50 protein-coding genes (2 of these 50 only partly in view) are annotated in these 57,671 nt (G+C 40.8%); 26 read left to right on the plus strand and 24 right to left on the minus strand.

Annotation, left to right across the window (positions count from 1 at the left end; translation table 11 throughout):
- On the minus strand, positions 1 to 589 hold the 5' portion of the coding sequence (apbC, locus tag AB4298_RS03440) for an iron-sulfur cluster carrier protein ApbC (protein WP_371985750.1). Its footprint begins 527 nt before the window's first position; 589 of the gene's 1,116 nt are visible here — the first part of the coding sequence; it begins with the start codon at positions 587 to 589; its stop codon lies beyond the left edge, outside the window.
- Positions 590 to 749: 160 nt separating this feature from the next.
- On the opposite strand from apbC, the gene metG reads away from it, so the two are divergent.
- Complete coding sequence (gene metG / locus AB4298_RS03445) at positions 750 to 2,789, plus strand: methionine--tRNA ligase (protein ID WP_371985751.1); 2,040 nt, start codon at positions 750 to 752, stop codon at positions 2,787 to 2,789.
- A 111-nt stretch (positions 2,790 to 2,900) separates the two neighbouring features.
- Here metG and AB4298_RS03450 read toward each other — a convergent pair whose 3' ends face one another.
- Positions 2,901 to 3,653 (minus strand): Nif3-like dinuclear metal center hexameric protein, encoded by a 753-nt coding sequence (locus AB4298_RS03450; protein WP_371985752.1) that lies wholly within the window; start codon positions 3,651 to 3,653, stop codon positions 2,901 to 2,903.
- Between the two features lie 248 nt (positions 3,654 to 3,901).
- Between AB4298_RS03450 and AB4298_RS03455 the strand changes: the two genes are divergently transcribed.
- The 4 genes from AB4298_RS03455 (at position 3,902) to ilvN (ending at position 8,841) form a co-directional block, all read left to right on the plus strand.
- Entirely contained in the window at positions 3,902 to 4,255 is a 354-nt protein-coding gene (locus AB4298_RS03455) for a hypothetical protein (RefSeq protein WP_248998458.1), read from the plus strand.
- A 663-nt stretch (positions 4,256 to 4,918) separates the two neighbouring features.
- The gene (locus AB4298_RS03460) at positions 4,919 to 6,151 is read left to right on the plus strand and encodes a multidrug effflux MFS transporter (protein ID WP_248998457.1); all 1,233 of its coding nucleotides are present in this window, start codon (positions 4,919 to 4,921) and stop codon (positions 6,149 to 6,151) included.
- Positions 6,152 to 6,625: 474 nt separating this feature from the next.
- On the plus strand, positions 6,626 to 8,347 hold the full coding sequence (locus tag AB4298_RS03465; protein WP_248998456.1) for an acetolactate synthase 3 large subunit: 1,722 nt from the start codon (positions 6,626 to 6,628) through the stop codon (positions 8,345 to 8,347).
- The gene (ilvN, locus tag AB4298_RS03470; RefSeq protein WP_371985753.1) at positions 8,347 to 8,841 is read left to right on the plus strand and encodes an acetolactate synthase small subunit; all 495 of its coding nucleotides are present in this window, start codon (positions 8,347 to 8,349) and stop codon (positions 8,839 to 8,841) included. Before AB4298_RS03465 ends, ilvN begins: the two co-directional genes overlap by 1 nt.
- Before the next feature lie 115 nt (positions 8,842 to 8,956).
- Here the strand turns inward: ilvN and AB4298_RS03475 are convergent, their stop codons facing one another.
- The 7 genes from AB4298_RS03475 to AB4298_RS03505 form a co-directional block, all read right to left on the minus strand.
- A complete protein-coding gene (locus AB4298_RS03475; protein ID WP_248998454.1) occupies positions 8,957 to 9,397 on the minus strand; it encodes an Hsp20 family protein in 441 nt (146 codons plus the stop codon).
- Positions 9,398 to 9,782: 385 nt separating this feature from the next.
- Positions 9,783 to 11,567, minus strand: coding sequence for a bifunctional UDP-sugar hydrolase/5'-nucleotidase UshA (ushA, locus tag AB4298_RS03480; protein WP_248998453.1), 1,785 nt, complete (start codon positions 11,565 to 11,567; stop codon positions 9,783 to 9,785).
- A gap of 372 nt (positions 11,568 to 11,939) precedes the next feature.
- Positions 11,940 to 12,620: an alpha/beta hydrolase gene (locus AB4298_RS03485; RefSeq protein WP_248998452.1), complete on the minus strand. Its 681-nt coding sequence runs from the start codon at positions 12,618 to 12,620 to the stop codon at positions 11,940 to 11,942.
- Positions 12,621 to 13,695: 1,075 nt separating this feature from the next.
- Positions 13,696 to 13,914 carry a DUF3389 family protein gene (locus AB4298_RS03490; protein WP_248998451.1) on the minus strand — a complete coding sequence of 73 codons (219 nt, stop codon included), beginning with the start codon at positions 13,912 to 13,914 and terminating at the stop codon, positions 13,696 to 13,698.
- 95 nt (positions 13,915 to 14,009) lie between these two features.
- On the minus strand, positions 14,010 to 14,492 hold the full coding sequence (locus AB4298_RS03495) for an FKBP-type peptidyl-prolyl cis-trans isomerase (protein ID WP_248998450.1): 483 nt from the start codon (positions 14,490 to 14,492) through the stop codon (positions 14,010 to 14,012).
- 149 nt (positions 14,493 to 14,641) lie between these two features.
- Entirely contained in the window at positions 14,642 to 15,505 is an 864-nt protein-coding gene (locus tag AB4298_RS03500; RefSeq protein ID WP_248998449.1) for a helix-turn-helix transcriptional regulator, read from the minus strand.
- A 189-nt stretch (positions 15,506 to 15,694) separates the two neighbouring features.
- Entirely contained in the window at positions 15,695 to 16,882 is a 1,188-nt protein-coding gene (locus AB4298_RS03505) for a lytic murein transglycosylase (protein WP_248998448.1), read from the minus strand.
- Positions 16,883 to 17,257: 375 nt separating this feature from the next.
- On the opposite strand from AB4298_RS03505, the gene AB4298_RS03510 reads away from it, so the two are divergent.
- Positions 17,258 to 17,617, plus strand: coding sequence for a DUF2750 domain-containing protein (locus AB4298_RS03510; protein ID WP_371985754.1), 360 nt, complete (start codon positions 17,258 to 17,260; stop codon positions 17,615 to 17,617).
- 150 nt (positions 17,618 to 17,767) lie between these two features.
- Positions 17,768 to 18,412 carry a hypothetical protein gene (locus AB4298_RS03515; RefSeq protein WP_371985755.1) on the plus strand — a complete coding sequence of 215 codons (645 nt, stop codon included), beginning with the start codon at positions 17,768 to 17,770 and terminating at the stop codon, positions 18,410 to 18,412.
- Positions 18,413 to 18,445: 33 nt separating this feature from the next.
- Here the strand turns inward: AB4298_RS03515 and AB4298_RS03520 are convergent, their stop codons facing one another.
- A complete protein-coding gene (locus tag AB4298_RS03520; RefSeq protein ID WP_371985756.1) occupies positions 18,446 to 19,390 on the minus strand; it encodes a chemotaxis protein CheV in 945 nt (314 codons plus the stop codon).
- A gap of 206 nt (positions 19,391 to 19,596) precedes the next feature.
- Here AB4298_RS03520 and AB4298_RS03525 point away from each other — a divergent pair, with 206 nt between their 5' ends.
- From AB4298_RS03525 to AB4298_RS03535, 3 genes are all read left to right on the plus strand, one after another.
- Positions 19,597 to 20,148: an LON peptidase substrate-binding domain-containing protein gene (locus AB4298_RS03525; RefSeq protein WP_248998444.1), complete on the plus strand. Its 552-nt coding sequence runs from the start codon at positions 19,597 to 19,599 to the stop codon at positions 20,146 to 20,148.
- Positions 20,149 to 20,317: 169 nt separating this feature from the next.
- On the plus strand, positions 20,318 to 20,962 hold the full coding sequence (locus AB4298_RS03530; RefSeq protein WP_371985757.1) for a sigma-70 family RNA polymerase sigma factor: 645 nt from the start codon (positions 20,318 to 20,320) through the stop codon (positions 20,960 to 20,962).
- Entirely contained in the window at positions 20,955 to 21,617 is a 663-nt protein-coding gene (locus tag AB4298_RS03535; RefSeq protein ID WP_371985758.1) for a ChrR family anti-sigma-E factor, read from the plus strand. The genes AB4298_RS03530 and AB4298_RS03535 overlap by 8 nt, the downstream gene beginning before the upstream one ends.
- A gap of 96 nt (positions 21,618 to 21,713) precedes the next feature.
- Here AB4298_RS03535 and AB4298_RS03540 read toward each other — a convergent pair whose 3' ends face one another.
- Entirely contained in the window at positions 21,714 to 23,318 is a 1,605-nt protein-coding gene (locus AB4298_RS03540) for a mechanosensitive ion channel family protein (RefSeq protein ID WP_371985759.1), read from the minus strand.
- Positions 23,319 to 23,835: 517 nt separating this feature from the next.
- Here AB4298_RS03540 and AB4298_RS03545 point away from each other — a divergent pair.
- A complete protein-coding gene (locus AB4298_RS03545; RefSeq protein ID WP_220781468.1) occupies positions 23,836 to 24,009 on the plus strand; it encodes a hypothetical protein in 174 nt (57 codons plus the stop codon).
- 224 nt (positions 24,010 to 24,233) lie between these two features.
- Here AB4298_RS03545 and AB4298_RS03550 read toward each other — a convergent pair whose 3' ends face one another.
- The gene (locus AB4298_RS03550; protein WP_371985760.1) at positions 24,234 to 25,154 is read right to left on the minus strand and encodes a pyridoxal-phosphate dependent enzyme; all 921 of its coding nucleotides are present in this window, start codon (positions 25,152 to 25,154) and stop codon (positions 24,234 to 24,236) included.
- A 345-nt stretch (positions 25,155 to 25,499) separates the two neighbouring features.
- Here AB4298_RS03550 and AB4298_RS03555 point away from each other — a divergent pair, with 345 nt between their 5' ends.
- The gene (locus AB4298_RS03555) at positions 25,500 to 25,907 is read left to right on the plus strand and encodes a YccF domain-containing protein (RefSeq protein WP_248998439.1); all 408 of its coding nucleotides are present in this window, start codon (positions 25,500 to 25,502) and stop codon (positions 25,905 to 25,907) included.
- 143 nt (positions 25,908 to 26,050) lie between these two features.
- Here the strand turns inward: AB4298_RS03555 and AB4298_RS03560 are convergent, their stop codons facing one another.
- Positions 26,051 to 26,791: a substrate-binding periplasmic protein gene (locus AB4298_RS03560; protein ID WP_371985761.1), complete on the minus strand. Its 741-nt coding sequence runs from the start codon at positions 26,789 to 26,791 to the stop codon at positions 26,051 to 26,053.
- A 585-nt stretch (positions 26,792 to 27,376) separates the two neighbouring features.
- Here AB4298_RS03560 and AB4298_RS03565 point away from each other — a divergent pair.
- Together AB4298_RS03565 and AB4298_RS03570 are read left to right on the plus strand one after the other, a co-directional pair.
- Positions 27,377 to 27,604 (plus strand): PGPGW domain-containing protein, encoded by a 228-nt coding sequence (locus tag AB4298_RS03565; protein WP_248998438.1) that lies wholly within the window; start codon positions 27,377 to 27,379, stop codon positions 27,602 to 27,604.
- Positions 27,605 to 27,873: 269 nt separating this feature from the next.
- Complete coding sequence (locus tag AB4298_RS03570) at positions 27,874 to 28,866, plus strand: cytochrome-c peroxidase (protein WP_248998437.1); 993 nt, start codon at positions 27,874 to 27,876, stop codon at positions 28,864 to 28,866.
- A 220-nt stretch (positions 28,867 to 29,086) separates the two neighbouring features.
- Here AB4298_RS03570 and AB4298_RS03575 read toward each other — a convergent pair whose 3' ends face one another.
- Positions 29,087 to 29,446, minus strand: a complete 360-nt coding sequence (locus AB4298_RS03575) for a DUF6508 domain-containing protein (RefSeq protein ID WP_248998436.1) — start codon at positions 29,444 to 29,446, stop codon at positions 29,087 to 29,089.
- A gap of 422 nt (positions 29,447 to 29,868) precedes the next feature.
- Between AB4298_RS03575 and AB4298_RS03580 the strand changes: the two genes are divergently transcribed.
- Entirely contained in the window at positions 29,869 to 30,276 is a 408-nt protein-coding gene (locus AB4298_RS03580) for a hypothetical protein (protein ID WP_371985762.1), read from the plus strand.
- A 158-nt stretch (positions 30,277 to 30,434) separates the two neighbouring features.
- Here the strand turns inward: AB4298_RS03580 and AB4298_RS03585 are convergent, their stop codons facing one another.
- A complete protein-coding gene (locus tag AB4298_RS03585) occupies positions 30,435 to 31,346 on the minus strand; it encodes a LysR family transcriptional regulator (RefSeq protein WP_248998434.1) in 912 nt (303 codons plus the stop codon).
- Positions 31,347 to 31,501: 155 nt separating this feature from the next.
- Here AB4298_RS03585 and AB4298_RS03590 point away from each other — a divergent pair, with 155 nt between their 5' ends.
- From AB4298_RS03590 to apeA, 4 genes are all read left to right on the plus strand, one after another.
- Positions 31,502 to 32,662 carry a homogentisate 1,2-dioxygenase gene (locus AB4298_RS03590; protein ID WP_248998433.1) on the plus strand — a complete coding sequence of 387 codons (1,161 nt, stop codon included), beginning with the start codon at positions 31,502 to 31,504 and terminating at the stop codon, positions 32,660 to 32,662.
- 82 nt (positions 32,663 to 32,744) lie between these two features.
- Entirely contained in the window at positions 32,745 to 33,785 is a 1,041-nt protein-coding gene (gene hppD / locus AB4298_RS03595; RefSeq protein ID WP_248998432.1) for a 4-hydroxyphenylpyruvate dioxygenase, read from the plus strand.
- A 175-nt stretch (positions 33,786 to 33,960) separates the two neighbouring features.
- The gene (locus tag AB4298_RS03600; RefSeq protein ID WP_248998431.1) at positions 33,961 to 34,581 is read left to right on the plus strand and encodes a LysE family translocator; all 621 of its coding nucleotides are present in this window, start codon (positions 33,961 to 33,963) and stop codon (positions 34,579 to 34,581) included.
- 60 nt (positions 34,582 to 34,641) lie between these two features.
- Complete coding sequence (apeA, locus tag AB4298_RS03605) at positions 34,642 to 35,028, plus strand: ApeA family protein (RefSeq protein ID WP_371985763.1); 387 nt, start codon at positions 34,642 to 34,644, stop codon at positions 35,026 to 35,028.
- Between the two features lie 55 nt (positions 35,029 to 35,083).
- On the opposite strand, the gene AB4298_RS03610 is transcribed toward apeA, so the two are convergent.
- Positions 35,084 to 36,286: a GNAT family N-acetyltransferase gene (locus AB4298_RS03610; protein WP_371985764.1), complete on the minus strand. Its 1,203-nt coding sequence runs from the start codon at positions 36,284 to 36,286 to the stop codon at positions 35,084 to 35,086.
- A 414-nt stretch (positions 36,287 to 36,700) separates the two neighbouring features.
- Here AB4298_RS03610 and ggt point away from each other — a divergent pair, with 414 nt between their 5' ends.
- Both ggt and rihA read left to right on the plus strand, forming a co-directional pair.
- Complete coding sequence (ggt, locus tag AB4298_RS03615; RefSeq protein WP_371985830.1) at positions 36,701 to 38,416, plus strand: gamma-glutamyltransferase; 1,716 nt, start codon at positions 36,701 to 36,703, stop codon at positions 38,414 to 38,416.
- Between the two features lie 203 nt (positions 38,417 to 38,619).
- Complete coding sequence (gene rihA, locus AB4298_RS03620) at positions 38,620 to 39,579, plus strand: pyrimidine-specific ribonucleoside hydrolase RihA (protein ID WP_248998428.1); 960 nt, start codon at positions 38,620 to 38,622, stop codon at positions 39,577 to 39,579.
- A 96-nt stretch (positions 39,580 to 39,675) separates the two neighbouring features.
- On the opposite strand, the gene AB4298_RS03625 is transcribed toward rihA, so the two are convergent.
- On the minus strand, positions 39,676 to 41,610 hold the full coding sequence (locus AB4298_RS03625; protein ID WP_248998427.1) for a B12-binding domain-containing radical SAM protein: 1,935 nt from the start codon (positions 41,608 to 41,610) through the stop codon (positions 39,676 to 39,678).
- Between the two features lie 450 nt (positions 41,611 to 42,060).
- On the opposite strand from AB4298_RS03625, the gene AB4298_RS03630 reads away from it, so the two are divergent.
- Positions 42,061 to 43,068: a catalase gene (locus AB4298_RS03630; RefSeq protein WP_371985765.1), complete on the plus strand. Its 1,008-nt coding sequence runs from the start codon at positions 42,061 to 42,063 to the stop codon at positions 43,066 to 43,068.
- A 262-nt stretch (positions 43,069 to 43,330) separates the two neighbouring features.
- Positions 43,331 to 45,658: a TonB-dependent receptor domain-containing protein gene (locus tag AB4298_RS03635; RefSeq protein WP_371985766.1), complete on the plus strand. Its 2,328-nt coding sequence runs from the start codon at positions 43,331 to 43,333 to the stop codon at positions 45,656 to 45,658.
- 121 nt (positions 45,659 to 45,779) lie between these two features.
- On the opposite strand, the gene AB4298_RS03640 is transcribed toward AB4298_RS03635, so the two are convergent.
- Positions 45,780 to 47,354 carry a methyl-accepting chemotaxis protein gene (locus AB4298_RS03640; RefSeq protein WP_371985767.1) on the minus strand — a complete coding sequence of 525 codons (1,575 nt, stop codon included), beginning with the start codon at positions 47,352 to 47,354 and terminating at the stop codon, positions 45,780 to 45,782.
- Between the two features lie 410 nt (positions 47,355 to 47,764).
- Entirely contained in the window at positions 47,765 to 49,315 is a 1,551-nt protein-coding gene (locus AB4298_RS03645) for a dipeptidase (RefSeq protein WP_371985768.1), read from the minus strand.
- A gap of 210 nt (positions 49,316 to 49,525) precedes the next feature.
- On the opposite strand from AB4298_RS03645, the gene AB4298_RS03650 reads away from it, so the two are divergent.
- Positions 49,526 to 51,721 (plus strand): M3 family metallopeptidase, encoded by a 2,196-nt coding sequence (locus AB4298_RS03650; RefSeq protein ID WP_371985769.1) that lies wholly within the window; start codon positions 49,526 to 49,528, stop codon positions 51,719 to 51,721.
- Between the two features lie 239 nt (positions 51,722 to 51,960).
- Here the strand turns inward: AB4298_RS03650 and AB4298_RS03655 are convergent, their stop codons facing one another.
- The 3 genes from AB4298_RS03655 to AB4298_RS03665 all read right to left on the minus strand — a co-directional run bounded on the left by AB4298_RS03655 (position 51,961) and on the right by AB4298_RS03665 (position 53,067).
- The gene (locus tag AB4298_RS03655) at positions 51,961 to 52,134 is read right to left on the minus strand and encodes a hypothetical protein (protein ID WP_248998421.1); all 174 of its coding nucleotides are present in this window, start codon (positions 52,132 to 52,134) and stop codon (positions 51,961 to 51,963) included.
- A gap of 227 nt (positions 52,135 to 52,361) precedes the next feature.
- On the minus strand, positions 52,362 to 52,667 hold the full coding sequence (locus AB4298_RS03660) for a Fis family transcriptional regulator (protein WP_248998420.1): 306 nt from the start codon (positions 52,665 to 52,667) through the stop codon (positions 52,362 to 52,364).
- A gap of 34 nt (positions 52,668 to 52,701) precedes the next feature.
- Complete coding sequence (locus AB4298_RS03665) at positions 52,702 to 53,067, minus strand: hypothetical protein (RefSeq protein ID WP_248998419.1); 366 nt, start codon at positions 53,065 to 53,067, stop codon at positions 52,702 to 52,704.
- A gap of 195 nt (positions 53,068 to 53,262) precedes the next feature.
- Between AB4298_RS03665 and AB4298_RS03670 the strand changes: the two genes are divergently transcribed.
- Complete coding sequence (locus tag AB4298_RS03670; RefSeq protein ID WP_371985770.1) at positions 53,263 to 53,874, plus strand: DUF938 domain-containing protein; 612 nt, start codon at positions 53,263 to 53,265, stop codon at positions 53,872 to 53,874.
- A gap of 32 nt (positions 53,875 to 53,906) precedes the next feature.
- Here AB4298_RS03670 and yjjG read toward each other — a convergent pair whose 3' ends face one another.
- Entirely contained in the window at positions 53,907 to 54,596 is a 690-nt protein-coding gene (gene yjjG / locus AB4298_RS03675; RefSeq protein WP_371985771.1) for a pyrimidine 5'-nucleotidase, read from the minus strand.
- A 250-nt stretch (positions 54,597 to 54,846) separates the two neighbouring features.
- On the minus strand, positions 54,847 to 56,637 hold the full coding sequence (locus AB4298_RS03680; RefSeq protein ID WP_371985772.1) for an acyl-CoA dehydrogenase C-terminal domain-containing protein: 1,791 nt from the start codon (positions 56,635 to 56,637) through the stop codon (positions 54,847 to 54,849).
- 451 nt (positions 56,638 to 57,088) lie between these two features.
- Between AB4298_RS03680 and AB4298_RS03685 the strand changes: the two genes are divergently transcribed.
- Positions 57,089 to 57,671: the 5' portion of a D-hexose-6-phosphate mutarotase gene (locus AB4298_RS03685; RefSeq protein WP_371985773.1), read on the plus strand. 266 nt of this gene lie beyond the right edge of the window; 583 of the gene's 849 nt are visible here — the first part of the coding sequence; its start codon is at positions 57,089 to 57,091; its stop codon lies off the right edge, out of view.

Raw genomic sequence — 57,671 nt, forward strand, 5'->3', positions numbered from 1 at the left:
GCCATACTGCAGCTTGATCGCCATCTAGCATAAAGCCTATCGACTGTGCTGCAATACCGTGTGCCGGAGCAAAGGTCATGATCTTGCCATCTGGTGATACCGGCTTGAAATCTTCAACACCCAACATCATAGGGATTGATGGACCATAAATGTCGGCATCTAATATACCTACACTAGCGCCTTCTGCTGCTAATGCTAGCGCTAGGTTTACTGCAGTTGTAGATTTACCCACACCACCTTTACCTGAAGCAACTGCAATGACTTGCTTGATATTTGGCAGTGGCTCAACGGCGCTGATAGCCGATACTGTTTCAGGTTGGAAATCGATTTCACATTCTACTTCATCAATCGCATCCAATACCGCTAGCTCTTTGGTCACTGCCATTACGATGTCGCGATACTGAGTTTGACACGGGTATGAGTAGCATAACCCTAGCTGCAGTCGCTTGCCTTCGATAGCAAGTTTTGTAACCATGCCCGCGCTAAGCAAACTTTTGTTCAGATACGTGTCTTGAAACGTATCAAGAATTGCTAGTACTTGGCTGAGTAGAGCATCATCAAGATGATAATTTGGATGTGTTGAAGACAAAATGCAGACCCCCTAAATAAGATTTGCGCAATTGTACCAGATATTCTGGCAAACATTAGTCTAGATTTAATCCACTTGTGCGAGCTTTTGATGAAACTATGCATAGGATCGGTTAGTATCTATGCCATTCCAATTTGGTTCCCAGCGATTTTGAGAAAAGATGGCAAATTCACAACGTAAAATCCTAGTCACAAGTGCCCTTCCATATGCAAATGGTCCTATCCATTTAGGTCATATGTTGGAGTATATTCAAACCGATATCTGGTCACGTTTTCAAAAGCTTCGTGGACATGAATGTCATTATATCTGTGCTGACGATGCTCACGGCACGCCAATCATGCTTAAAGCACAGCAGTTGGGAATTACTCCTGAAGAAATGATCGCTCAAGTTCAAACTGAACACGAGAAAGACTTTGCTGACTTCAATATTCAGTTTGACAACTTCCACAGCACTCACAGCGATGAAAACCGTCAACTTGCTAGCGACATCTATATCAAGCTGCGCGACAATGGTTATATCAAAACTAAAACTATCTCGCAGCTATTTGACCCAGAAAAGTCAATGTTCCTGCCAGACCGTTTTGTTAAAGGTACTTGCCCACGCTGTAAGTCTGAAGATCAATATGGCGATAACTGTGATAACTGCGGCGCGACGTACAGTACAACAGATTTGATCAATCCTAAGTCTGCCGTATCTGGTGCTACGCCAATAATGAAAGATACTGAGCATTTCTTCTTTGATCTGCCAGCTTTTGAAGGCATGTTGAAAGAGTGGATCAACTCTGGTTCATTACAACAAGAAATGGCTAACAAGCTAGGTGAATGGTTTGAGCAAGGTTTGCAGCAGTGGGATATCTCTCGTGATGCGCCTTACTTTGGTTTTGAAATTCCAGATGCACCGGGCAAGTTTTTCTACGTTTGGCTAGACGCCCCTATCGGCTACATGGGTTCATTTAAAAACCTTTGTGACAAGCGCGACGACCTAAATTTTGAGGATTTCTGGGCCAAAGATTCAACAGCTGAAGTTTACCACTTCATCGGAAAGGACATTGTTTATTTCCACAGTCTGTTCTGGCCAGCAATGCTTGAAGGGGCAGGTCTACGTAAGCCTACTAGTGTTTATGCGCACGGCTATGTCACTGTTAATGGCGCTAAGATGTCAAAGTCTAAAGGCACCTTTATTAAAGCGCGTACCTACCTTGATAACTTAGATCCTGAGTATCTTCGTTATTACTACGCCGCTAAACTTAGCAGCAGAATTGACGACCTTGATTTAAACCTTGAAGATTTCGCGCAACGCGTTAACTCCGATTTAGTTGGTAAACTAGTCAACTTGGCATCACGCACAGCAGGCTTTATCAGCAAGCGTTTTAACGGCAAACTAGCGAAGATTAACGACACTAGCCTGACAACAAGCTTCTTAGCGAAACAAGAAAGCATTGCTAACTTCTATGAGACCCGTGAATACGGCAAAGCTATGCGTGAAATTATGACGCTAGCAGACATTGCTAACGCATATGTTGCAGATTCGGCGCCTTGGCAGTTAATCAAAGAAGATGACAAGCAAGAAGAAGCGCATCAGGTTTGTAGTAATGCACTTAACTTATTCCGTATATTAGTGACTTATCTAAAGCCTGTATTACCAAAGCTTGCGCAAGATGTTGAAGCCTTCTTACAAATGGAGCTTAAGTGGGACAACCTAGACGTTGATCTGGCTGGCCACGAGATAGCTAAGTTTAAAGCATTAATGCAGCGTGTTGAAATGAAGAGCATTGAAGCCATTATCGAAGCATCAACAGAAAACTTGCAAGTAACAGCAGAGCCTGAAGTTAAAGCTGAGGTTAAGAGCCCGCTTGAGCAAGATCCTATTAGCGATGAGATCAGCTTTGATGATTTTGCTAAGATTGATCTGCGCATTGCACGTATCGCCAAAGCTGAACACGTTAAAGAAGCCAACAAGCTATTACGTCTTGAGCTAGATTTAGGCGGCGAAACTAAGCAAGTATTCGCAGGTATTAAGTCTGCTTACGCGCCAGAAGATCTAGAAGGCAAGCTAACCGTTATGGTCGCTAACCTTGCGCCACGTCAAATGCGTTTCGGTGTATCTGAAGGTATGGTATTGGCAGCAGGCCCTGGCGGTAAAGATCTTTGGATCATGGAGCCGCACGAAGGTGCTCAGCCAGGTATGAAAGTGAAGTAAGCCCTTTTACTTAATACATTAAACAAAAAAGCCGCTATTTAAGCGGCTTTTTTATTACTGAAACAATTATTAATTTTGGTCATTGCTTCGACATAGTCACATAGTGGCTAATTAAACAGGGTTAACGATGTCGACAAAGTGATGCTCTACACCAAATTTATCAGCCAAGTGCTCACCTAATGCTTGAATACCATATAGCTCAGTGGCGTGATGACCCGCTGCATAATATTGGATCCCCTGCTCAACCGCACAGTGATATGTACGCTCAGACACTTCACCACTGATAAAAGCATCAATTCCCATACTGGCAGCTACATCAATATAATCCTGTGCGCCACCAGTACACCAGGCAACAGTCGAGACCAGTGCATTTTCATCACCTAAATGTTGGCAATTTCGATTAAGTTTTTGCGAAATAAATTCATTAAAAGCTTTAGCTTTTAACGGATGAGCAAGTTTACCTTGCCAAATTAAACCTTGAGCAACACCTTCAATCACTTCAGCTTCTACAATATCCAGCACTTTTGCTAACTGCGCATTGTTGCCTACAACTGGGTGAGCATCTAATGGCAAGTGATAACCCATCAAATTAATATCATTAACTAATAAAGCCTTAATGCGTTTTTGCTTCATACCAACAATGATTTCAGGCTCACTTTTCCAGAAAAAGCCATGATGCACTAAAATTGCGTCAGCGTTTAACTCTATGGCAGCATCAATCAATGCCTGACATGCTGTAACGCCTGTCACTATGGTATTAATTTCTTCCTTACCTTCAACTTGTAAGCCATTGGGCGCATAGTCTTTGAAATTAGAGAGTTGTAAAAAATTTGCCAAATATTGGCCTAATTCGGTCCGAGTCATAAATCCACCGAGAATAGCAAAAAACGTATTTTAACCTATTGTTAGTGTAAATAGACAGTTAAGTCACCAGCTTTGGATTTTGCTACTGTTATTAACAATCGATGTTTTTTTCCTCGCAAATTACTTAAAAAGGTTAAAAACATCATAGAAATACAGTCAAATACGCCTAAAATTGGACTTTACGGTACATTAAACGATAAAATCAGTTCAAACCTTTAAGTACACACAAAAATAAACAGGTTATTATTATGTCAAAACTGACCAAAGAAGAAGTTATCAGCACTCTTGAGGCAGCGCTTACTGCGCGTGATGGCCAAGCTGTTAAAGTTGAACAGAAAGGTAGCTGGTACAAAATCGATGGCGGTAAGTCTTTACGCTTTAGTGATTTAGAAGCGATGTTAGCGGAAGTTGGCGGTGAAACTACGCCTGTTGAAGCTAAAACTGAGAAAAAAGCGGTTGCGGCTAAACCTGCAGCAAAAAAGGCGCCAGCTAAGAAAGCTGCTCCTGTTGCTAAAAGCAGTGGTAATCAAGCAGGTAAAACACCTAAAGAACTTTGGCGTGAAAAGCTTGCAGGTAAAGGCCAACTGCCACGCGGCTTTTAATTTTTATAGATAAAATCAATCGCATTTTGCCAATGTGATGATATTTAAAAGCACTCAATAAAAACTCCGTTACAGCGTAGCGGAGTTTTTTACTTTATAGGTCTAACTCTGCTACGTAAAATCTCGTAATACTGGTACATAAATTTTACCTGCAATATCACAGCTTCGATTCTCACTTTTTTGCAATGTAAGCGAATCAGTCTATGAGAGATTCGACCGCTACAAAGCTGTTCGAAATAGAAAATATATGACCTGAATACGTTGTAACTAATGAACAAAAATTAGAATAAAAACTCTAGCACCGATTCTGGGCTCACTTCGACGTTTTAAACTCTCCAACGCTTTTACTTACAAATTGCTCATCAATAGGTTAAAAATAACGCGGATTTAAGATTGATAATTTTGTTTAAAACGCTAATATATTTGCATCTGACACTGAAAATAATCAATACATTTACAGTGTTCCTTTCATTCACTAAATAGAGCATTACCTCGTTTAGTCGGCAATGTAAGCACCAACAGATCTAGCATTAACACCGTTAAACGCTTATTTGACCTTATCTGCAAATATAGTTGCTATAACCGCAAATATTCGTCTGTAACAATCACAAATTAAATCACCATTGCTACAAAAAGTCGCAGTATTTAGTCGTTGAGGTACCGTTGAACAATTCTCCCAATAGTCAAAGCAAGCAGAAATATCCTTTTGGTGCCAGCCTCGCCCTCCTGATCCCAATGCTGTCTGCAATTGTGGCTATCACTCCCCTTGCCATTGATATGTATCTACCCGCAATGGCAACCCTAGCTACGAGCTTCAATACCGATATTACTTTAGTGCAACAATCGCTAAGTTTATATTTAGGCGGTTACGCATTAGGTATGCTGTGCTTCGGTCCTCTAGCCGATAGATTTGGACGAAAAAGGTTAGTGCTAATCGGCCTTAGCGGTTTTATGTTCACAAGTTTAAGCTTAGCTTTTGTCACCACAATAGAGAGCTTCTTAGCAATCAGATTTATTCAGGCATTTATCGGCGCAGCAGCAACTGTTGTCGTACCAGGGTATATCAAGGAACTTTACGGTAAAAATACCGCAAAAGGTATGTCTTACGTTAGTCTGATTATGATGTTGGCACCTTTAATTGCCCCAAGTATCGGTAGTCTAATCCTAGAGCTAGGTGACTGGCATTTAATCTTCTTTATTTTGGCTTTCTATGCGTTTGTATTATTACTTTTGGTCAGCCTTAAACTTAAAATGCCGAGCGATAAAGACAATAGTAATCGCAGTACTCAAACATTTTTTGGTGCTTATGCCACAGTGTTTACCAAAAAAGGCGTGAAGCTAAACATTGCCAGTGGTGTGTTAACTTCTTTTGCTTTCTTTTGTTATCTAACCGCTTCACCATTTGTGTATATGGAAGTATTCGGTTTAGATAAATCACTTTTTGCCATACTATTTAGTACTAACGTCGGCGCATTAATGCTCGCAAACGTTGTTAATAGTCGGATTGTTGGTCGCTATGGCTCCAAACGCATGTTAAAGGTAGCAACCTTTTTTGGTGCCATTGCCGGTATTGCGCTGTTAACCGTTAATCTATTAAGCCTCAACTACATGTTTACGGTTGCCATGTTACTTCCACTAATGGCTTGTTTAGGAGTCATGTCGGTAAATGCTGACGCCATTGTATTAATGAAGTTTCAAAAAGAAACCGGTACTGCAACTGCCGTTATCGGTACATTACGCTTTGGATTTGGTGCATTAGCAGGTCCGTTATTGGCGCTATTTTATACTGGTACAGCGGTACCATTTTCGGCACTAATGTTGTCGGCAGTAATACTCGTGGGTTTATGTCAATTCATGAGTCGGCATGAACCAGCGGCTGTGATTATCGAAGAGTAACATTACATGCTAAATTACCAATTAAGCAGTATTGCTCCTTAATCATTATAAGCTCATGAGCTTTGCATCGAGCAAAGCAAGCAATCTCTGCACTCATAATCGACAGCAACCAGCCGCTAAGCATTAAGTCACTGATGCTTAGTGGTTTAATCCCCAATACCTGAATCGGCCAAATTCACAGAGTTCTCCGAACCGTTGTCGCTGCTTTTATATACTATTCCCTATTCAATAATGAATATTCTTCAACCAGAACAGTTTTTGTCTAAAATCGCTTGAAATAACTTTTGGGTTTTATATGATGAAAATACATTCATATTGAATGTTTGCCTAGCAATATTTTGCAAACGATAATTTTTCCTAAGATTATTCTGGCATTTCGTGAGCGAAGATTACCGTCTTAGCTTAATTATTAGAGCGATTACCGTCGCTGTATCAAGATACTGCATACGTCGCGGTAACTTATGAGGAAATACTATGGAGAAGCTATCAGGCGCCAGCATGGTCGTCCGTTCTCTTATTGATGAGGGTGTAAAACATATTTTTGGTTATCCAGGCGGCTCAGTGCTGGATATCTACGATGCCCTACATGAAAAGTCTAATATTGAACATATTCTAGTTCGCCATGAACAAGCTGCAGTCCATATGGCCGATGGGTATGCGCGTGCAACCGGCGAAGTCGGTGTTGTACTCGTTACGTCTGGACCTGGAGCCACTAATACCATCACAGGTATTGCAACGGCTTATATGGATTCAATACCGCTAGTTGTTATCTCAGGGCAAGTCCCAAGTAACCTTATCGGTAATGATGCGTTTCAAGAGTGCGATATGATTGGTATTTCGCGACCTGTAGTGAAACATAGTTTCTTAGTCACCGATCCTAAAGATATTCCAGCAATCCTTAAAAAAGCATTTTATATCGCAGCTAGTGGCCGTCCCGGCCCTGTTGTTATCGATATCCCTAAAGATTGTATGAATCCTGCTATTTTGCATGACTATCAATATCCAGAAGATATCAGCATGCGTTCATATAACCCAACGACATCGGGCCATAAAGGCCAGATTCGTCGTGGCTTACAAGCTTTATTAAATGCTAAAAAGCCAGTTCTTTATGTTGGTGGCGGCGCAGTAATATCAGCTTGCGATGCACAGATTCTCGCTTTATCTGAAAAACTACATATTCCTGTGGTTAGCACGCTCATGGGTTTAGGCGCATTCCCCGGCACTCATAAAAACAGTGTTGGAATGCTAGGCATGCATGGCTGCTATGAAGCCAATATGACAATGCACAACAGTGATTTAATTTTCGGTATTGGGGTACGGTTTGATGATCGCACCACCAACAATGTCGAAAAATATTGCCCGAATGCCAAAATTCTACATATCGATATAGATCCTTCTTCGATCTCCAAAACTATTCGAGTAGACATTCCAATAGTAGGCTCTGCTGAAAAAATCTTAGATGATATGCTCAAGCAAATAGAAGCAAACGACTACGAAATTACGGATGCGGCTGCAAACGATCAATGGTGGAGCGATATCGCTACTTGGCGTGCCGTTGATAGTCTTAAATACTCAACCAATGATAAAAAAATCAAACCACAACAAGTCATTGAAGCAGTTCATAAGCTAACCAATGGTGATGCTTACGTTGCATCTGATGTGGGCCAACACCAAATGTTTGCCGCACTTTATTATCCGTTTAATAAGCCCCGCCGTTGGATAAACTCTGGCGGTCTCGGCACCATGGGCTTTGGTTTGCCTGCTGCCTTAGGTGTTAAACTGGCTATGCCCGAAGAGACTGTTATTTGCGTCACCGGCGATGGCTCTATTCAAATGAATATTCAGGAACTATCAACGGCTCTGCAATATGATATTCCTGTGATTATTATTAACTTAAACAATCATTTTTTAGGAATGGTTAAGCAATGGCAAGATATGATTTATGCAGGCCGTCATTCACAATCCTATATGGATTCAGTCCCCGACTTTGCAAAAATATCTGAAGCCTATGGCCATGTTGGAATGACAATCAGTAACCCAGCAGAATTAGAAGAAGGCCTTAAAAAAGCCATCAATATGAAAGATAAGCTGGTGTTTATGGATATTCACGTAGATGAAACTGAGCACGTTCACCCAATGCAGATCCGTGGTGGCGCAATGAATGAAATGTGGCTGAGCAAAACGGAGAAAAGCTAATGCGTCGGATTATATGTGTATTACTTGAAAACCAGCCCGGTGCACTATCACGAGTTGTTGGTCTATTTTCGCAACGCGGATATAACATTGAAACATTAACCGTTGCACCGACCGAAGATATGACTTTATCGCGTTTAACGGTAACAGTTAATGCTGACGAGTATGTGTTAGAACAAATAGAGAAACAGCTGCATAAGCTCATTGATGTTCTTAAAGTCACTAACATCACAGAGTCTGCGCATATCGAACGAGAGCTTGCGTTAATTAAGGTCAAAGCACACGGCGAAAATCGTGAAGAAGTTAAGCGCTTAGCCGATATTTTTCGCGGTCAAATTGTAGACGTAACTCAAAGCCTTTACACCGTGCAGCTCATAGGTACCACTGAAAAGCTTGATGCTTGTATTGCAGCTCTAGGGGATGTTACTAAAGTTGTGGAGATCTCACGTTCAGGTGTTGTGGGTCTTGCTCGCGGTGAAAAAGCAATGAAAGCTTAAACGGCTAAATCAGTAACTGAATCGATTATTGAAATTGTAAAAGGGAGCCATTGGCTCCCTTTTTTATTCTTCTCTATCAACCTGTGGGGTTGTTATCTAAGCATCACGCTTTGATTTACTCACCATCGATTAAGCGTGAACGACCAATTTCTATTTTTCTTGGTTTCATCGCTTCTGGGATCTCACGTTTAAGATCAATATTCAATAAGCCGTTTTCTAAATTGGCACCAATAACAGTTACATAATCGGCTAGCTGGAAAGTACGCTCAAATCCACGCTCTGCTATCCCTTGATAAAGGTATTTACGGTCTTCTTTCTCTTCCGCTTTTGTGCCCTTAACTAATAACTTGTCACCTTCGCTTGTGATATCGAGCTCTTCCATAGAAAAGCCAGCAACAGCCATCGTAATACGATAGCGATGTTCATTAATTAGTTCGATATTGTACGGTGGGTAACCAGAATTACCTTTATTAGACGCCGCATGCTCTGCAAGTTGTGCTAAACGGTCAAAACCAATTGCGCTGCGGTATAGTGGAGTGAGGTCATAATTTCTCATGGGTATATCCTTGTGTTAAGCAATATATTTAAAAGTAAGTTGGCCGACTGATATCGCACCATTATTGAAGCGTAATTACACTTCCTCTCTAAATCCTGCCCCGAAAGCACAGTATTTAGATATCTTGTAAGGTCCTCATTGAGCGACCTTATCATCTATATATGGATGAGCTTTAAGCTTTTCAAGGGAAAATTAAATTATTTGTTTATTCCGATAAAATTCAGCTGAGTTATACATTCGACTGCAGGGTAGGTAAAAACTAAAAATCCAGCACAGACATAGCCTGCACTGGATTTTATAGAACATAGTTTTAGTTGTTAAATCACTTGATTAATACCGAATGATTTAACCTTACTTACTATGATTGCTAAACTAATTTAGCGAATTATTTAGCACAACTCTTAACTTCCGAACCACCACGGAAAAACTTAGGGTGGCCGCCATTAGCTGGCGCGTATTCAGCCACTTTAATGCTTGGGTTTTTCTCGAAGTATTCACGTAATACTGATGCATCACTACGTTGAGTATCGATGTAGTTAGCGTGAGCAGTCACTACAGGGTAATCATCGCCACCTTTTGCACTGAAGTTAATCAATGAGAAAGTGTAGTTATCGGTTAGGTTAAAGTCGCGTCCACCTAGAGATAAAATCTCTACGATATCTGCTGAAGTTGCGTCTGGGTCAATCTCAACAGCGTCACAAGTAACATTCATTTCCATTGGGTGTAACTGAGCCATACCACCACCGGTTTTAAGGGCAACGTTTGCAAGGTAATCTTGAACTTCAGCACCTGTCATGGTGACAAAAGCCACGTCATTTGCAAATGGCTGAACAGTTAACACGTCACGGTAAGAAATTGTACCTTCAGCAATTGAATCACGAATACCACCAGAGTTCATCACACCAAAATCAACAGTTGAGTCGAAGTTCGCAGTAACCCAATCAGCATATGCGCGAGTTAATAACTGACCTAGGTTAGTTTGCTCTGCACGAACAACATTACGATCTCCTTCAAGCTTACCGTCAGTGCTTGAGATATCCACATCAAGTAACTCTTGGCCAAGATCTTGATAATGTTGCAGCGCATCGATAACTAGTTGGTCTTGTTCAATCTCTTCAGTAATGAAAACAAGCTCTTCGTTTTCATTTTCTTCTTTTAGATTGATAGGGATTAACTTGTAACTTGCAAGCGACAATTCACCATTGATGTATTCAAAGTCAGCACGGCCTACATACTTGCCCCACTCATGTGCTTGCATGATGAAAGTACCGTTTTGCTCATCTGGCTTACATTCGTCACCAGGTTTGAAGTCAGCATAGCCATCACCTTCCATACAAACTGGATTTTGAGAGTGGCCACCAATAATGGCTTGGAGTTTACCGTCAAATGGAGTGCCAGCTAAAGAGCGAGCTAACTTAACGTCGCCAGGTGCTTCAGTGCCGTGTTCACCATTTGCGTAATGACCCATGTGCGTTAGAGCAAAGACCATATCAACTGTTTCATTAGCTTCAATTTCTGCCATAACAGTTTGAAGTTCAGCTTTAGGATCAGTGAAATGCAAGCTTGCAACGTTATCAGGACTAACAACTTTTGGGGTATCAACAGTAGTAAAACCTATGATAGCGACTTTTAGGCCGTTAATTTCAAACACTCGGTACGGTTCAAAGTAACGTTCCTGAGTTGGATTTCCTTCGCTATCTTTTTTATAGATGTTTGCAGCAAGCATTGGGAATTTTGCGATGTTTGCTTGCATATCAAGTACAGATAATGGGTTATCAAATTCATGGTTGCCCACAGCCATAGCATCATAGCCCAACAATCCCATACCGATAAAGTCAGGCACAGCATCTTGCATATCTGATTCAGGTACACCAGTGTTGATATCACCACCAGATAGCAAAATAGTATCACCACCTGCACGCTCAACCTCATCACGGATACTGTCGATTGCAGTTTTACGTGCAGCCATACCGTATTCGCCATCTTTATTTTGCCAGAAACGACCGTGGTTATCGTTAGTATGGATTACGGTGAAAAAGGTACAATCAGCGCCAGCTGCCACACAAGCATCTGAAACGTGCTTAAAATCGTCCTTATTATCGCCACCACATGCCGTTAATGCACTAACAACTGCTGTAGCCACTAATCCTTTCAGTAAAGTCTTTTTCATTACAATCAACCCCTTGATTATTTTTTATAATTCGTTTTATTAATTGTTTAGCAAAAAGCATCATTTCCTTTTGCTGGACGACATCTTAGCAAAGCTTAGGCAGAAATTGTGTCACATTTATTACACATCGTGATCTAAACGACTCTTTTATATACAATTTATGCCATTCGGTGTCTTTATAAACAAACAATAATTAATAATGCTTATTTTTAAATCACTATATAAGCAAGTTGGGTTCAAAGGGGAATAATTAAAGTTGCGGAAAAACAATAAGCTGGCTAACAGTGCTTTTTACGGGAGATTGTTTCAATAACAGAACGAGGCGACAAGATTTATATCGCCCTTAAAATACAAAAATATGACCAAATTAATTTATTTAACGTGATCAAGCACTGTTTGTAACCAAGTTGAAATATCGCGAAGCTGTTCAGGAACAACTGAATGACCCATCTTATATTCTTGCCACTGACAATTAAAACCTACAGTGCTAAGTAATTGGTGGGCAACTTGGCCAGCATTTAGCGGAACGACCTCATCATCGACACCGTGGTGCTGTAAAATAGGCGTGGTTTGATTTACATCAGTAATCGCATCAGGCAAAGAGTCGCCGCTTGGTAAATAACAAGACAAAGCCATAATTCCAGCTAATTTTTTTTGTAACCTCAATGCCGTAAACAAACTCATGACCCCACCTTGGCTAAACCCTGCTAAGACGATGTTTTCACTTGGTATACCGCTAGAAATCTGCTCCGCTATCAACCTAAGAATTTGTTGCTCGCTTTGTTTTACGCCAGCCATATCAGCCCGATCGTGTAGATCCATGCTTTTAATGTCATACCACGCTCGCATTACGTAGCCGCCGTTAATTGTAACCGGTTGCTCTTGAGCATGAGGGAAAACAAAACGAATTGCATGATCGGCCTGTAATCCTAATGCAGGTACAACTGGCGCAAAGCCAGCACCAGAATCTCCCAATCCGTGCAACCAAATTACACAGGCTTTAGCAGGTACTTTAGGTTCAATAGTTATACGTTCAAGCATAGAGTCAGACATGTATTTCTCTTGTTATTTAGATATTTTTTGATAGAACGATCATACCAGTCGTTTGCTAGTTATCCCACTGGCCAGTGTAAGTAAATCTCGATAGTCTGTGTTCATCCTGTTATAAAAAATAGAATGAAATCCGCTGTTACTGTTTCCGTGATTGAACCACATATACTAACTAATGACGGGAGTTTGCAGGCTCAAAGCAAAGTACATTCGCTAGCCATATTGAGTGAGCGACTAGCGATCCAATAAATCAGGCAGATTATCTTTATCAAGTATATTGGATTGCAGATGCAAATTATAACGGTAGGGCTTCCGTTCCAGTACTTTGGGATAAACATACGGCGACAATTGTTAGCAACGAGCATTCAGAAATTATTCGTATGCTAAATAATGAGTTTAACTCTGTAACGACAAGTAAACACGACCTTTATCCTCCCCATTTGCAGCAGCAAATTGATGAGTTAAATGAGTTTATATACTCCAATATCAATAATGGCGTTTATCGGGCGGGATTTGCAACTACATAAGCCGCGTATCATGATGCGTATGATAGTCTTTTTGATGTGTTAGATAAGTTTGAAAGCTGCGCAATATTTAACAAGCAATAAGCTTACCAAGGCAGATCTAAGATTATTTACCACATTGATTCGATTTGATGCTGTGTCCGTTGAGCGTTTTAAAACAGATAAAAACGCATTATCAATTACCCAAACCTTTATCGTTACATAAAGGCATCTATCAACTACCAGGTGTGGCAGCTACGGTTAATTTTGAACATATTAAGCAGCACAATTACTTTAGCCATGACACGATTAAGCCCACACGCATCGTTCCTAAAGGAACAAATCTTAAGGATTCTATTAGTTAGACTCCCTAAGTGATGTATTTTTATCTCTATTATTGTACAAGTGAACCTCCTAGCTATAGATATTCGAAATGCATCCATTTAGACAGGAGATCGTTTATAACGCACATAAATATTCTACACTTACTGAGTGCAACCAGCGTTTAAGGTAGAATTTAACTTGCTAAAATTGTCCCCGAACAACTTTATCAAAATCATCTTTCCGCTTACGCTCTACCCAATACCTAGCTCTTGTTTGATCTCTTGCAGTTGTTCGCTTGTATCTAGTTTTATATTCCAGCGAACGGCGCCTGCATCTGCCACTAACATCAACGCATCATCATGACACTTCACATCATCAACCATGGCATATAACTGGCATCCATTATCAAGGCGCACCTGAACTTCAAAAGGTGTAAGAATAATTTTGCCTGCAGAAAACGCGATAATCATGCTTTATAGACTCTTAATTAACACAAAATCAGCTAAAAATTAAAAAGCCCAACATCGTTGGGCTTAATCAACAGTATATAAATACTGAATAAAACTTAGTGGTGGTGACCACCTTTACCGTGTGCGTGGCCGTGAGCAATCTCTTCACTGGTGGCGTCGCGGACATCGATAACGTCTAAATCAAAAGTTAACTCTCTGCCAGCTAACGGATGGTTTACATCAACCGTTGCCATAAATTTACCCACTTTAAGGATGGTTACTTGGCGTTGACCTTGATCGGTATTAATTAACGCACGCATGCCAGGCTTCCACACACTTGCACCTTGCAGATGTTTTACAGAAACACGCTGTTCAGCATCTTCATTTCGTTCACCGTAAGTTTCACTTGCAGGTAAAGTTACTGAAAACTTAGCGCCGACATCTTTACCCGTTAAAGCATCTTCAACCCCTGGCATCATGTTGTCATGGCCATGTAAGTAAGCAATTGGGTCTAACCCTTCGTTAGTTTCTAAAACTTCGCCCTGCTCATCACGCAATGTGTAGTTGAACTGCACAACTGAATCGTCTTTAATACTCATGGCATTCCTTAACTCTAATTTAGTGGCAGCAGCTTACCAAAACCGACAGCTGCGCTCTACTGTTATTGCATTACCCAAACGTAAATGAGCAGGCGATAAACTCTAAAGTAATAAACTATAGGGCTTATAGCCACATAGAGTGTGTTTAGTTAGTATTTAGCGCCGGGGACAATAGACAAGTTTTCTATCAGCTTTAGTACCTGATGATTTGCTAATGCAAGCTGACAAACACCCGAACCTATTTGATGTTTAGCCGAACAATCCACACTCCATTGGCGCAACAGATAACCGGCCAATGCAGCTCGGCAAGTTAACACAAGCTGCTTATCTTGCATTTGATAATCTAATTCAATAGCTTCTGGATGCTTTAGCGATGGGTGTGGCACCAGAATAAGCTGAACATCTTGATGCCAAAACCTATCACTATCACAGCACTCCGATGCTTCTACAACTGTTGGACTTAGCGAGATAGACTTAATTCGAGTCGCAACAAAATCGCTAAAAATACTATTAGCGCGATCAAATGCTCGCACATGCCAACGCTGACCATTATTAATCAAAGCGTGAGGAATTACTTGGCGTAACTTCTCACCAGATGATACCGATACATATGTTATCTCAACCGCTTTTTTATCTTGGATAGCGCGCATTAACGCTGCAATAACCGCTGTGTCAGGGTGTATAAGTTGCAAAGCATCTATACAAACCTCACTGGGTTGTACAGGATGAGATAACCCATCACCAAAGCCTTTTGCTAGGCCGTGTAGAATTGATTCAGGTTGATGAGTAAATAATGGTTTAAATGAATTAAGACGATGATAGCTCTTAGTTTGATGGACTAATTGCATATTGTCTGGTGCAAGCGTTTTATATAGCTGAAAATCACGGGTAGCGGCTGCAAGACCTGTTGCAAACTTAGTGATCATATCTTGTCTTGATACTTGACCAAAATATTGCAAACTAAAATCAATAAACGCTAAACGTTGTCGCTGAGCGTGTGTTAAATCATCCATGTAAACCCCATAAACTTAATTCATTAACCCGATGCGGTTTCTAATTTAAGTGACCAATAAAAAAGATGCAATCTTTATGATTGCATCTTCTATGTCTTACCTAGTAGCCCAAATTTCAAGTGTCACTTAAATTTTGTTGACTAACCTACAGCGACAACCTTTGTATAAAAGCTTTGCATATAAGGTGAGTTATTTAACATTCAAAGCCTTAAATGTAGACTCATCAGGGTATCCGTCTGCAACTAAACCTTGTGATTTTTGGTACGCTTGCAAACCTTTAACAGACTTAGAGCCCAAAATACCATCTGGTTTACCGACATCATAACCACGATCATTCAATTGGATTTGTAACTCTTTAACTCTAGCGCGACTAAGGTTTGGCATTTTAGGTGGAGCCACTTTTAATGCCACCGCACCATTAATTCTGTCTGCAAGATGACCTACAGCTATGGCATAAAATGTAGAGCGATTCCAGCGCATAATTACATCAAAATTGTCATAACCTAGAAAAGCAGGGCCGGTATGGCCAGATGGTAAGTAAAGCGCTGCTTGCATATCTGGCGTACTCAACGGCAAACCACTAGTTTGCTTGATCCCAAGCTCAGCCCAACGTGTTAATGGTTGTGCTTCGGCCTTACCAAGATGCGTGTACGAAAAGTCAGCGGGTAGTGTCACTTCCCTACCCCATCGTTCATTGCGTTTCCATCCTAAGTTTTGCAAAAAGTGAGCAGCTGACGTCAATGCGTCTGTGGTGCTATTCCATAAATCAGCTTTTCCGTCGCCATCACCATCTACAGCATACTCGGCGTAAGCTGACGGCATAAACTGGGTATGCCCCATAGCACCAGCCCAAGAGCCAACCATATCTGTTTCGGCAAAATTGTAACGCTCTTTTAGCTTAAGAGCTTGCATCAACTCTTGGGTAAAATAGCGACTACGACGGGGATCACAAGCTAAAGTAGCCAAAGAGTCCAATACAGGCATTTTACCTTTATAAGAGCCAAAGTTAGTTTCAAGCCCCCAAAACGCAAGCAGATATTGCGGTGGCACGCCGTATTCTTTTGCAAGCTTATCTAGCAGAACTTTATGCTCTTTATAAAGCTTACGTCCCTGTTCAACTCGCCAGTCAGTAACGCGTTTAGTAAAATAATTTTCAAAAGACTGACTAAACTCTGGTTGTTTATTGTCGAGCTCTATCACTCTTGGCACAAATTTAACATTGGCAAGAGTGGTATCAATCGTTTGTTGTGATAAACCTTCAGACTTTGCCGTTTTTTGTAGGTCAGCGATACATGTGGCCCAATTAGGCTGTTCGTTCGCGAGTGTTGCTGAACTCGTTAGAAGAAGCGCTGTAGCCAGGGGGATTGATTTAAACAATAGAAGACTCCCAAAAATGATGACTGTAACGTATAAAGTGACGCGGTTTAATTAACTCTACCTTAAAGTTAGTTAACTTCCTTGGTTGAATAAACCACCAACGCCGGCGATGAGGCATGAATGCTAAAGCCTTTGTAAAATATCATACTATGATAGCTGCATAATATAGACTAAATTAACTTAATTATTACCGCTAAATGATGATTGTGTTTCAATTGGCTAATTAGCGACCTAAACCTATAATCCTTACTAACGATAGTGCTTTTGCCTCGGTAGATAAATACGCTAAATGACTTGCTAAAATGCTAAGCCAAATGCAGACTATTAGCCATTGAGTAAAGCCTCATTTATACCTAACCAAACAAGAGATTAATCATGACTGAAATGACTCCTGCATTAGAAAGCTTCATCAACAACGTAAAATTATCTCAAGTTGTTTGGGGCCTACAAGATGAAAGCGGCGAAGGCTGGGTAGTTTGTGATTCTTCTGAATATGAAGCCACGGACGTGATGCCTTTATGGTCTGAAGAAGCGCAAGCAAAAAGCCACTGCACTGACGAATGGGAAGGTTACACAGCGGTTGCAATTACCTTAGAAGAATTCCTAGAGTTCTGGGTTAGCGATCTAAATGACGATGGCGTATTGATTGGTGTTGACTGGATTGCCGACCAAGACTGTCAAGAAGTTGATCCTATCGTACTAGCAACTTCACTTGTAGACGTTGAAAAAGAGTAACCAATCTCATTCTTCTGTGATGAAGTAACAACCTTTACACCAAAGCGCACAATCTAACCCATTGTGCGTTTTCTTGTTTACACTCCTCGTGTTTTTGCTTGGTAGTAAACCATGCCCATTGCATCACAGGGCTAAAAAAGGAAACCATTTGTGCTAGATCTCGCACCATTAATCGATATCCCCTTTGATCGTAGACATTGTTGCTGGTTCTGTGGTGAGCCGAGTAACCAACAATTGAGCTATTTGAAAGAAACTTATACGCCTCACTCATCGTTAACTGTTCCCTGCTGTAAAGAGTGCTTTAAACTCGCTAAACAACATAAGCTCACATCAATTTGGGATTGTAAAATGGCAGTAAAGGACGAGTTGATGCGCATTTATGAAAAGCACTTAGCTATTGGGGTAAATTGGACCAAGCAAGAACTTGAAGAATCTGAGTTTGAAGACAAAGTTTTTGGCGGATTTAAAAAAAGTGCGTGGATGATGTACGAAATTGCGCGAGACCGAGTCAATTACAGCGGTTGGCCATTAAGCCTCAATGGAGTCCTGATTGACGACTATGGCTATGATGCATCCTTTAGCTTTGATGGTGTGAGTTATAGTTCGGTGAGCAAAGCCATTCAGTTCTATGCAAAACAATTCGTTTTAGATAAGCGTTTCTTAGAAGATGTCATCGCGATTGTAGGTAAAGATAGGTTCGGTTTTGCTGTACGTATTGCCCAGATTAATATTGCTGCCGTACCAGAACTTAAGAAACTGGTGTTAAATGATCTAAGAGAAGAGCACGCGAACTAATCAAACGTGCTATCACTGATAATCTCAGAATATCTAAACCGATAACGCTTGCTTAAGCCTCTCTTGTACAACTTCTACGAGTAAGTCTGGTTGGAATTTCGATATAAATCGATTACAGCCGACTTTCTCGACCATAGCATTATTGAAACTACCACTTAACGACGTATTTAAGGTAATAAACAAATCCGCCATACGTTTATCACTGCGCACTTCATGGGTTAGCTTATAACCATCCATTTCAGGCATCTCAGCATCCGTGATTAACATTAAAATATGATCAGTTATCACTTTACCTTCATTACACCACTGCTGTAGTTGCTTCAGCGCCATCAAACCATCAGATACCTCAATCACTTCTAAACCTAATTGTTCAAGTGTTTCACGTACCTGTCTTCTTGCTGTTGCCGAGTCATCAGCGATTAACACCTTTCGACCATACATATGTGGTAATAACTGCTCATCTAAAACACCATCAGACAAACGAATATCATAATGAATGATCTCCGCCAGTACTTTCTCAACGTCAATAATAGACACTAGTTCTTGTTTGTCTTGATATTCAATACGAGTAATTGCTGTTAAATAATTATCACGACCTACAGTCTTAGGTGGTGGCAGGATATCACCCCACGTTAGATTAACAATATGCTCGACTTTATCGACCAAAAAGCCCTGCACCGAGCGATTATATTCAGTCACAATAAGGTTACTTTCTGGGTGTATTACCGAAGCTCTAAAACCGATGGCTTTTCGTAGATCAATTACGGGTATCGATAAACCGCGAAGATTTGCCACGCCAATAATACTGCTATGACTGCCTGGCATAGTACTTAAAGGCGGAACCTTTACAACCTCTTTAACTTTAAAAACATTAATCGCAAAAAGCTGAGTTGCATTAATTCGAAACAACAATAACTCAAGCCGATTCTCACCAACTAACTTGGTCCTTTGATCGACACTTGCCAACATCTGAGTCATTAGCGCTCCTTAAAATTCTTTATATTTCCCTAAGACTATAACGATTTAACAATTTAATCATGTACCTATGCCACAAATTTAGTTTGAAGCCATCATTAAATGCCATGTTGTTGACAAACCAACTCATCAGTAAAAGGCATAAATAAACTGATCGCGTCGGTCTTGTTCAGCGTATCCATCACCAGTCCACTACCGAATGAAGTATTATGAAACTACCGCTTTTTCCACTGCAAATATGTATTCTGCCCGATGGCTTTATCAAGCTGAGGATCTTTGAGGCTAGATACCAAAGACTAGTGAAAGAGTCATTACAAAATGACTCAGGCTTTGGTGCTTGTATGTTAGCAGAAGACGGAAAAACACTGCTGCCCATGGGGACGCGATGTAAAATAGTTGACTTTGAAACCTTAGAAGACGGTTTATTAGGGGTAACAATCGTCGGAATAGAAAAGTTCGAATTAGGCACTTATATTATTGAAGAGGATGGCTTAAAAAGAGGTAACGTTACTTTAGTCCCTTGTTGGAAGTCTCAGCCTATCTCTGCAGCGCAACAGAAATTCACCACAATTTTGAAAGACCTATTAGCCGAATATCCAGAGCATCTAAGCCAATATACATTAGATGATTTTAACAACTTAACTTGGGTTTGCCAGCGATGGATCGAGATCTTACCTCTTACTCCAGCAGAGAAACAACACTGCATAGCAGCCAAAGACCATCAACTCGCGCTAACCATGCTGAGCAATGTTTTAAAGTAACGCCGTCAACAATACTTTATCGCAGCCTATCAACTGCATTCAGAACTCGCTATTTTAGTTGAACAAAACAAAATCACAATAAAAGTGATCCAAGGGTTTAAAAGCTACGTATCGATGTAACACGTTTCGGCACAGAACGGCTCCGCCTTCCATAACAAAAGTGGGAATAATGCAAAATATTCAATCACAATGTTGCCAAAGTGGTTATGATAAAGCTTACAACAGGCAAAATAAGCACTCTATGGATGACAATAAACCAGACACGTTGCTAACCGAGCTGACTGCGCATTTAGTTAATGTGGCTAATAACTGCGACAAGTCCGCATATGCTGAGCTTTTCAGCTATTTTGCGCCCAAAATTTTAAACTTTGGTAATCAAAAATTGGCTAGCCAAGGTCTGGCAATGGATCTAGTGCAGGAAACCATGACCACAGTTTGGACCAAAGCTCATTTGTTTGACGCAGACAAAGGTGCGATTACAACATGGGTGTTTACCATTATGCGTAATCGCTGTTTTGATATGCTACGCAAGGTCCAGCATAACAAAGAAGACACCTTTGGTGACGATATTTGGCCTGTATTCGAAACTCCCGAAGCAACTGAACACGAAGACCATATACTTACAGCCAAATTACTCAAGCATGTTGATGCCTTGCCACCGCTACAAAGGCAAGTAGTGAAAGGCATCTATTTACAAGAGTTAAGCCAGCAGGAACTTTCCAGCAAATTAAGCGTCCCGTTAGGTACTATAAAGTCGCGACTCAGATTAGGCCTCGTCAAACTGAGAAGTATTTTGGAGAAACACTATGATTAAATACCATCCAAAAGACGAAATGCTTTTGCAACACGTTAACGGACAACTTCATCTTGGTTTAGCTACTGCGGTTTCTGCTCATTGTGAACTTTGCCCGCTCTGTAATGAAAAAGTAGCGAAAATGACTGAAAAGCTCGCTCAAAAGAATTTACAACCTGAAGTCTCGGTGGCTGTTGACACGTTTGCTAATATTGACTTCAGCGATATGCTTAATCAAATCACCCAGTTAGAAGCTGCCCCCTTTAATCCACCAACTCCACGCGCCGTTGTTGAAGTAAAAGGTAATCAATACAGCTTACCAAAGGCATTTACTCAGCAAGTAGATCAATCCTGGAGTGGCTTCGGTAAAATCAGTCGTATGCGTTTGGATGCTGATGATGACAATGCTCGTTCTAGTTTGTTGCATATCGATGCTAATGGCGAGATCCCAGAACATACTCACACTGGACGAGAGATCACCCTACTATTAGATGGTAATTTTGAAGATGAATTTAGCCAGTATGTTCCTGGGGATTTCATTGAGCTCGATGCTGCACATCAACATTCACCAAAAACCCTAAATGGTTGTCTATGCTATACAGTAGTCGATGCGCCCCTGCACTTTACCAAAGGTATTAGTAAAATTCTCAACCCGATTGGTGAGTTGATATATTAAACTGCCAGCTACATTTGGCCTCACAAATCAAGCTCTGTTAAAAAAGGTCGCATTCGCGACCTTTTTATTTGTATATTCTTCCCTTTGCAATGCAAACTAACTTTGGGCTGCCGCTACCGCCACCACTGGTACAATGCGTGAGCCATGTTTACTCACTACATTCATAATTCCAAAGTGCAGCTCTTCAGATACCAATTGAAATTCTGCAAAGTCAGTTGTGCCAATATAAGCAAATACATTTAACTGCAAGCCATATAAGCCAAACCCTTTAAACGTTACCCGCAAAGGGCTTTCTTCTACTTTTTCATGTTGTTCTAATAAAGCTCGAATATCATCAATAATAAGATGTATTTGTTCAGCGCTCGTTTGATAATCCAAGCGAATATCCGTTTTCAGACGGATTTTTTCACGCTCTGAGATATTCTCAATATCCATTTCAGATAAGCGCGCGTTAGGCACATTAATGACACTGCGATCAATCGTTCTGATCCGAGTGCAACGCAAACCAATCTCTTCAACCGTACCAGTAATACTGCCAAACCTACCAACATTGCCTACTTTAATGGGGGCTGATGAATATAGAGTGATAGTCCCTATAAAGTTTTCAATAGACTGTTTCGATGCTAAAGCTACGGCTATACCGCCAATTCCAAGTCCAGCTAAAATAGTGGAGGCATCAAATCCTAAATGCTCTAACCAAATCAATACAGCAAGCGCAACTAAAATCACTCGGGTGAAATTTGCAAGAGGCCGTAACAATGATGCACTTTGGCTATTTCCTTTGCTAATCCAACGCAAACGCAAACTATTTTGAATGACATCTGTCAGTGACCAAATGAACCACACCACTGCGATTAACAGCAATACCCCCGTATTAACTACCGCTATCACATTAGCAGATAAGGTGGTATGCGCCATCCATGCTCTTACTAGCAATAATGCGACAAGAAAACGAAAAGGCCCGACAGCCAGATGTACTACATCGGCTTTATATTGATACTCGCTGCGCAATATCAGTTTTTTCGCAATCCAGGTAATAGGAATAACCACCAGCATTGCTAAAATAAAATAGCAACCAAGTAGAGCCCATTCCCATAGGTTTAATTTAAATAAGTGTCCTGCAGGCACATGCTTTACAAACCACTCAACGACCGGTCCATAACCCAGCTCGCTATATAATAAAGGGACTTTAGCAACGGTAGCATTTGACACCTTCCAGATAGAACCTAATTGTTTATTAGGCACCTTTTGTAACAACAGGGTAATGTGGTTACCTTTTACTTCAACCCGACCAAATGCATCACGGTAATTTGGCAGCTGATCGCCACTAGTCCCCTCAGGAGTATCATTAACCTCTTGTAAATTTACCCATATATTACGTTCAATGATAGCAATAAGCTGTTTTGCATATTCAGGACCAAGATCAGCATCCATATCGTCAGGCAGATAACGTAAGTCTAAATATTTTGCGGCTTTGTCATAGTTTTGCTCAAACGCAGCTTCAAACAAGCCTGCTAACGCACCTCTAGGCGTATCTCTAAAGAGACTATCTTGATAATCATAAGATGCCTCTTTAACAGCCAGTGTTTGCGGTTCAGTCTGCTGTGTTTCTTTTGTAGCTGACAACACACTAGAACTTGATGCAGGTAAAGAAAGCAGCAAAGCGCTGAATAGAATAAGTAGCGAGATAATTCGTAACATGAATACTCCATTAACAGGACTATAGCTTGCGCTGATCGCAAGTATTGTTCATTCTAGCAAGCTTTAACCTGATGTTAACACTTGATTAAAATAAAAAATTCACGTTGATTCCAAATAATCTCTTGACAATCTTTCCCTGCCGCATATAATTCGCGCAGTTTTTAAGATAGACCCTTTTAGATAGAAGTCACCGCCTTTTTGTAAAATCCACGATTCGTCGTTTGATCCCCACATAAGCGTTATCTCACAGGTTAAATCATCTTTTTTGGCAGTCATGTAACTGTCACAAGCATATGCTTTACTATTAAGCAGTTTGTATTGATATTTGTATTAATTTTGCGACAAAGCAGACATTTTTATACACATATTTAGATATAAGCCACTTGTATAAGTAGCCAAAGATGAGTAGTCTCAAATAGAACTTAAAATTCATCTTTCGCAAAAATGCTAAGGATATCTTATTGTTATAAAGCACAGCCTTATAAAGGGCAGCTTAAAATAGAAGGAGTGTGACCATATGTCATACCTAGTAAATGGACACGAAATTACCGTTAACTTCCCAGTAGACTCAATTTCAGTCAACAAAACATCAATAGCCTTTACCGACAGTCAAGGCAAAAACAAACAAACCTTTTCGAAGCGTATTGAAGCGCTTAACTTTATGAAATGGTTACTTTCTAGCAACAAGTAAGCTAATTATTTATATACGTAATATCTGACTCTTCGATACACCTCCTCTCACCCGTATCGAATGTTTGTCTTCATAGGCAAACGAATAGGACTGAAACATCTACTCAGCTATTTAGTCGCATTCATTTGGTTTAGGCCGTACCCTTAGTCGGTATCCAGCCTAACCAAATGGAATCAATATCAGTTTTAATATTCCTTTTAACAACATAAATTCCTGAACTGTCGTTAAAGCGCTCTATCATATTTTCGCTGATACCTAGGCAGCATAGTCGCGTTACCTAATAACCCACCTTGATGGATATAAAGCATTGGTTGCTCTAACCCACTATCCAGTAGCTTTTCAACACACATCCAACCTAATGGATCATAGAGTAACTCAAACTCAATCCCAGTCATCAAAAGCTTGTAATACATATTGTAAAAAGGACGATACAACTTACCAAAGTGATACTTTTTGTCGAGTTCAACAATATGCGGATGCATACTTGCATCGCTTACAAGCAGGTTAAACTGTTGCTTCAAATACTGACGGTCACCAACGCAAGCGCAGGTAAAAACTTGGATACCCGGTGCATGCTGTACAAAATATTCATTCAAAAACACCGCCGTTGTACCGGTACCTGAAGGCAAAAAAACTGACAACTGCAGCAAATTATGCGCTTGAGACCAAGTTATGATCTCTTGTGCTAAATGATGTACGCCATATCGCGCGTACTCACAGCGACCACCTTCTGGTACAAACAAACAATCGTCTCGCTCCGGTAGTACTTTTTGCTCAATATACTCAATAACACTGCGTTCTTGCCTGTCGGCCATTTTCGAAATATCAATGATATTTGCGCCATTGGCTACCGCCGCAGCATAGTTACCAACAGTAGAATTAATAACTTGTTCTGCTATATGGTCGACATAAAACTCAAGTTGTACACCTTTTAATTTTGCTAACGCAGACATAGAGTACAGTGAATTAGCCACGGGAGAGCCATGGCCAATCAAAACGGATTTACCTGGGAACTCATTTTCAAGAAAATAAGCAAATTTACGGGCTTTATTACCCGAAAAAGTCTCACTTAATAAATCATCACGTTTAACGAAAATATGCCTACCGTTAAACTCAATACTCTCAACAGGGGAATTTACAAACACAAGCTGCTCACTTAGCGCTGGATCAATGATCGCTTAAATAACTATTATTAGCGCTATTGTAATCACATCGAAGCGATATCGAAATCTCAAAGATGTGAGTCAACCGCCATAAGCACATATTTTATCACCGATTGACTTAAGCTTAGCCTGGCTCTCTGTGGCTCGAATAAATTAACTATGATTAAAGGATAATGAGTAATATCGCTAATAATTAGTAAAAAGTGCTAACTCATTTTTGACAGCACTCTATGAACCCCTTGAGTATCACGCGGTTCTACTTGGCACAAAAATCGCAAGCACTAATAGCAGTTGCCGTAGTGGCAAGAAGAGAAAAAGGAGCCTTAAATGGCTGTATTACGTTTAGTGTTTAATATTGCTTGGTTTATTTTGGGTGGCTTTGTTATGGGCTTAGCTTGGTGGTTAGCAGGTCTGCTGTGCTTTATTAGCATAATAGGCATTCCTTTTGGCCGTGCTTGTTTCGTTATTGGTGAAATGGCATTTTGGCCTTTTGGTCAAGATTCAATGAACCGCCGAGCATTAACTGGTAACAATGATTTAGGTACAGGTGCATTTGGCATGGTAGGTAATATCATCTGGTTCTTATTGTTTGGTATTTGGCTTGCAATTGGTCATATTGCGCATGCCCTAGCATGTGCGGTTACGATTATCGGGATCCCCTTTGCTTTACAGCATTTAAAACTTGCTATCTTAAGTTTAACCCCGATAGGCCAGACTGTAGTCGCAAAAGCCTAATCTTTACTTAAGCGATTAGCACTTAGAAAATCCACCTTTATGTTAGTGCTAATCGTATTTGTTGTTTTTATTAACCTAGGCATCGTTGGTAATGAGTATCAGATAAATTAGTTAATTCAAGTATTACCACTCATCAAAATCAACTATTTATCCATGTTATCTGCGACTATCTTTTGTACATCAATTTTTGCTAAGCCCTGATTAAAACGTTCACGCCATTTGCGACCTGCCTCATTATTCTTAAAGGCGACAAAAAGCTCTTTGTAAGTTAAACGTTTCTTATTTAATTGAAGTTTACCTTTTAAGTGTTTCATATTTGGCTGAGCCAAAATATAAGCTAGCACATGTTCATCAATAATCGCGGCATCAATACGTCCGGTACCCACTTTATTAATATTATGAAGATCCGAAGCAACAGCTTCAAAAGGCTGTGTTCCCTGTGTCACCATGGCATCAAATTCTGATGTATTGATATAATCTTGCACTACGCCAATCGTGTAATGATTTAAATCACTCTGCTGCGTCCAGCTAATAGGGTGAGATTTTTGCTCTACGAGGCCTAAAGCACTGCGGCCCATTGAGTCAGAGAACAGGAACTTTTCTGTTGGATAGGCATATTCAGGTAAGTAACCAAGGTATTTTGAGTCATTTCTTGAGGCCATCCTCACAGCTCGGCTCCAAGGATAAAAATCGACAACCAACGTGTGCCCAACGGCTTCAAGAGCCGCGCGAGCAACGGCGATATATGCGCCTTGATTTTTTAACTGTCCTCCAGAATAAGGAGGCCAATGCAGCGAGGTTAAATAAAGTGTTTCAGCATTTATTACTGATGAAAAACTCAGTACACAAAAGGCACATAAAAACTTAAGTCCCTTGATTAACAACTGTCTTCTATAAACACCATATCTATAGCAAACAATAGCTTGGGCTAACACGTGCTTAATGCCTGCAGTAGAAAATATCTCTTTATTAAATTCATACCAGTCAATCTATATTTAATGTACCTACAGAAGATTTTAGTCAACCTCGCTAATAACGCCAAAATCGCCGGTGTTTAGGTAAATCGCATAAGTAGCTTTCAGCATATGTTAACTAAAATTGGATCGCAGTAATGCAAAGCAAAAGTTTTATCAATAGATGTTAAATTGATAAGTTGATTGGTCGCTTCAATGCGTAAATTGAGGTGAAATGATGAGTCATTATCGCCTATATCAGCAAGCCCCTTTCTTCTTGTTAGTCCTTGTTACAATTAAGTCAAACTTACCGACCGACTTTGATTTACACTAGTAAGTAACTCTGAATAAGCTAATTCCTAACATGAAATTTCTATCAACCAATTAAACATGTAAGTTAATTAAATAACATTTGGTTTAAATAGAACAAGTTAGAAATTAGCCTCTCGAACAGGCTTTTGCACAGGGTTCAAACCCTTGCTTATCTAGGGTAATTAAATAGATAAAGGAAATAATATGCGGAAACTACTAATAACAATAATTGGGGGTAGCCTAACAATACTAGGCGCCGCATTAATTATTCTTCCTGGCCCGGCTTGGTTGCTACTGCCCATTGGCCTTGCAGTGTTAAGTTTAGAGTATACTTGGGCCCGTCATTGGCTAAAGAAAAGTCAAGCTCATATGAATAAAACCGCTCGCTGGCTTGACCGAAAAATACTTATGCGCAAACTAAATAAAAAGTAGTTGTCTTTAAAGTTTATCTTATATCGAGTCTATGAATCGCCTTTACAGAGTTATCCTCAATAAAGTGCAAAGCTCAACACCCAGCCTAACAAACTTAACTGCCACCCTACCTATCATTAGGTAGTAAGTCTGCGATATAGCTCTCATTTAATTAATCCAAATCCACGATAGTCCTAATCGAAACAAAGCGTTATCTTATATTCCTAAACCTCTCTATTATTGCTGCATTGATTTAACCCTATAAAATGTAATGTTTAGTTGAGGCTATTATGAATAAGCTTAATGTAATCTCCATTGCTCTGCTTTCTACTTTATCAATTGGTGCTAACGCGTCTAACGAACCTATCGAAATCATTCCTGCAGCCGTTATCACTAATCCCGAAAAGGTTGAGCTTGGTAAGATGCTATTCTTCGAACCAAGATTGTCGAAATCGGGCTTTATTTCATGTAACTCTTGCCACAACATTTCAACTGGTGGTGTTGATGCGCTACCGACCTCTATTGGCCATAACTGGCAACAAGGTCCAATTAACTCACCAACCGTGCTAAACGCTGAATATGGTCTAGCACAATTTTGGGACGGTCGCGCTAAGGATCTAAAAGAACAAGCCGCTGGACCTATTGCTAACCCTAAAGAAATGGGCTTCACTCACGATCTTGCTGTCGATACAGTACGTTCAATGCCTGCTTACCAAGCTCGTTTTGCCGATGTTTATAACTCAAAAGAGATCAACATAGATATGATCACTGATGCTATTGCTGAGTTCGAAAAGACCTTGGTAACCCCTAACGCACCTTTTGACTTATACCTTCAAGGCGACAAAGCGGCTATTACCGAACAAGCGAAAGCTGGCTACCAATTATTTAAGGATAAAGGTTGTGTGAGCTGCCATAACGGTCCTGCTGTTGGTGGCACCATGTACATGAAGATGGGCCTAGTCAAACCATTCCACACCAACAACCCAGCGGAAGGCAGAAAAGGCGTAACAGGCAAAGAAGCCGACAAGTTTGTCTTTAAAGTGCCAACATTGCGTAATATCGAACTGACCTACCCGTACTTCCATGATGGTAGCGTGTGGGATTTAGAAGAAGCGGTAAATACCATGGCTGATATTCAATTGGGTCAAAAGCTTTCAAACAAAGAAGTTAAAGAGATGGTCGCATTCTTAAACTCTTTGACAGGTGAGCAACCACAAATTGTGTTACCAATTTTGCCACCATCTAATAAAAACACACCTCGCCCAGTACCTTTCGCAGATTGATCGATTTGTATTGAAAAATAAAAAGAGCTGCATATTTGCAGCTCTTTTTATTTCTATACATTGTTCGCTGCTAACTAGCAGCCCTATAAACATCATTGCTACGGCTGAATTTGTAAACGCTTTAAAATTAGTCAATAAAGCCAAATAAGCCTTAATACCTTCAGTGGCAATATTAGCGATAGTACATAAGCCATTAAGCTAAGATCCAATAACAGAGCCTTTAACCAACTTGTTTATAATGCAATATTTGAAAACGTTCAATAATTGCAAGAAGCACACCTTGCCGGCGCATATTACTTAGTATACCGGGGCTAAAACGGTCAATTCGAGACATGGCGGTTAATAACAACTGACATTCATAAATAGACGCATCACCAATGTATTCAGGGCGATCAACCATATGGCTATTTTGATACCATTCATCCCATTCGAACTCATCAAGAAGCATACCGCAACGATCTAAGTCAGTGACAAACTCTTGTAGGCGCATATCCGATACATTTTGGTTATCGAGTTTCAGATCACTGGCATATTTAGCGTACAAATTTGGCGTGTAACCTTTTGAAGTATTCTTGTTCATTGTAAGTCTCCATTCAAATCAGTACCGACATGCACTTGTGATTAACTCACTAGTCGTATACATGCTTGCTATGCATTGCACGTACCAATTATTAATGGAGCTAGTCTAATGGAGACAAGCTGAACACAAACTTAACGTTCGCTTCTGTTATAAATCACTGTAATAAAAAAAATTAAATACGTTAACCTCCAGAGTAAGACTGTTATGACCGTATGTACCAAAATGATTTTTACCTACAAAATGCAATATTTAATAAAAACTCACCGAGATTGAGGCATCAAATAACAATGTGCTTTGCATCTAGGTTTGCAAAATGCGATATGTACTCACAGATCAAAGCCACTAATGTCCATTATCTCTTCTTGCCACGAGTATGATGCTCTCACGGTGACACCAACTTTACAAAGACAGAACCTGAGGCTGTGGACAAAAAATATGCCCTATACTTGTCACAAGGTTCATTCTTAAAAGTTAACGTTATGAGACAGACTTATTTAACACGAATATTCTTTGTATCATTGCTTAGCAGTAGTTTTTTAGCCATTGGTGCATACGCAAAAAATGATAAACATGATAAAGGCCAAGGCAAACCAGCCAAAGAACTACCTTACGGCTTACAAAGAAAAGCAGCTCATGGAGAGCCCTTACCACCTGGCTGGCAAAAGAAACTAAAACGAGGAGATAGGCTAAGTGATGAGCTTTACTCTCGAGGAAAAATTAACTCGCCAATAGATAAGAATGGCAATATCGTCATTGATATCGATAATACTCCGATTAAAATCAATCACAAAACACGAGAGATCATCAATATCTTAGTTAAGGATAATTAGCCTCGCAGTTTAGTATCAAAAAACAGCTATAAGATCCCGTACCTAGCTTGATCACAGGTAACAGATATTAGTTAGCAGCCGCTTCATTGGAGATATTGGCGTGTTAAATATGGGTTCTCGTTACCTATATCAATTTGCGAGTAACATATAGCGGTTAACTATCTAGTATCCATTGTAGAGTTCAACTCTGCGTTAAACTCTTCCATGATAAGATCGGTAAACAAACGACCTGCACGCCCAAGCGGTCTTTCCATGGTTGAAACTAACTGTGGAGTAAAGCTATAACGATTACCTCCCATAAAGTCGACTTCAACAAGTTCACCGCTTTTTAGTTCAGCTTCAATTAAAAAGTCGGGCATCCAGCCAAACCCCAGCCCCATTAATAGCGCATTTTTTTTCATTACAAAGCCTGACAGATAAAATACCTTATCTCCACCAAACTGCATTTCATCTCGGTAATGCTTATTGATTGATGAATCTTCAATCGTCAATTCTACATGCCGCTGCAACTCAAATAGGCTCAATTGCTTCTCTGTCGCTAACGGGTGATCTGCAGCGACCACTAAAACACTAGTAATCTCTGGTAATGCCTGAGGTCGATAACTTGGACCTGTGCGATAATCCTTTACTAGCATTAAGTCTGCACTATCGCGTTCAAATCTTTCTTGGACGCCACCTAGAAACTCCATGTTAAGCTGCACTTTAGTCGGAATTTGTAGCTCGGTCAGACGTTTTAGCGCGCGCATAATAGGCTTCATCGGCAAAGCATCATCAATCACCAACTCTAACTTTGGTTCCCAGCCTTCACTAAACTTGCTGGCTAAATGTTCAATGTTAGCAAGGTATTGCAGTAACCTTTGACCTTCCGCCAGAATAACTTTCCCCTCAGGAGTTAACTCCGCACGATATTGGTCGCGACAAAAAAGGTTTACACCAAGGTGCTGCTCGAGCTTTTTCACTTGATAGCTCACCGCGGACTGCGCCTTATGTAAACGCTCCGCAGCCTTAGCAAAGCTGCCCTCTTCCACTAATATCTGCAATACTTTAAATGCATCAACATCAATCCGCATAATGCTTCCCTAGCGTAAAGCTGAAATTACCATCTATTTTTTAGATGATGTCATAGCAATTATTATTCTTTTTTTTGTTTGTTTAAGCAACTAAATTGAAGATAGATCACATTTACACTGAAATACGTACCCGAGTACAACGAAGGAAAGCGAATATGCCATTTTATGTGAAGCAAGGAAATATTCCGACAAAGCGACATATCACATTTAAAAAAGACAATGGTGAACTGTATCGTGAAGAGTTGTTTTCAACTCATGGATTTTCAAATATTTATTCAAATAAGTATCACCATAATATGCCGACAAAGGCACTATCAGTGAGTCCTTATAGTCTCTCTCATGGAGAAGTATGGCAAGACTCGTTGGTACAAAACTATAAGCTCGATACTAAGAAAGCCGATTGTAAAGGTAACTTCTTCAATAGCCGTAATAAAATTTTCTTTAATAACGATGTGGCCATGTACACAGCGAATGTGACTGAAGACACTAACGAATTCTACCGTAACGCCTACGCAGATGAAGTCATTTTTGTTCATGAAGGTCAAGGTACACTTTATAGTGAATACGGCGCCCTTGCTGTAAAGAAGTGGGATTACCTTATTATTCCCCGTGGCACCATTTATCAATTAAAGTTTGATGATTACGCAAACGTACGCCTGTTTGTGGTTGAATCATCAAGCATGGTCGAAGTACCAAAGCATTTCCGAAACGAATATGGCCAAATGCTTGAGTCAGCTCCCTATTGCGAACGCGATATCCGCACGCCCGTATTAGAAGATGCCATTGTAGAGCAAGGCGAGTTTCCATTAGTTTGCAAATTTGGCGATAAATACCAACAAACTTCACTAGAGTGGCACCCATTTGATCTAGTCGGATGGGATGGCTGTGTATATCCATGGGCATTCAATATTCAAGAATATGCGCCTAAGGTGGGGAAAATTCATTTACCGCCATCAGATCACTTAGTATTTACAGCACATAACTTTGTTATTTGTAACTTCGTACCTCGCCCCTACGACTTCCACCCACAGTCAATCCCCGCACCTTATTACCATAACAACATCGACAGCGACGAAGTGCTTTATTACGTCGATGGCGACTTTATGAGTCGCACAGGTATTGAAGCTGGCTATATGACATTACATCAAAAAGGTGTGCCACACGGACCGCAACCTGGTCGCACTGAAGCGTCTATAGGCAAAACTGAAACTTATGAATATGCAGTGATGGTTGATACCTTCGCACCACTGCAACTCACTGAACATGTAAAGCATTGCATGAGTATCGACTACAACCGTTCTTGGATTGAAAACTAAACGGTTTTACCCATTTTAATACAAGCATTAGGTCACCAAAGAGTGGCTGGTCTGTAGTAACAAATTGACAGAGGAAATAACAATGGCAAGCGAACAAAACCCACTAGGCTTACTCGGTATTGAATTCACTGAGTTTGCAACGCCTGAACAAGATTTTATGCACCAAGTATTTATCGATTTCGGTTTTTCATTGCTAAAAAAATCAAAGTCTAAAGAGATTTTGTACTACAAACAAAACGATATTAACTTCTTGCTTAATACTGAGCGTAAGGGATTCTCAGCAGAGTTTGCTAAAAGCCATGGCCCGGCAATTTGCTCTATGGGTTGGCGCGTTGAAGACGCACAGTTTGCATTTGAAGGCGCTGTTGCCCGCGGTGCAAAACCTGCAGATGATGCAGCTAAAGATATGCCATACCCAGCAATTTATGGTATTGGCGATAGCCTCATTTACTTTATTGATACCTTCGGTGAAACCGACAATATCTATGCTAAAGACTTTGAAGATCTACAAGAGCAGATCATCACTAAAGAGAAAGGCTTTATGGAAGTCGACCATTTAACCAATAATGTCTACAAGGGCACGATGGAATACTGGTCAAACTTCTACAAAGACATTTTCGGTTTTACTGAAGTACGCTACTTTGACATTAAAGGCTCACAAACAGCTCTTATCTCTTATGCGCTGCGTTCACCAGATGGTAGTTTCTGTATCCCGATTAACGAAGGTAAAGGCAACGATAAAAACCAAATTGATGAGTATTTACGTGAATATGATGGCCCTGGTGTACAGCACTTAGCGTTCAGAAGCCGTGATATCGTGGGCTCACTCGATGCAATGGAAGGCTCGTCTATTCAAACCTTGGATATCATTCCAGAATATTACGACACCATCTTTGAAAAGCTACCACAAGTGACCGAAGACCGTGAGCGTATCAAGCATCACCAAATTTTGGTTGATGGTGATGAAGACGGTTACTTACTGCAAATTTTCACTAAAAATCTATTTGGTCCAATTTTCATTGAGATCATTCAACGTAAAAATAATTTAGGTTTTGGTGAAGGTAATTTTACCGCGTTATTTGAATCAATTGAGCGCGATCAACAGCGCCGTGGTGTGCTGTAAACTCACTCATAGCTAATACGAGCTAGCTAAAACCGCTTTTCTAACATAAAAACCCGCTTAAAAGCGGGTTTTTATGTTTACTGACCTATCCTCAACCTGTGTTTTTCTCTACACTGTGGCCTTTCAAAGGCTAAGCTCTTTTAGCCCATTATCATCCAAAAGCACTGATCTCACCATGCCTGATTTAACCTTATTAGCCGTTTTTTTACCGACATTTTTTTTCGTCTCTATCACACCTGGAATGTGTATGACCCTCGCCATGACATTGGGTATGAGCATTGGCTTTCGCCGTACCCTTTGGATGATGGTTGGTGAGCTTGTTGGAGTTGCCTTAGTCGCTGTGGCCGCTGTAATGGGCGTAGCCAGTGTTATGCTCAACTACCCTGACATTTTCTCTATTTTGAAATGGGTAGGCGGAATGTATTTAGTTTATATTGGCGTCAACATGTGGCGTTCAAAAGGCAAGATGGCCATCATTGAAGGCCAGCAAACACCGAGTGTTGGTAACTTAGAACTTATTTCACAAGGCTTTTTTACTGCAATTGCTAACCCCAAGGGCTGGGCGTTTATGGTGTCACTGCTACCACCTTTTATTAATGTAGAGCGCGAAGTGGCGCCGCAGCTTATGGCACTTGTGAGCATTATTTTATTTACTGAATTAGTGAGCATGATGGCGTATGCTGCGGGTGGCAAAAGTTTGCGGATATTTTTAAGCCGTGGCGATAACATCAAATGGATGAACCGTATTGCTGGTAGCTTAATGATATTTGTCGGGATTTGGCTTGCAGCCGTATAACTGCATATTGCAGTCATAGCGGCTAATCTGTTCTAACTCATCAATAATAAGGTGTATTCAATGAAGTCTATCAAACTGGTGTTACTCTTGGTTGCAGGCTTATATCTATCGGGTTGTACATCAACACCGATTGTAGAATTAAATAATGAACCTATCCCTACCAATAGCGCACAAAGCATTGAACAAGCGATTATTCAGGGTTGTAAAGCCAAGGGCTGGACGCCTATCGTAGCAAGCAGTAATACAATTGATGCTTATATTACAGTGCGCTCTCACAAAGCTCATGTACAAATAACTTATGATGATAAGTTTTATAATATTAACTATGTATCCAGCACCAATTTAGATTACGACAATGGAAAAATTCACCGTAATTATAATAAATGGATCTACAAGCTGTCTGCATCAATTCAGCAGCAACTGGGCACCCGAGCTCATGGCTATTAGAGGCACAAGCCCTAATCTATTTACCTAACTAGCTATTGTTATAATCCCTTGCCGTCTAGTCGAGGGATTTATAAGGTAGCTTCTGCTTAAGCTGTTGCATATAGATTTTGATGTTTTCAGCTTCTTGCAAAGTAAAGCTATGGATCGCTTGTCTAAATTCCTGATGCGCTATCTCATGGTTTGAGTAAGTCGCAATAGGCTCAAACCCTCTGGGCACCTTATGTTCGCCTTGAGCGCCAGCATCAAATACTTGCAAACTATTGTCGATACAATACTCAATACCTTGATAGTAACAAGCCTCAAAATGTAATCCGTCAATGTCAACCAATGCCCCCCAATAGCGGCCATACAGATGTGTTGCAGACTTAAAGTATAAAGCTGACGCAACGATTCGCTGCTCGTTATCCCGCACCACAAGTAAGATCACCGCATCGTTTAATGTGGTGCCTAAAGTTTCAAAAAAAACCAAATTAAGGTACCCATAATGCCCTGAACGTTTAGCATAAGTTTGCTGATAACAAGCGTAAAAAAGCTGCCATAACTCGGTGGTAATATCTGGCCCTTCTATAAATTCAAAGCTCAAGTTTGCGCGACTGGCTTTTGCACGCTCTTTTTTAATATCTTTACGCTTTCTGGAGCTTAACGTTGCTAAAAAATTATCAAAGTCGGTGTAATCACGGTTAAACCAGTGAAACTGCGTGCTCAACCGTTGCAAGCTATTGGTTTGAGAGAGTTGTTCAAATTGTGCTTTGGGTAAAAACAAACAGTGCCAGCTTGAAAAATCATACTCGGATAAACATTGTGTGAGAGTATTAGCCACTAATTGCCAAATAATATGCTGCTCTGACTGCGTTTTCGTTTTATCAATCCCTAAACGCTTTCCTGTTGTTGGCGTGAAGGGAACTGCTGATAGAAGCTTGGGATAATACGCTAGCTGATGACGCTCAAAAGCATCCGCCCAAGCCCAGTCAAATACGTACTCGCCATAGGAGTGAGCCTTAATATACAGCGGCATAACAGCAACGATGGTGTCTTTAGCACAGTGAGTATTAACCTCCTTTATCAATAAGTGCAGTGGCGTCCAGCCCGTTTTAGTACAAACACACTCACTAGATTCAAGCGCTGCTAAATACTCATGTTGATTAAATGGGTTGTCATCAGCCATTAAACGATTCCAGCTTTTCGCTGGGATCTTAGCAATAGCGTCAACCAGTTCAACTTCATAATCTAGGCTATTCAAATCACTGTTTGCTTGCACCGAACTCCCCCATCGTCAATGACCTCTCCTTGAAACTTGCTGTTAATCTTTAATGGCAAACAATTGGTTATATTAGCTTTTCTAACTGTATGCTGTGACCTGACAATAATGCATAGTTGTTTCGGTATTTGATTGAGCTTAGCTAAGCTTGCATTTACCGACAATAAACGTCACATTGCGTTTATCTGCAGAGTAATCACAACACTATAACTATTTACTGCAGATGATAACAATAATGCTAATCGGTTTTAGTATTAGCAGATCATAGTATTGCCACATTTTAGCCTGATACCATTGCAAGGATTTAACATGCGCGCCCTTAAGACTCTCAAGCTTAAACTTCATTGTTCAAGACCTCATATCCCCCGCTCGCTAAGCACTCAGTCATTTAAGGTATTAGCCTTCGCCATTTCAATGGCAATTCCATTAACCACGCTAGCCATTACTGCAATTTCTCCATTACCCGCCCAAGCAAAAGAAGCCTCTATTTATAGCCACAGGGCTACAGCGCAGCCCATTTGGGCAAAACATGGCATGGTATCTAGTCAAGAGGCTTTAGCGACTCAGGCTGGAGTCGAGATTTTAAAGCAAGGGGGAAATGCAGTTGATGCTGCTGTAGCTGTTGGCTTTAGCTTAACGGTAACCCTGCCAAGAGCTGGCAATATTGGCGGGGGCGGCTTTATGCTGGTTCACCTTGCAAAACCTAATAAAACCATTGCCATCGATTATCGTGAAATGGCGCCAAGCTCAGCTCACAAAAATATTTTTCTTGATACCGACGGCAACCCCGTCAAAAAGCTCAGCCGTGAACACGGCCTGGCTGTAGGAGTACCCGGGACTGTAATGGGTATGGAGCTAGCGCTCGAAAAGTACGGCACCATGACCATGCAGCAAGTAACAACTGCAGCGATTAACATGGCTAAAAATGGCATAGCAGTGACACCCGATCTGCAATCATCACTATCCGGGCTTAAACGCCGAATTGCCCAATGGCCAAGTTCAGCTGAAATTTTTTACAAAGCCGATGGCTCAGATTACCAAATAGGCGAAATTTTAAAGCAGCCGGAACTGGCCCACTCTTTGTCACTTATCGCTAAATCTGGTAGCAAAGGATTTTATCAAGGTGAAACCGCCAAGAAGTTAGTTAACGCCGTGCAAACTGCGGGCGGGATCATGACCTTAAATGACTTAAAAAACTATAAGGTCGTTGAGCGAAAGCCAGTCACTGGTGAGTACCGTGGTTATCAAGTGGTCTCAATGCCGCCGCCATCGTCTGGTGGTATTCACATTATCGAAATGCTTAATATGCTCGAAAACTACCCTGTTAATGAACTTGGGCATAACACAGCAGCAACCTTGCATTTAATGACTGAATCAATGAAGCGTGCTTATGCTGATCGCAGTGAATACCTTGGCGACCCTGACTTTTTCAACGTCCCGGTAAATGCGCTTCTCAGCAAAGATTATGCAAAGCAACTCGCCAAACAAATATCACTAAATAAAGCCACCCCAAGTAACGAGATAAAGCCTGGAAAACTTGCTCCTTATGAAAGTAATCAAACTACCCATTATTCAGTTGTTGATAAATGGGGCAACGCAGTTTCAAATACTTACACGCTTAACTTCAGTTATGGTTCAGGTTTAGTGGCAAAAGGCACCGGAATTTTACTCAATAATGAAATGGATGATTTCTCAGCCAAAGCCGGCACGCCAAATGGCTTTGGATTAATTGGTGGAGAAGCTAATGCAGTCGAAGCCAATAAGCGACCATTAAGCTCTATGAGCCCAACCATTGTAATGAAAGAAGGCAAACCCTACATAGTTACCGGAAGCCCAGGAGGCTCACGTATTATTACTACCACCATGCAGATCATCATGAATGTAATTGATCATGACTTTAATATCGCCGAAGCCACGAATGCAGCAAGAGTGCACCATCAATGGTTGCCCGATACATTACGGGTTGAACATACATTAAATCGAGACACGCTTAGTTTATTGGAAGCAAAAGGTCATACGATAAAAGTGAGTAATGCTATTGGCTCTACTCAATCGATTATGGTTACCGATCAAGGTATTTTCGGAGCAAGCGATCCACGCCGCGCAGGTAGTGAAACAGCTGGTTACTAAGCCACCTAACCTTGCCAGAGCTTAACGCCATTCAATGAATATAAATTGGGCCCTTACAATAGCGTTCGGGCCTTTTTATTCAGCAGTAATCTTATGTAAACAATTATCTCAATCGTTAAAACTATTACTCAGTCACAGTTTTATTTAGATTTAAAACCTAGGATATTCAACAATCTAATAAAACGCGACGATGCGGAGAAGTAATGAACCCTACAACAATGACAAAAAAAGCAAAACCAATTATTCTAGATTGTGATCCAGGTCATGACGATGCTATTTCACTGATTTTAGCCATGAGCAGCCAAACACTAAAGCCACTAGCAGTAACCACCAGCGCGGGCAATCAAACCCCTGACAAGACCTTAAATAATGCACTGCGGATCCTGACTCTACTCGAGCGTCACGATATCCCTGTTGCTGCTGGTGCGCCTAAGCCATTAGCACGCGAACTGATCATTGCCGACAATGTTCACGGCGAGAGTGGCTTAGACGGCCCCCAACTACCCGATCCAGCATTTGAACCATTAGCGATTTCAGGTATCGAGCTCATGGCTCAAAAAGTACGTGAGAGTCATGAGCCTGTGACGCTTGTGCCGTCAGGCCCGCTAACCAATATTGCTCTATTTTTATCGACCTACCCTGAACTGCACAGTAAAATTGAGCGCATTGTATTAATGGGCGGTGCCGCGGAAGCTGGCAACTGGACACCTGCAGCTGAGTTTAATATCTTTGTCGACCCAGAAGCCGCTGATATGGTATTTAAATCAGGGGTGCCTATAACCATGTGCGGCCTTGATATCACTCACCAAGCGCAAATCATGGATGAAGACATTGAGCGTATTCGTGTTATTCCAAACCCTGTCGCTAAGTGCGTCGCCGAGCTACTCGATTTCTTTATGATTTATCATAGAGATCCAAAGTGGGGTTTTGACGGCGCGCCCTTGCATGATCCATGTACTATCGCATGGTTATTAAAGCCAGAGTTATTTACCTCATACGATTGCTGGGTTGGTGTTGAAACTAAAGGTGAATACACCCAAGGTATGACCGTTGTTGACCGTTATCAACTCACCAACAATCCGCATAACACTCAAGTGCTGTGTAAACTTGATAGACAAGGCTTCGTTGATTTAATTGTTGAATGTTTAGAAGCTTATAATTAACCACACAATTTGATGATAGATAACTAAAAGCCACTTTCTTAGCTGAAAGTGGCTTTTTAACGTCAGTTTTTAATCATTAATCTATTGCACATCAGTTTAATCTTCAGCACTGACAATCAAATTGTTAATCGCTTTTGAGATCAAATCTTTTTTCATCTGTGTTTTAACCACTTTCTGGTTAAACCAAAAACTCATCGGCTGGTCAAAACCTATCCCATGCATATAGTTATATATAGCCTTGCGCAAACCTTCACCCAGCATTTCATGATCAGTACCGGTTGGATCGGTAAAGTCGACATCATTTTCTGCAAATAAAATCTCTGGTCGTTCGCTAAGCGTAATACCAAACTGCTCAGGATTAATGCCAATAGGGCTATGAATCGTAGCTACGAATCGGTGCCAATAAGCCGACTGGAAACAACCTTGGCTCATCATCTGACGTACCATTTCAAGTGAATCCACGGTTTCCTGCTCAGTTTGTGTTGGGAAGCCATACATCAAGTAAGCGTGGACTAAGATCCCCGCATCACTGAACGCTTTGGTTACTTGGGCAACACGCTCAACACTTACACCTTTTTTCATTAGCTTCAACAAACGATCTGATGCGACCTCAAGACCGCCACTGACTGCGATACAACCTGAGTCAGCCAGTAATTGGCAACGTGCCTCACTAAAGGTTCTTTCAAAGCGTATATTGCCCCACCAGCTGATCACAACACCACGTTCGATTAGTCGCTTAGCTAATGTAAACAACAGCTTTGGCGGTAGAGCTTCATCAACAAAGTGGAAACCTGTTTCACCGGTTTCTTCGATAAGCTGTTCAATTCGATCCACCAACACATCGGCGCTAGCCGCATCGAATCGGTCAATATAGTCTAAGCTTACGTCGCAAAAACTACATTTACGCCAATAACAACCATGAGCAATCGTCAGTTTGTTCCAGCGTCCATCGCTCCAAATACGGTGCATTGGATTTAGCATTTCACATAAAGACAAATACTCATCCAGCGGCAAACCATCATAGACTGGTGCGCCAACATCAGTTTGTGGAATATCATGGAGTTCCGCGTTTTCATTAAAATGAACATATGCCTCACCGTTTTCGTCTTCAGCGAGGAAATAAGTTCGAACTAAATCGTCAACTTCACGCTGTCCCTGAAAATATTCAAGAAGCGTAATAAATGGACGCTCACCGTCGTCAAGACAGATAAAATCGACAAATTCAAAGACCCGAGGATCTTTTAAAGCACGCAGCTCTGTATTTATAAAGCCGCCCCCCATTACAATTGGGAGTTCTGGGTTAATCGCCTTGCACGTTTGTGCAATACGTAACGCACCTAACATGTTGCCAGGAAAAGGTACTGTTAACGCCACCACGCTTGGTTGCGTTTCTTCTAAATATTGTTCAACCAACTGCTCCAAAATTTCTGAACTAAAGCTAGGCTCATCCATTAAAGTGTTGTAGAGGTTATCAAAGCTTGGGTTGGCCGCGGCAAGTTGCTCACCATAGCGACTCACTTCAAAATACGGGTCAACACCTTGTGTGATCACGTTAGATAAATCATTAATAAATAGAGTAGCAAGATATTTGGCTTTATCTTGTACCCCCAGATTACCAAACGCAGCTTGCAAAACATCGCCCGACACGGCTTCCATTTGAGCTATGGTGTCAAACGCTGGACCTTCGGGTAAAAATCGGCGAGAGTTAATCCGCATAGCCAGACTGGGATCTTTACCCTGCAAAAAGCGAATAGCAGGCTCTACTGTTAAATGGTAGCGGTCAAACTCAGCCAAAAAGTTAAAGATGACTTCAGGTAATTCATCATCTTCAAACTGCTCGAAATTTTGCTCTACATGCTGGCGAATCACCTCAAGCGCAGGCGCTGTCATCATTTCAAGAAAAAGCTCAATAGCAGGATCTCGCTGCACCGCCTCATAACCTCGAGAGCGTAAAAAACCAGTCAAATAGGCTGTAGCCGGATAAGGCGTATTCAGCTGGGTCATAGGTGGAGTCATTAGAAGAACGGTCATAACCTGCCTTTAAATAGTAAAACCAAAATACTCTGTTTGAATGTAAACATTAATAACTGAACAACAAAAATCGGGTCAAAACATCCACAGAGTGTGGCAGCTATTATTACTGCCAAAAAATAATGGGGGATTCTAACAAATGCACCAGATAAAAACCCGCAAATAAGTCTGTGCCAGCTTAAATTATCAACACGCCATTATAGTGCTGAGATAGCAAGCACATAACACCGCTTCTAAATGCACGACTTTCAAGCGTTAAACTACAAATTTTTTTTATTAGCCTCTTACAGCGCAAAGAGGATCTCGCTTCTCTGTGTTCGCTTAGTCAATATCTCGGAATAATGACTTTCGAACCATGACAATCATATGCAAATAAAATGCTCAGGCATTGAAAGATATTTTTATTATTACCGTTCTCTATTATGGTAAATCAACTTAAGAGTTCACATTATGCAGTTCACAAATAAACGTCTAACAAAAATAAATCAATTAATACAAGCCATTATTTATTCAAGCCTAGCACTAATTCCTATTTCAACTTTTGCCGCAGAAAAGTCTATCCCAGAATTAGTCGATGCGGTTAATGGCACTCTCGATTCAGCGAGTCGTGAAGCAGGTAAAAAAGTAAAACTACGCAATCACGCTAAAGGTTTCTGCACTTCAGGAACGTTTACCCCCGCAGCCGATATTAAAAATCAATTCAACATTCCATTTTTAGACCAACAACAAATAAACGTCACGGCCCGGTTCTCACTCGGGGGCACCAATCCTCATGCATCGGACAAAGGTTCAGGACGTTTTATGTCCCTAAAAATCGATGGCGACCAAGAAAGCCTTAACTTTGTCACATCTAACGCACAAGTGTTTTTTGCTAAAAACTTGGAAGACTTCTTTATATTTCAAACCAAAGTTAAACAAGGAGCACAAGGCAAGCAGTGGCTTATTGATAATAAACCCGATGCCAAAACGTTTTTCGAATATGTAAGCCAACGTTCACCAAGCGCCAGCTATGCAAATAGCCGATACTTTGGCGTGAATAGTTTCTTATTCAATACACCGGACAACGCCCAAGTAGCAGGACGCTGGATATTCGAGCCAGTCGCCGGTTCTGCTCCGTTATCAAAACCACAACTTGACGAAAAAACTGATGATTTTTTGCAAAACGAATTACTTAACCGAATAGACAACACACCAGCTATTTGGGATCTATATATCAAGTTGGCAAAAGATACTGACAAAATAAATGATCCAACCATAGTATGGCCAGAATCTCGACAAAGAGTATTAGTTGGCCAAGTAATTATTAATGGCGAACGTGACGCAGAAACGAGCGTACAACAATGTGATAAAAGTATTTTTAATCCTTTATTGCTACCCAATGGTATTACGCCTTCGGCAGATCCTATTTTAAATGCCCGTACCCCAGCTTATATCGAATCGTTTGTCAGACGTTTTTAAGGCTAGCGGGTAAAAAGGAGCTGGCTATAAAGTGTTTCCCAGCTCCTTAATCCCATAATTAGGACTTTCTCGATTGAGTACTGCATTTTATCAAGTTAACTTCGCATTAGCGTAACCTTCTCTTTAACACTGATGACTAGGCCATATTGCGACATTTGTAACATAAGCTCTTCATATGTAAATTGTAGATGATAATCATTATCATCTAGTTATTTTTCATTTATACTCGCCGCCATCTTTTCTTATCAATGAGAATACTCCGGTGTTATCACGTACTATTAAACTGTTTTCATTATCATTTCTTACATTGTCAATTCAATCCCATGTCTATGCACAAACCACTACTGAGCCGTTAGAGCCACAAAAACCTGACAAAAACACCAGGGTAAATGCGGCAAATAAAGTACTCGGTGCGCCAAAAGTTGATGCGATAGAAGTCATCGAAGTAACAGGCAGAGCCTACCCGCGACAACTTAAATTGACACCACCCGGCACTGCGATTATCACCATGAAGGAGATTGAAGAACAGCAATCAACCCAGTTTGCCGAACTCGTTGATGAACTTCCAGGTATAAATATAGATGGTGGTACACGTGTTGGTGGTGAACGAATTAACGTCTGGGGCTTTGGTGATGAAGAAGATCTTAATTTGTATTTAGATAATGCTCCATTAGGCTTTGAGCAGTATCGCTATGGCTCATTCTTTATCGATCCTGACTTAATTAAACAAGTTCAGGTAATTAAAGGCGCTCACGATGTTCGATCTGGGAATGGTGGATTTGGTGGCTCAATGTATGTAACCAGCAAAAGTGCTGAAGACTTTTTAAAACCCGGCGAGCATTTCGGCGCACGACTTAAAGCCGGATATAGCGATAATGACGACGAAAAGCGCAGCTTGATCAGTTTATATGGTCAATTAAATCGACACCTTTCAGCCATCGTAAACTACACCTATAGAGATGCAAATGACACAACTTTAGGTAATGGTATTTGGGGTGACAATATTGCCGATGAGGGTGAACCTGTTGAATTTGATAGCGGCAATGAAGCTAAGCTCCGTTACTCCGGATACCAACAAAACAGCTTACTAGCTAAAATTGATTTTGATTATGGCGCGCATTTAATGTCTTTATCTATGACTGATTATAAAGACGAAGGTCAAAAGCCATGGGCTAACCGTCGCGGTCAAATGCCAACAATTAGCGATTACAACATTAAAAAATATGGGGATTACGAAACAGCTCTTTACGCAACAACGGCCCATAATACCTATCAAGATACTAATTATGCATTAAATTATCGCTACACACCGAGTAACGATTGGATTGACACTCAACTGGTCATATCAACCAGTGATAATCAGCGCCACTGGGTACGCCCAGATATCGCATGGGAGAAAATGTATGTTTCTGTAGGCAACTTTGGACATGAGTCGTGGCTTGATTACAAACGTTCATTCGTTGATATTAATAATACCAGCTGGTTTGGGGATAGCAGCCTATTAGTTGGACTTCAGTATTTAAGCTCCGACCGTGATTCTTTAGTCTATAACAAGACATACGAAAAAAAAGAAGCCAAAAACTTTGGTTTGTATACGCCTTATTATCAACCTAGCGGAAAACAGCAAACATCAAGCGTGTATGCGGAGTTTAATTATCAAATAACGGATGATCTATTAGTTAAACCCTCTCTTAGATACGACCATATACGTAGTGAAGGTAAAGGTAATTTGGCATCAGACTATAATGATTTCGCGGCTGGGCACGACTATAGTGCGGTGTCACATTCAGGCCTTTCCCCGCGACTAGGTATCAACTATCAATTAAGTGATGAGACACAATTTAGTTTCGACTACGCCTATACACTTCAGGCGCCAGTTATTGATGATATTTACACAGTACAATACGCAAAGGCGAGTAAAGCCATCACGTCTAGCCGAGATCTTGAATTAGAACGCCTACATGCTTATAAACTCGGGCTCACTCAAGTCAATAACGACATATTTACCAATGATGACGTGCTCTCTACCCAAGTCACCTTGTACTATCACAAAGGTGAGAATGATGTCGCAAAACGATCTGGAGTTAATTCTGTGGAGCAAGCACAAGGATATAACACCAATCTCGATGGGTACTATAATAAAGGAGCCGATCTAATCTTAAATTATCGTTATCATGATTTGTTTGCAGATTTAGATGCCTCTTATATTACAGGCAAACATAGTGGCAGCTTAAAAGACTCTAGCGGTGAAGATGAATATCTTGCAGACTTAGCTCCGACTAACATAGGGCTAAAATTAGGTTATTACCTCACTAATGACTTAATGGTTGCTTGGCGCGGAAAATGGTATGACAGTAAATCTGAAGAGCATATGCCTGTTGCCAGCAGTTTTAGAACAGATCAGGCAACCGATGCCTACTTTATTCAAGATTTCTATATTGCTTTCACTGGCGAGTCTGGAGCACTCAATAACTGGGAAGCGTATTTAACTGTAAAGAATATTACTAATCAGTACTACAAACCCTATATGAGCGATGGTATTGCAGCTGCTGGTAGAGATGTTCGAGTCAGTGTCGCTTATAAGTTTTAATTTTCTTGCCTCTTGTTTAAAGGCCGGCTTTAGTCATTATGTAAGTGCTGTAACTTACGGCTAATGCGGTTACCTATAATAAGGCGCAGCTTTAAAAGCTGCGCCTTTACCTGACGTTTAGCTATATTTTACGCTGCACGCTTTGTTCCCAAAACTGCTGAGACAGATGATGTGTTTTTGCAGATAAACGCAATACTTGCTCGCCCCGCTCTGCAGCATCTTGGGTTTGTTGCAAACTTTCCAATGACAACTCACTGATCACTTGTATCGAATGGCTAATTTCATTTGCAACTGTGGTTTGCTGGGTCATGGCACAAGCATTTTCATCACTCATGAGATTCATCTTTTTAATCGAATCACGTAGAGCTTCAAAAGACTCATCCACCTGTCTAGCGAGATCGACTGATTGCTCAGCCTTTTGCTGACCAATTTCCATGGCTTTGGCTGCCATCGCTGTACTGTGCCTAAACTTACTCACAATGGATTCAATATGGGCCGTTGATTCGCTTGTACGACTAGAAAGCTGACGCACTTCATCGGCTACAACAGCAAAACCTCGCCCTGACTCCCCCGCTCTTGCCGCTTCAATAGCCGCGTTTAATGCTAAGAGATTAGTTTGCTCAGCAATGCCACGAATAACTTCAAGTACATTATTGATATCTTGGCTATCTTGCTCAATAGAGGCCACAACCGTCGCAAAGTTAGCCACTTCCTCTTTTAGCTGATTAATTGATTGCACTACACGTTCAAGCAGTTCATGGCCTTTCTCTGCCGACAAATTACTTACCGACATTTCACTCGCTGCGCTATGAATATTTTGATTCACTTCATTAAAGCTAGCGCTCATCTCTTCCATCGCGGTGGCTGCTTGGCTCGTTTGCTGGTTTTGGCTATCTGCACGCTCACGGGTACTGCCAATAGTGTCTTTTAAACTAGCGCTTAAACTTTCAATTGAGCCCGCAGAATCTGCCATTCGGCCAACAACACCACCTGTTTCTGTTAGTAAAAACTGTAAAGCAAAGCCCACTTTTCCGATTTCATCTTGGCGGCCAGTAAATACCCCTGTTGCAAGTGGATCATCTATAATCCTAGTGGCTTGTAATACCAAGCGATTAAATGGCTTAAATAATATACTTAGGCCCAAAGCGGTAATCATGCTCGCCACAATAACGGCTATTAAAGGTGAATATTGAGCCAATAACACAGCAGCTATTACAGTACAAATCATCAAGCTATATATTTTAGAGGTGAAGCTCAAAATAGGTTTTTTTAGGGCTTTCGGTTGCTTGCCTGCATTTACACTTTGATATATCTGCTCGGCGCGACTAATTTGCTCAGGGGTTGCTTTACGTCGTACCGATTGATACTCGTGAATTTTACCGTTTTCATAGACAGGTGCGATATACGCATTCACCCAATAGTGATCGCCTGATTTGGTTCGATTTTTAACGATACCAACCCAAGGCTTTCCTAATTTTACTTTATCCCAAAGTGATTTAAATGCCACAGAAGGCATGTCAGGGTGACGAACTAAGTTATGTGGCTGCTTTTGTAACTCTTCAAACCTATACCCACTTACATTAATAAAACCTTCGTTTGCATATTTAATATTACCAGCCAGGTCTGTTGTAGACAGTAAAATACAATTGTCGGTGAGCGTCTTTTCTGTCTGAGTCACAGGTTGGTTATTTCGCATACTATTGGGTCTTATCGTGGATAAAAATGGTGCGCTATTGTTACAGAAGCACACTGAAAAAGGGTTGATAACTATCACGTTAATAATCAATGAGTAATGCCAATTATCTAAAACGGATCAGCAAGCACAATTTGGGTAAAAATCTTAATTATGGTAACCGCTACAAACGCTTTGTTATTTTCGCGATATATAATCCATAAAAGCACATTATAAATGTCCTCAATTTAGCAATCGTATACTCGGTAGGTATCTAAAGGAGCGTCTTTTATATGTAAGCGCAAAGAGAAACGGCGCTAATTACTTAGCGCCGTTTAGAAGTACCCACTATCAATAAATAGACAAAGAGTATATGAACAGTAAAAGCGCAGCCAACCTGAATGTATTAGCGCTTTCCCTACAACTGGCTACAACTACTTACCTTCAGTCGATAATTCAATAAACGCTGCGGTATACATTTTCAAATTCAGCATAAATTGCTCATAAGTAATAAATTCATGCTCGCTATGACCCGTATATTCAACACCTGGCATCGCTGGCCCAAAACTGAGTGCATTTGGGAATAGTTTACTGTTGGTTGAGCCACCAATTGAAACGGGTTGTGGATTAATTATCCCAGTATAATGTTCAAATACGGTCAATAATGTCTCTAAATGAGGAGCCCCTTCCATCACCATCGGTTTACCCCAATAAGTTTCTAACCCAGATATGCTAACTTGATGTTTTCCCTGCCATAAATGCATAGCGCTCAAAGCTTGTTTATCCAAGGTTTCTGCCGATTTACCTTTAGGGCGTCTTAGGTTTAAGGTAATTTGGGTACCTAAATCACCTTGCTTAACCACCGTAGCAGCAAGAGTCATATTCCCCATAAAGTCATCTTTATAAGCAATCTCACCAAATTGCTCTGCATATAGGCCTAAACCCACCATTTCGCTAATAAATAATTGCGTCTGCGATGCCGTTGTTCGAGGCCAAGAGTGGATTGATAATACATTTGCAAGATGCGTCACGGCATTCACTCCATCTTCTGGTGTCGATGAATGTGTTGACTTGCCATCGGCATAAATGGTTAACAAATTACCTTGCTGCTCGAAACGGTAATCCATTTGTACTTGGAGCTTCGCTTGAGCTTCTAACTTATTACGTAGTTCGGGAGCGACATTAATGAGCTTTGCTACGGCTTGCTGCGGCACTTGGCTGGCAAACACGCCACCAGAGAAATAAGTTAACTTAGCAAGATCAGCATTTCGATTTACCTGCTCTACATTGGTCTTTGCCTGAGGGTTATTCAAAGTAAACGCAATTTGGCTCCAGCCTTTTTCTGCAGTTACTACAGGGTATTCAGCGTCGATAGTGATATTGATATCAGCTGGAGTAAAAGTCTTTAGAAACTCTCTAAGTGGCTGCCAATCTGACTCTTCAGCCATGTAGACCATTAACTCTATGCGTCGATTAAGTGCAATGCTTTTATCCTTAATAGCTTTCATCGCATACATTGCGGTCACTATTGCTCCTTTATCATCTTCGGTGCCACGGCCTATGAGCTTTCCTGGCTCTGACGTCGAATCTAACAAAAACGGACTTTGTTGCCACAACGCTGGATCGGCTGGTTGCACATCACCGTGAGTGATTACCCCTAGCTTATTTTCACTATCACCTAAGCCAATTAACATCACATAGCCATGATCACTAAAATCCAGTCCTAACTCGGTACTCAAGGCCTTTAATTCTGCTTTAAACCCGATAAATTGTGGGTTTGTGTCAGGTGTTTTCCCAGGTATTGCGGTCGTATCAAAAGCCACTAATTTAGCTAAGTTAGCTACCATCGGCTCTGAATAGGTGTCTACAGCATAATTTGCCACATCATCACTGGTTAGTGAAACCGCAAGGACAGGAACAGAAAAGAAAGCAGTTGTTAGCGTTGACACTATAGTAGTGACAAAAACAAGGGTAGGTAATTTCATGGTATTCCATTTGTTATTATTAATGTTACAAGTCGGAGTTTGCCATAAAAAAACCGTCAAAATGTGTAAAAAATGACTAACTGAACGCTTTGTTACAAAGTTTCCAGCTTTATAATAGATTTAACACCAATAACCATGATATTTAAAGAGCTTAACGCCAGCGTAATTTATGTGGCGATTTTTCACACAAGCAAATTCGGGGATATAAATATGAAGGGATTAACCCTCAAACCAATCGTGTCAGCAGTTGCTCTAGCACTCGCACTTACTGCATGTAGCGCATCAAATACAACAAATACAACAAATACAGGCGCAGAAGCACAAGTCGCACCAAATGTTGTCGCCCAACAGATTATTGAAAACAACGCTAACAATCCATTTTTCAAACCTTACGATACCTATTTAGGGATCCCTGATTTTGCAAAGATTAAGCCTGAGCATTATTTACCTGCTTTTAAAGCCGGTATAGCGCAACATAAGGCTGAAATCCAAGCGATTATCGACAATCCTGCAGTACCAACGTTTGCAAACACTATCGAAGCGATGGAATTTTCTGGTGAGCTAACGACGAAAGTAGCTAGCGTGTTTTATAACCTAACTGGTGCTGACACAAACAAAGAATTACAAGCAATTTCAAAACAAGTATCGCCTATGCTGTCATCTGCAAGTGATGATGTTTTGCTTAACGACGCTTTATTCCAAAAAGTAAAAGCTGTTTACAATCAGCGCGACAATCTAAATCTAAACGTCGCTCAAGCTAAACTTTTAGAAGATACATATAAATCATTCACCCGCGGCGGTGCTAACTTAAGCGAAGGTGATAAAACTAAGCTCCGTGCGCTTAACGAGCAAATCGGTAAGTTAGGTCTAGAGTTTGGCGACAACTTGTTAGCCGAAACTAACGCATTTGAATTGGTCATCGACAATAAAGCGGATCTATCAGGCTTACCTGAAGATGTTATCAATACTGCTGCACAAACGGCAACTAAGCGTGGCCATGATGGAAAATGGGTATTCACGACTTCTCGTCCATCTATTACTCCGTTTTTAACCTATGCAGACAACCGCGATCTTCGCGAAGCGCTTTATAAGGGTTATGTTGAGCGTGGCAATAATGATAACGCTAACGATAACAAGAAAATTCTGGCTAAGATGGCTGCACTGCGTGCCGAACGTGCGCAACTTATGGGTTACAAAACTCACGCACACTTTGTACTAGAAGAACGCACAGCAAAAACACCTGAAAATGTATATGAGCTGCTTAACAAAGTATGGCCTGCGGCACTTGCTCAAGCAGAAGCTGAAGTGGCAGACATGCAAGCGCTTATCGACTCAGAAGGCGGCGACTTTAAATTAGCGGGCTGGGACTGGTGGTACTACTCAGATAAAATCCGAGTCGCTAAATACAGCTTTAACGAGCAACAAACTCGCCCTTACTTCTCACTAGAGAACACGTTAAAAGGAGTGTTCTACACGGCAAACCGTTTATTTGGTATTACCGTAAAAGAGCGTACAGATCTGCCTAAGTACAATGACGAGGTACGTACTTGGGAAGTGTACGACAAAGATGGTGAACTAATGGCTATCTTTATGGGTGACTACTTTGTCCGCGATAGCAAACGTGGCGGAGCATGGATGAACTCATACCGTCAGCAGTACAATATGGACGGCGTTGAATCTAAGCCTATTATCGTCAACGTGCTTAACTACCCTCGCCCAGTTGGCGATGAGCCTGCACTGCTTACATTTGATGAAGCAAGTACCCTATTCCATGAATTTGGCCACGCACTACACGGTATGTTGTCAGATGTTGAATATCGCTCGCAAGCAGGGACTTCAGTACCACGCGATTATGTTGAGTTCCCATCTCAAGTGATGGAAAACTGGATGACGCAACCTGAAGTGCTCGCGCAGTTTGCTAAGCACTACAAAACTGGCGAAGTGATCCCACAAGAGTTGGTTAAAAAAATTCAAGCAGCAAGCAAGTTCAATCAAGGTTTTGCTACCGTTGAATACATGGCTGCAACTAAGCTTGATTTAGATTGGCACACAGTGACAGACTTCATGCCAAAAGATGCTGCAAAATTTGAAGCTGAGTCATTAAACAAAATGGGATTGATTGAAGAGATCGCACCGCGTTACCGCAGTACATACTTCTCTCATATTTTCTCAGGCGGATACTCTGCAGGTTACTACAGCTACATCTGGTCTGATATTTTAGGCGCTGATGCATTTGAAGCCTTTAAAGAAAATGGTATTTTCGATAAAGCGACAGCTGATGCCTTTAGAGATAACATCTTGTCTCAAGGTGGCAGTGAAGATCCTATGCAACTTTACAAGCAATTCCGCGGTAAAGAAGCGGGCATTGAGCCACTACTACGTAGCCGTGGTTTACTTGCAAAATAAACCTAGCCACTAAAACCAGATAACAAAAAGACACGCATATTGCGTGTCTTTTTTATTTCATATCTAGGTTAACAATCTCAGAGCTTCCACCAGTGCGTATAACTTGATAAAAATACTGCTTATGACCAGTCCTGTACTATACCGCACCTATCAATAACAAAAAGCTCCCTTAAATTAGCGAGAGCTGTATTATTTCAAATGACACCAAGTTTAATCGCTTTTTATTGAGTAAAGTTGTTCTATTGCCAAAGCTGATAAATCCAGCGCGCACCATAAAATCCGGCCGGCAATCCAGCGACTAAACCAATAACAAAAACAAATGAGCGTATACGCTTACGATTTAGTTCTGATAGCAAAGCTTCAAAATCAGCATCATTTAGCGACTCTTCAGCCGAGACCTTCTCAGGCTCCATATTTATGAGACTCCTTGTCAACAAACTATCCGGTAACGAATTTCAATTTGTATTATAGCTATAGTGTAAACCAATTTAAGTTACTAGCTGGTAATACATTTGGTGAATAAATGTTTCAGCAAGACCGCTCACTCAACCCCAATATATTGACTCACTTGATATCGTTAACTTTAAATCCTTTAAATGCCCGTCCAGAGCGAGTTGCTGCTAAACAAACAATATTACTTTTAAGTGTTGCTTGGTAACACTTCAAAACGGCATTGTTTCATAGCATTGGCGAGGACAATATTATCAAGCGCTAACTCTTGTTCAGTACTGACAATCAGTTTGCTTATTAGCCCTTCTGCTCTCGCTTTATTTAGATCCTCATGTGAATCAAACATAAAACGTATTGTTAGAGTTTGATTCACTTTTGCAAAATTAACTTGGTGACTTAGCCATTTAAAACCTGAGATCTCACTTTTTGCACTTTCACATATTGAGGTCAGCGCAATACGGATAGCATTATCGATTTTTTTGTCTGTTTTCGTCACCCGTTGCTCCACTAAAAATTTCTCTTGTTAGCCACTATCCCTGATTGATGACTATTAGCTTTTCAATAAATACTTTAAGTGCTTCTTTACTGTCAAAACTAAAGGCTAATCCATAGTGAATACCGTTTATGCTTTTCTGCACACGCTTAGGAAACCTTGTCATTTCTGAATAATGACAATATTGCGCTTTAGGGTTAACTCCATCTAATTCGGCAAAGTCAGCTATAAAAACTTCATAGGCCGGACGGATCACCAATTGCGCCTGCTTACCATCTAGGTAAAGATAAAATGGCTCTTTTAGCTTAGGCAACATGTACTCGGTAACTTTCTTGATAGTGAAGTTTGTTCTGCACTCAAGTTCGCTTAGTAACGAAACTATTTCATTGTGTTCTAAAGCCAAAATACTTGCCTTGTTATCTGCAAAATAGAGGCTAGATATTAACTCTTTTTTATAGTGATACCTAAAGCTAATTCCCCACAACCTCATCTAATTATATCTAGAGTGATGATTAGGAGCCAATATCTACACAGCAATTGAATTTATACGGCAGACGCGGTAAAACAACTAATAACATCCGATAACAAAGCATTACCTGTGAGCTCATTACCTTACTCTCAAGCTTGTGAAAATAATAAATATGCCATTGGTTCGGTACTCGAACATTGCTTTAACCAATCACGCCAAGTGCTTGAAATAGGCAGTGGTACAGGTCAGCATGCAGTGTATTTCGCTAAACTGCTTCCGCATTTAATTTGGCAAACCAGCGATCAAAGCTTTAATCATGGAGGAATAAATGCGTGGCTTACAGCAGAACCTAGCTTGAATCTTCGTCCGCCACTAGTACTTGATGTGACCCAAGCTTGGCCTATAGAAAAACTCGAACTGCCGATTATTGATGGGATTTTTACCGCGAATACTTTACACATTATGTCTAAAGCTATGGTGCAAGATTTATTTAAAGGCTTAGGTGAACATTTAAGCCTTGGTGGACAACTCTGTGTGTACGGCCCCTTTAATTATCAGGGGCAATACACCTGTGATAGTAATCGGAATTTTGATCAATGGTTGCTAGAGCAAAACCCTCAAAGTGCAATTAGAGACATAGAGTGGATAACTGAGCTTGCAATAGAGCAAGGGCTAAAACTCAAAGCAGATCATCCTATGCCTGCCAACAATCGTTTACTTCACTTCGAAAAAAACGTCTGATATTCAACCAATTAACTTACGCAATAAGTCTGTTATTTAAAAGACTTATTGCTCGTTAAGAGCTCTCGTAGTTCGCATAAAGAACTTACGTGGTAATTAGGGTTAATTCCTGCAGGTTGTTCAGAGCCATCACTGTTTAGCCAACAAGTATGAATACCAGCATTTATGCCTCCTAAGATATCTGAATGCGGGTTATCTCCAACCATCAATACCGACTCTTTGTCTGGGTTACCCATCAAACTCAATGCGTGATTAAAAATACCCACATCAGGCTTAGCGAGACCAACCTCTTCTGAAATGACTAATGGCGAAAAACAGTTAGCTAAACCAACTTTTTCTAAGCGTACAGTTTGCAACTCGGTAAAACCGTTAGTAATAATTCCCATGTTAACCCTGCCCGTTAGCGCATCGATCAACTCCTGTGCGCCAGGCAGAAGTTGACAGATCTCTGCCATTGCGGCAAGAAAACTACTATTAAGCTGCTGAGTAGATACCGTTAACTTTTTTGCCCACTCTTCAAAACGAATATTTTGTAGTTGTTTGGCGGTTAGTTTACCGTCTTGATAATCGACCCAAAGAGGCTTGTTCACCGTTTGATAGTGCGCAAAATCTTGACGAGTAAAATCTACGTCAAATCGTGAAAACATCAGCTGTAAGCCTTGAAAAGCATCAAAATGAAACAAGGTCTCATCAGCGTCAAAAAGTACCCATTTATACTGCATGTCTATCCTAATTAAATGAATACAGCCATTGCTGCTAATTGTATTTAATAAAACTATGGCCCATAAAGGCTAGTTCGTAAGGTGCGCCAAGGTTAGCTTAGATAAGGGGGAGATGTCTAACAGCAATCACTAAAAGGTATATAGAGCAGAACTCTAGTTTTAAAAAGGATGTTAAAATAGATTATTGATTAAAAGCACTCTTACGACTTATATCTGCAAGAGTGCTCAGCAAGGAAAATAATCTTAACGATTAAAAAGCACGATTATCAAACCCGCAAATGTCTTCACTAGCTAATTGAATTTGCTTACGCAGACTGCGAGTTTTCGCCCCCCAATAATGCATAAAGAACTTAGCAGTATTGAGCTTATCTTGATAGAAGGCCGTTTCTTCAGTACCTGCTGCTATTGTTTGTATTGCTTTTTCTGCGGTTCGAGTCCACATCCATGCTAGCGCAGCGATCCCTAAAATTTGCATATAGGCCATAGACGCAGCTCCTATTAAATCAGGGTTTTTAGCTGCGTTTGTTGTTAAGTAAGCAGTGGCCTTTTCAAGGTCGCCAGCAGCATCCATTAAACCAGCAAGGTATGGCTTCATCTCTTCAGTGCCCCTATTACGTTCTATCAAAGACTTGACTTCTAAGGACCATATTTGCAGTGCCTCTCCCTTATCTGACAACAACTTACGGCCAACAAGATCTAAAGCTTGTACGCCATTAGTACCTTCATAAATCATTGCGATACGACTATCACGTACGAATTGCTCCATGCCCCACTCATGAATATATCCATGTCCACCAAATACCTGTTGTGCATCAACACAAGCTTTAAAGGCTTGATCTGTGACAAAACCTTTTACAATCGGCGTGAATAATGCGGCAAGTTTGGATGCCACTTTAGCGCACTCGTCATCGCTATGCCTTTCAGATTCATCTAGCCAAAGCGCTTGTTGCCCCATTAATGCTCGAGTACCTTCATTAAATGACTTTTGCGACAATAACATTCGGCGCACATCCCCATGCATCAAAATAGAGTCAGCCGCCAGCTCGGGCTGCTTAGCACCACTTAGTGCTCGACCTTGAATACGATCTTTTGCGTAAGCAAGTGCGTTTTGATAAGCAATTTCAGATACACCTAACCCTTGCAGTCCAACGCCTAATCTTGCTTGATTCATCATTGTAAACATGGCTCGTAGCCCTTGATGCGGCTCACCTACCAGCTCTCCAATTGCACCATCAAAATTCATCACGCAGGTTGAGTTACCATGGATCCCCATTTTGTGTTCTAAACTCGCTGCACAAAGCGTATTTGGATCGCCTAAACTGCCATCTTTGTTAATCAATATTTTAGGCACCACAAATAACGAAATGCCTTTAACCCCTGCAGGTGCATCAGGCAGCTTTGCTAATACCAAATGTACAATATTGTCAGTTAAATCATGATCGCCTGATGAGATAAAGATTTTTTCACCAGTTATAGCAAAAGTGCCATCCGCTTGAGGGATCGCTTTAGTTCGCAACAATGCCAAATCCGTGCCCGAATGAGACTCAGTAAGATTCATTGTGCCAGTCCATTCACCACTGACTAATTTCTCTAAATATTTACTTTTTAGATCATCACTACCATGAGTATGAATCGCGGCATAAGCACCGTGAGTCAGCCCAGGATACATAGCAAAAGCCATATTAGTTGAAGTTTTCATTTCGGTTGCAAACACACCGACTACTTCAGGTAAACCTTGGCCGCCAAATTCAGGGTCACAGGTTAACGTTGCCCAACCATTATCAACGTATTGCTGGTATGCATCGATAAAGCCTTGGGGGGTTATGACTTTTCCGTCAACCAAGCGACAACCTTCAACATCACCACTGCCATTGAGTGGCAGCATAATATCAGTGGTAAAATCGGCTACACCTTGCAGCACCGCATCTATCAGCTCAGGGTCAAACTCATCAAAACCTTTCAATTCATCCTGCTGATATATATTTAAGAGCTCATTTAAAACAAACTGATAATCGCGGATTGGTGCTTGATAAATTGGCATAACATCGTCCCTTTTAGTTCTTATCATTAATGGTCGGTGCTCTGACCACCTTTTAACCACCATAACTAAGTTTGGCTAAAAACACAGCAATTTTTTAGTTAAAACAACAAGGGAGCAAACATTAAAAAATCAAATTAGGATTAGAGAACGTTATTAGAAATGACCAACAAATATTTTCTCACTAAGCTCTAAAAGCGGATTATATTCACCACATGCACGGTCTTTAAATAATTGTAAAGTAAACTGAATGACTATAGCTAAAGGTTAAATACGCCAGCCTGGTGCACAATCGGTAAATAAATAATGCTAAATCTTAACCTGATGCGGCATTTGTTTGTTCAACAGAACAGCATTACCGCAAATCCGGTTAAAAGAAGGCTTATGTCGTTTTCAAAAAACGGGTAAGCTAGCTCAACTATATCGTGATAACGCTTTGAAAGGACAACACCTCATGGGTTCCGTCACCACTAATAAACATGCTAATGGATTAGAGTACGTCGACGTTAATACACCTTTGTGTAAAGCTAGGATCTTTATGCAAGGTGCACAGATTGATTTCTTTGAACCTGTTGGCCAAAAGCCATTGCTTTGGGTTTCAAGCGCTGATGACTATTCTCCTGGCAATGGGATCCGCGGTGGTATTCCAGTTTGTTGGCCATGGTTTGGCATGAACGAAAACCCTGATTTTCCTCAGCATGGTTTTGCTCGCACTCGTATTTGGGCGCTTGAGTCGGTAAAAATGCGCAACCAAATTGTTGATCTTAAGTTCACGCTAAACATCAGTGAAGAAGATAGGCTGTTCTGGCCTCACGACACCGATGTTGAATTGTTATTTACGCTAAGCGACCGCCTCTCAGTCAGCTTAGTGAATACCAACCGTAGTGATTATGACGTTAGCCTAACTCAGGCGCTGCACACTTATTTTCCAATCAATGATATCCATCAGCTACACGCTAGTGGTTTTGAGGGTGCTAAGTATATAGAGTTTGGTCAAGGTCCTTTCACTCAAGAAAATGACAAAGTTGAATTCACCC

The organism is Shewanella sp. 10N.261.52.F9, from assembly GCF_041471165.1.
Lineage (GTDB): Bacteria > Pseudomonadota > Gammaproteobacteria > Enterobacterales > Shewanellaceae > Shewanella > Shewanella marinintestina.

What these genes read in the sequence shown, in the direction of transcription:
- metG (WP_371985751.1), top strand. Translation starts at nt 750, where the DNA reads ATGGCAAATTCACAACGTAAAATCCTAGTCACAAGTGCCCTTCCATAT.
- AB4298_RS03450 (WP_371985752.1), bottom strand. Translation starts at nt 3,653, where the DNA reads ATGACTCGGACCGAATTAGGCCAATATTTGGCAAATTTTTTACAACTC.
- AB4298_RS03455 (WP_248998458.1), top strand. Translation starts at nt 3,902, where the DNA reads ATGTCAAAACTGACCAAAGAAGAAGTTATCAGCACTCTTGAGGCAGCG.
- AB4298_RS03465 (WP_248998456.1), top strand. Translation starts at nt 6,626, where the DNA reads ATGGAGAAGCTATCAGGCGCCAGCATGGTCGTCCGTTCTCTTATTGAT.
- ilvN (WP_371985753.1), top strand. Translation starts at nt 8,347, where the DNA reads ATGCGTCGGATTATATGTGTATTACTTGAAAACCAGCCCGGTGCACTA.
- AB4298_RS03475 (WP_248998454.1), bottom strand. Translation starts at nt 9,397, where the DNA reads ATGAGAAATTATGACCTCACTCCACTATACCGCAGCGCAATTGGTTTT.
- ushA (WP_248998453.1), bottom strand. Translation starts at nt 11,567, where the DNA reads ATGAAAAAGACTTTACTGAAAGGATTAGTGGCTACAGCAGTTGTTAGT.
- AB4298_RS03485 (WP_248998452.1), bottom strand. Translation starts at nt 12,620, where the DNA reads ATGTCTGACTCTATGCTTGAACGTATAACTATTGAACCTAAAGTACCT.
- AB4298_RS03490 (WP_248998451.1), bottom strand. Translation starts at nt 13,914, where the DNA reads ATGATTATCGCGTTTTCTGCAGGCAAAATTATTCTTACACCTTTTGAA.
- AB4298_RS03495 (WP_248998450.1), bottom strand. Translation starts at nt 14,492, where the DNA reads ATGAGTATTAAAGACGATTCAGTTGTGCAGTTCAACTACACATTGCGT.
- AB4298_RS03500 (WP_248998449.1), bottom strand. Translation starts at nt 15,505, where the DNA reads ATGGATGATTTAACACACGCTCAGCGACAACGTTTAGCGTTTATTGAT.
- AB4298_RS03510 (WP_371985754.1), top strand. Translation starts at nt 17,258, where the DNA reads ATGACTGAAATGACTCCTGCATTAGAAAGCTTCATCAACAACGTAAAA.
- AB4298_RS03520 (WP_371985756.1), bottom strand. Translation starts at nt 19,390, where the DNA reads ATGACTCAGATGTTGGCAAGTGTCGATCAAAGGACCAAGTTAGTTGGT.
- AB4298_RS03525 (WP_248998444.1), top strand. Translation starts at nt 19,597, where the DNA reads ATGAAACTACCGCTTTTTCCACTGCAAATATGTATTCTGCCCGATGGC.
- AB4298_RS03530 (WP_371985757.1), top strand. Translation starts at nt 20,318, where the DNA reads ATGCAAAATATTCAATCACAATGTTGCCAAAGTGGTTATGATAAAGCT.
- AB4298_RS03535 (WP_371985758.1), top strand. Translation starts at nt 20,955, where the DNA reads ATGATTAAATACCATCCAAAAGACGAAATGCTTTTGCAACACGTTAAC.
- AB4298_RS03540 (WP_371985759.1), bottom strand. Translation starts at nt 23,318, where the DNA reads ATGTTACGAATTATCTCGCTACTTATTCTATTCAGCGCTTTGCTGCTT.
- AB4298_RS03545 (WP_220781468.1), top strand. Translation starts at nt 23,836, where the DNA reads ATGTCATACCTAGTAAATGGACACGAAATTACCGTTAACTTCCCAGTA.
- AB4298_RS03555 (WP_248998439.1), top strand. Translation starts at nt 25,500, where the DNA reads ATGGCTGTATTACGTTTAGTGTTTAATATTGCTTGGTTTATTTTGGGT.
- AB4298_RS03565 (WP_248998438.1), top strand. Translation starts at nt 27,377, where the DNA reads ATGCGGAAACTACTAATAACAATAATTGGGGGTAGCCTAACAATACTA.
- AB4298_RS03570 (WP_248998437.1), top strand. Translation starts at nt 27,874, where the DNA reads ATGAATAAGCTTAATGTAATCTCCATTGCTCTGCTTTCTACTTTATCA.
- AB4298_RS03575 (WP_248998436.1), bottom strand. Translation starts at nt 29,446, where the DNA reads ATGAACAAGAATACTTCAAAAGGTTACACGCCAAATTTGTACGCTAAA.
- AB4298_RS03585 (WP_248998434.1), bottom strand. Translation starts at nt 31,346, where the DNA reads ATGCGGATTGATGTTGATGCATTTAAAGTATTGCAGATATTAGTGGAA.
- AB4298_RS03590 (WP_248998433.1), top strand. Translation starts at nt 31,502, where the DNA reads ATGCCATTTTATGTGAAGCAAGGAAATATTCCGACAAAGCGACATATC.
- hppD (WP_248998432.1), top strand. Translation starts at nt 32,745, where the DNA reads ATGGCAAGCGAACAAAACCCACTAGGCTTACTCGGTATTGAATTCACT.
- AB4298_RS03600 (WP_248998431.1), top strand. Translation starts at nt 33,961, where the DNA reads ATGCCTGATTTAACCTTATTAGCCGTTTTTTTACCGACATTTTTTTTC.
- apeA (WP_371985763.1), top strand. Translation starts at nt 34,642, where the DNA reads ATGAAGTCTATCAAACTGGTGTTACTCTTGGTTGCAGGCTTATATCTA.
- ggt (WP_371985830.1), top strand. Translation starts at nt 36,701, where the DNA reads ATGGCAATTCCATTAACCACGCTAGCCATTACTGCAATTTCTCCATTA.
- rihA (WP_248998428.1), top strand. Translation starts at nt 38,620, where the DNA reads ATGAACCCTACAACAATGACAAAAAAAGCAAAACCAATTATTCTAGAT.
- AB4298_RS03625 (WP_248998427.1), bottom strand. Translation starts at nt 41,610, where the DNA reads ATGACCGTTCTTCTAATGACTCCACCTATGACCCAGCTGAATACGCCT.
- AB4298_RS03630 (WP_371985765.1), top strand. Translation starts at nt 42,061, where the DNA reads ATGCAGTTCACAAATAAACGTCTAACAAAAATAAATCAATTAATACAA.
- AB4298_RS03640 (WP_371985767.1), bottom strand. Translation starts at nt 47,354, where the DNA reads ATGCGAAATAACCAACCTGTGACTCAGACAGAAAAGACGCTCACCGAC.
- AB4298_RS03645 (WP_371985768.1), bottom strand. Translation starts at nt 49,315, where the DNA reads ATGAAATTACCTACCCTTGTTTTTGTCACTACTATAGTGTCAACGCTA.
- AB4298_RS03650 (WP_371985769.1), top strand. Translation starts at nt 49,526, where the DNA reads ATGAAGGGATTAACCCTCAAACCAATCGTGTCAGCAGTTGCTCTAGCA.
- AB4298_RS03655 (WP_248998421.1), bottom strand. Translation starts at nt 52,134, where the DNA reads ATGGAGCCTGAGAAGGTCTCGGCTGAAGAGTCGCTAAATGATGCTGAT.
- yjjG (WP_371985771.1), bottom strand. Translation starts at nt 54,596, where the DNA reads ATGCAGTATAAATGGGTACTTTTTGACGCTGATGAGACCTTGTTTCAT.
- AB4298_RS03680 (WP_371985772.1), bottom strand. Translation starts at nt 56,637, where the DNA reads ATGCCAATTTATCAAGCACCAATCCGCGATTATCAGTTTGTTTTAAAT.